Below are 57,671 nucleotides of genomic sequence, written 5' to 3' on the forward strand. Positions count from 1 at the left end.
CTAAATCAGGCGTGTTACTCACTCTTCGGTTTTCAGGGAATAATTCAAACCCCCAAGTACTTTGGTACTTAGGGGTTTTTTACTAATAGGCAAAGAATCCTCTCTTTTGCTCGGATAAGGTTGTTTATTTATTTTGAATATGTTTGAATTAATTAAGGAATATGACCGATACAAGAGAAAAGAGATTCACATGAATCTAAAACTAGTCTTCCTTATTCTCCGTAATCCAGATTTGAACATTTGGAATCGGGTAAAGCTCTTGTACGTGCTGAAAAAATATAAAAAGAATGAACCGATTATGGTGTTCATGTTCGGTTTGCCAGGAGCGGGGAAGAGTACTATCGTAAAAAAGTTGGAAATGTTCTTTTTTAGCGTCTTCGGAAAGGAAATGGATCAACTTGATCCTGATCTCTATTTCCCTTCGGATTATGATAAAAAGAATCCAGATAAGTATTTTGATTCCACCCGGGCGGAGCTAGACAAGAAATTTAAGGAAGCTATTCAGTATGGACGATGGGCCATTTTCCAAACTGGCGGCTCACTTCTAGTGCCACGTAGTACTAAGATGATAGAGGGAATGGGAGCTGGTTATTACATTTTTTCGATCCTTATTGACGTAAATCCAGAAATCGCACGTCAACGTAATGAAGCACGGGACAGAACAGTCGAACCAGAAAAATTTGAGGAATGTGTGCAAGATCTTCCAAGAACATTCCGTATCCTAAAGCAATTGGGTGCAGGTTCAATAAAGATCAAAAATAACTAAATTGAACCGCGTTTGCTGAGTGGAATTGGCGTTAGCCAATCCATTCAGCAACTAAAATAATTACTCTACTTGAGCAGAAAATTTACAATGACAATGTGACTGCGGAAGATAATGGGTACCATGTATACCGATATGAAGGTGCTCTATACATCCTTAATGATGTTGTTCTTTTGTTGGCCAGTTGTTTTTTCTACTCTTATTTCTAACCCACCTCTATTGCGAGCTGGTTGGAAGCCTCTCACAAAATCTTTTCAAAAGATGGGCCAACTCTACAGGTGGTTATCTCGATTTTTTCCCATACGTTTCCTATTACATATGGCTCCAATGCTAACCATGTATCCACATCTTCACGTGTTGGAAAGTCTACGACTAACATAGATCCTATCATTTGATCATTCTCCAATATAGCTGCTCCAAACAACATATTTTTGCTCTCCACCAATTTATCCCCTAATGAAATGTGTTCAGCTCGCATTTTTAAGCGTCGTTCCTTCGCCATTGAATCCGTTCCGTCATAAGCAAGGACCAAAAATTGCATGACAATCAGCTCCTTTAAGCAAGCATTTATTTGAATCATCAATTATCTCTTTGTATCTTAAATACATACTATTTTACAATGATTAAGTTAGAGGTTCAATAAATGTTGATAAGGATAATCCCTATTAACAATAAGATGAATGATATAAATTGAAATTTCGAGAATTTTCTCTATAAATGAGATACGATAGTCCTGCAACAATCAGTCCATTAGCCGACGCAATTGGTGAAATTATGCTGGCAGGTCCAAGTTTTAATGCAATTGCTAAAGTTTGCATCATACCAAAGGAGAGTATTCCTGCAAATAGTCCAAAGAATATACCTGTTGTTTTAAGATGTTTTTCTCGGTTTAGCCATAAGGTAGTAGAAAACCAGATCAATCCAAATACATAAGAAAGAAAAATAATGGGATTATTGTTGAGATGGATTTCCTCTGTAATCTTTAACCCGCCGTTTCGAATAAAAAAGCCAATAAAAGCAACACCAACAGAGAGATACCACAGATTATTTTGAATGCGTAACTTTTGATTTGGATCAAATGGAAGTAGTAAAATGGCAACGATGATTAATAGAATAGCCAATCCTTCAAACCAATTTAGAGATTCTGAATAAAGGAAGATAGACATAAACACTATCAATATGACGTGACTATGTGCAACGGTTGCTGTTAAGCCAGCAGGACCGATATAGACTGATTTGCTATATAGTAAGTTACCTAATGTCGCAGCTAGTCCTATGATGATCCCGGCTAAAAGGGTATTCCAATTCCAATCCCAAGTCTGGGTATAAAAAAGGTAAAGGCATGATCCCAAGGAACCGGATAGATAGAAACCAAAAAGCAGTTTTTCTGATGTACCGCCTTTCATCGTATTGATCTTAAAGAAAAAAGCACTCAATCCATTGAAAAAAAAGCAGAGAAAGGCTAGAAAGAGCCACATTAATAGTAATCCTCCTACTAAAAAGATAGTTTAATTTTATTATAGACAATTATGTAATCAATCAATTTATCTTTTATCGACCTATTAGCTGATGAAGTTAGTTTTGTGGTAACATTGGAGATGTTGATGAAGATAAGCGATTTCTATTTTGTGGTGGATAGATGAGGATAGAGAGGTTTATAAAATGAAAACAAATACACATATAGCATTACGTGATTGGGCTGTAACGTTGGACGAGCTTGGCAAAGGAACGCAAATCATGCTGCTCAGAAAAGGTGGAATTCATGAAGAAACCCGCCACTTTGAAGTAACTAATGATAGCTTCTTTTTATTTCCAGCATATGAGCATCAGAAAACAGAGCTGTTGAAAGAGGAGTATCAAGGGAATATTGCAAAAAGCATCAAAAATTGGTCTCCAGAAGATAAACAAGTAATGGTGAAGTATTACGCTGAGTTATATGAAGACATGGAGTTATTAGATGAAGAAAAACTAAAAGCACTCAATCCTCATCATATCTGGACTAACGAATTTGCAGCAGAACGGTTAAAATGGAAAAAGAAACTTCCATTACATGTGTTGTTACTTCGTGTTTACCAACTAGAGCAACCAGTGGAAATTCCAATGCTAGCTGAGTATGGCGGATGCAAATCTTGGTTGAGCTTACCGGCGGAGAGTGTTCAAGGAAAAGAAGCTCATCCAGTCTTGTCTGATGAAGCATTTGCACAAAAAGTAGCAGATATAAAGCAGAGTTTACAAGCGGGCTAATAAGCCCGCTCTTTTTTATACTTGATATAGAGTAAACTTGAAAAAATTTATTTTCGGAAATATAAAGAAGATTAATCGCATGAAAAGAGTAAAAATTCATCACGAAATTGATCCGAAATTTCTTCATAATATTTGATTCATGATTTTATTTACACTATAGTAAAGAAATTTCGTAACAATGAGGTGATAGATTGGATAATAAAGTTTCAAAGCGTGGAAGACCACGAGATGAAAAAATTAATAACGATATCCTACAAGCTACACGATCTTTGTTGGTCGAAAATGGAATGAATAATTTTAGTATGAATGATGTTGCAAGCCGTGCTGGAGTTAGTAAGCCTACGATTTATCTCAGATGGAAGAATAAAGATGAGTTAATTTCAGACGCTTTTGGGGGTGGCTTCTGAGCAAACTGAAATTCCTGATACAGGGAATACTATGCAAGACTTACGTATCTTGCTGAAAGAAATTATTCATTCTATGAATGAATCATTAAATACCCCTGAAAATGCACCACATAAGATGATAGCTGGTATGCTGAGTACCTCATCATTATGGGAGCAGTATAAAAGAGATTTTTTAATACCTAGAAGACATGCATATAATATTTTGTTGGAAAGAGGAAAGGTGAGAGGTGAGATTCGCAGCGACGTAAACAGTGATGTGCTTATCGATCTGATAAGTGGTGCATATATTTACTGTGTACTCTTTCATACTCCTATGATAAACATGGAAGAATGGTTAGATAAATCATTTACTTTAATCAAAAATGGAATTTCTTAATAGTTTTGTAATGGAGGAAACTCGTCGTGAATGGCGGATTTTTATTAAAAGAAAGAAAACCAGACTATCATATGTCTGGTTTTATGCTTATGCAATTACATTTTGTACAGTCAATGTTTCCAATTCAATTATGATTTCATCAACTGTCATATCGCCTTCTAAGTAAATACCAACTAGTGTTGATACTAGCACGGACTCTTCACCTGAAATATGTAATAACTCCATTAACTCTTTGAGGGGATCATAGCTTTTAGGGAAAATATGTATGCTTTGTGAGCCGAAAACTTCTTCCAATTGTAAAGTCTTTTGATAAATTTGTTTGATAATCGATAATACCATTTTAATAAGTTCTTTTTTTTGTGTATCCAAATATAAAATCCTCTCTTAAGAAAATACAACAATTTCATTATACCAAACTTTTTGAACATATTTTAGGTTTGTAAAGGAATGCATGATTATCTTTTCAAAAGCATACCTATGGAGATAAAGAAGATAGCCCCGATAAGGGCTTTTTCTTATGAAACAAATACAGAGTTTACCATGATACATAAAAGGGTATTTGAACTTTGGGATACAAAAATGAATGAAAAAAAGACGTAGAGTTAGCGATGTAATATTGTAATTTTACAGAAAATGTATTGACAATCTACAGAAGAAAGCGGTACCATAAATATTGTAGGACTGTTTATTCCCTCAAACAACGGACGGAAGTACAGAAGATTAACCCGGTTAAAGGGAAGTGGGAGTACTATGATTTATGAATAAAAATGCCGACCTTTTGTTTACAAAAGAGATTACTCCGTTAATTATTCCGAAAGAGAAAGTGGTTGTATTAGAACCAGATTGGTCACTGGAGCGAGCTCTAATTGTATTAACTCGCAAAGGTACAACTTCCGTACCAGTCATTCATCCAGATGGTAAGGTTGAAGGGATTATCAGTAAGACGAATATATTGGATTTTCTCATTAACCCTAATAAGACACAAGAGCTCGATTTTTCGAAATTAAAAGAGTATCGTGTATTGGATGCAATGGATCGGAATCACATGGGAATTATGGCCAACTCCATTTTTTCATTTGCTTTTGAAGTATTGGTAAATCGCTCGTATATACCAATAATTGATATACGTCATCAGTTTGTCGGGATCTTAACGAGAAAAGTAATGATGGAAAAGGTAATTGAGTATTTTCATGAGGAATATTTGCAGACAGTAACAACAGAATTGTAGATGTAAAGAAAACTAGCCAATTAGCAAGGCTAAAAGTGCAGACAGATGCATAGCCTGCCTTTTGCAGATAAGATAAACTATTTTATCTGCGGAGAGAAAAAAACCAGTCAATTTTCCCTGTTGTATAGGGATTTGACTGGTTTTTTTAGATAAAAGAAAAATACCTTTTATAAATGTATTGGAATATTTATGCAGTATAGAAGTGTTATTAAAGTGTAGCAATTGGAAAATATAATTCACCATATGAGTTCAATTAAATAGGAAATCCTATTTGTTTGGAAGTTGTAAAAAATGGAGAGGATGAAGAATGCAAAGAACTAATGCCCTTTGGAAGTACGTTCAAACGACTCATTAAGTATTTGAAGAGTCATGCAGGTTTGGAAGAAATCTGTCAATTCAGTCCAGTAATCTGCATCTATATCTCTATTTATGAGGAGAGCAATCTCTTTCATTTTGGAAAATAGTTGTCGAATAGATTGGGAATTAATGGAAGATGTGCTGCTTTCTTCGTGTGATTTGATAACTAGTTTCTCTAAATCATCAAAAGTGTTTTCATAAATAATTACCTTAATAATCTCAGGTAGATGAGGAGCAACTTTTACTTGAGATCGACATTTTTCCCATGTGCGGAGCAATCTGCGATTATTTAAACTGTTGAGGTAGTCTTGCTCGGTATATGTCTCATAGTTACCATTATTTTCATGAATTTGGAATTTTTTTTTGTCTTTAGAACGTAAATAAATAACATTTTTAGATTGAATATAATGGTTAACACTAACATCAGCTGTATTTAAATTATACTTCTTCATCCTTTCTGCCCCCAGTTGTTACAAAATTTCCCCCAAAATAGAGAATAATGAAGAGAGAATCTTTCAAAAGATACTTTCTATTGTACACTATTCTCATAAAAAGTGGGCATAAAATAATGTGAGCAATGCGTGAATATAAAGTGGAAATTTATTATAAATAACAAAGTAATTATATAAAATATATGTATCATCTTTTGTTAATTAAAAAATAATCATCCCATTGAAAAAGGAATTTTTTTACTATTAATTTTTTGTTTCTTCCTGATTTATTGGTAAATCAAGATCACCTTGATCTATGGGAGTGTCTACGTTAGAATAAAATGAGAATCACATGATAATCAATCTAATTTAGGCTACACAAAAATGAGAAAACTACCTTATTTTCATATATAGGTGGAAAGTGCGTGGAGGAATGCGACTATGTCAACACCGAACCTCAGTATTCGGGATCTGCAAGTTTCGATTGAAGATAAACAAATTTTGAAAGGTGTGAATCTATCCGTAAATGGTGGAGAAATCCATGCGATTATGGGTCCAAACGGCACAGGGAAAAGTACTCTTGCTTCTGCTTTGATGGGACATCCAAAGTATGTGGTAACGAGTGGAAATGTTTCCATCAATGGCGAAGACCTATTAGAGATGGAAGTAGATGAGCGAGCTCGTGCTGGACTGTTTCTTGCGATGCAATATCCAAGTGAAGTCAGTGGAGTTACTAACTCTGACTTTTTGCGTAGTGCGATCAATGCAAAGCGTGGAGAAGGCAATGAAATTTCATTGATGAAGTTTATTCGTGAAATGGATAAACAAATGGAAGTATTAGATATGGATGAATCATTTGCAACCCGCTATTTAAACGAAGGATTTTCAGGTGGAGAAAAGAAACGAAATGAGATTCTACAAATGATGATGTTAAAACCTACTTTCTCCATTTTGGATGAGATCGACTCCGGTCTTGATATAGATGCATTAAAAATTGTTGCAGCTGGTGTAAATGAAATGAGAAGTCCTGATAGAGGTGTGATTATTATTACCCACTATCAACGCTTGTTGAACTATATCAAACCAGACTATGTACACGTATTTATGCAAGGCAAAATTGTGAAATCTGGTGGTCCAGAATTAGCTGAACGTCTTGAGCAAGAGGGATATGATTGGGTAAAAGAAGAGCTGGGCATTGTAGATGAAACTGTTGGACATAGGGTATAAGGATGGTGCCAACAATGAGTGTATTCAGTCGCAAAGAAATTAGCCGATTATCCCAAGCTCAAAATGAACCAAAGTGGGCATTGGAAAAACGACTTGAAGCTTTTAGTGCAATCGATTCACTTCCTTTGCCTAAATTAGAAAAAACGAATATTGATCGATGGAATTTTTCTGAGTTTCAGTTATACCAGACAAGTGAAAAGGTTGAACAAGCAGATGAATTACCCGATGCGGTCAGTCGATTAATCTTGGAAGATAGTAATGTGTTGGTGCAAAAAAACGATGCAGTGGTGTATCAAACAGAAAAAGACTTGGATCAAGGTGTTATTTTCACCAGTCTTCAAACTGCATACAAGCAACACGAAACATTATTGGAAAAGTATCTTTTTAGACAAGATACTACGGATCGGGTGGCTGCGATTCACCAAGCATTTAGCCAAGGAGGAGCATTTATATATGTTCCGCGCAATGTTTCCATCAAACTGCCATTGCAAGCTGTTTTTTGGTTAGATGGAAAAAAGGCTGGGATATTCCCGCATGTTTTAATCGTAGCAGAAGAAAATAGCCGAGTAGAGATCATAACAAACTTCTTGAGTACTAGCAGTGATGCGGCTGTTAGTAATAGTGTGATCGAGGCATTTGTCGGACAAGGTGCCAAAGTTCAAGTTGCGACCGTCAGTCACTTTGGGAACACAGTTGTAGATGTGATGAATCGTTTTGCAACAGTAGGACGAGATGGAGATATGGAATGGATTGTTGCAGATCTCAGCGATGGCCGAATTATCTCTAAGAGTACTACAAATCTCCAAGAAACTGGCGGACATGTAGACGTAAAATCCGTTTCCTTTGGTGCTGGTGAAATGCGTTCCAATATCACTTCTGAGATTCTTCATTTTGGTACCCATACCACAAGTGATATTCAAGCACGATCTGTGATGAAAGATAAAGCGACCAGTATCATCAACAGTATCACTAAGATTGAGAAAGGTGCTAGTAAATCCGATGGGCAGCAGACAGGTAAAGTGTTAATGTTGGACCCTGAAGCGCGCGGAGATGCTAATCCAATCTTATTGATTGATGAAAATGATGTTACGGCAGGTCATGCTGCTAGTGTAGGTCGTATCGATCCTTTGACATTGTTTTATTTGATGTCTCGAGGTGTTTCGAAAGAGGAAGCTTCTAAATTGATCATTCGAGGTTTCTTGGATACCGTTATCGCTGATATCCCATCAGCAGCATTGCGTGAAAGTATTCATGAGACTATTGAAGGGAAATTTACATCATGAACCCATGGAAAAAGGATTTTCCCATTCTATTTCAGCAAGTAAACGATCATCCCCTTGTATATTTGGATAGTGCAGCAACTTCTCAAAAACCAAACAGTGTGATCGAGAAAGTAGCAGCTTACTACCAAGGGTATAATTCCAATGTTCACCGTGGTGTGCATACGCTTGGTACAAGAGCGACAGATGCTTATGAAGGTGCACGGGATACAGTACAAAAGTTTATCAATGCGAAAAAGCGTGAGGAGATCATTTTTACCCGCGGAGCTACAACAAGTATGAATATTGTTGCACGTAGTTATGCTTTGGTGAATTGCAAAGCTGGAGATGAGATTTTGCTCAGTCCCGCTGAGCATCATGCCAATCTCATTCCTTGGCAGCAAGTTGCAAAACAAACAGGCGCAAAATTGGTATATATGCCGTTAGAAACAGATAGTACGATTCTTTTGGAGAAAGTACGTCCGCTCATAACCAATAAAACAAAAATTGTTGCGATCCAACATGTTTCTAATGTACTTGGAACTATCAACCCAGTTGCAAAACTTGCCAAGTTGGTGCATGAAGTTGGGGGCATTATAACAGTTGATGGAGCACAGAGTGTTCCTCATATGAAAGTAGATGTACAAGACCTGGATGTTGATTTTCTTTCTTTTTCTGGTCACAAAATGATGGGTCCTACTGGTATTGGAGTACTATATGGAAAAGAGCATCTGTTAGAAGAGATGGAGCCAGTTGAATTTGGTGGAGAGATGATTGACCATGTTGACCTAGAAAATGCTACGTGGAAAGAGCTGCCTTGGAAATTTGAAGGTGGTACTCCGATTATCGCGGGTGCAATTGGTTTAGGAGCAGCTGTCAATTATTTGCAAGAAGTGGGCATGGATCAAGTAGAAGCTCATGACCGCAAATTAACAGCCTATGCTTTAGAGAAATTATCCCAAATTGATGGAATTCGATTCTTTGGCCCATTGGAAAATCGCATTGGAGCTGTTACTTTTAACTTAGATAGCATTCATCCACATGACGTTGCAACAGTGCTGGACGCGGAAGGTATTGCCGTTCGTGCTGGACATCACTGCTGCCAGCCATTGATGAGATTACTAGGAGAAACAGCAACTGCTCGGGCTAGTTTTTATTTATATAATGATGAATCAGATATCGACCAACTAGTGATAGGGTTACAAAAAACGAAGGAGTATTTCGGACATGTCTTCCTTGGATGATTTATATCGCCGAGTTATTATGGATCACTATCAACGCCCTCGCAATAAAGGGGAGCTCGATGATAGTGCTATCTCCATCGAACTAAACAATCCAACATGCGGAGATCGAATATCTCTGCAAATGAACGTAGAAAATGGTATGATAAAGGATGCAAAGTTCCAAGGCGAAGGATGCTCAATCAGCCTGGCTTCTGCATCGATGATGACAGAATCGGTAAAAGGTTTGACTGTCGATCAGTCACTCCATTTGGTTGATCTTTTTTCACGAATGATGCAAGGAGAAGAAATAGATACGGAACAATTTCCGATTGAAGATATTGAAGCGTTAACTGGGGTGGCAAAGTTCCCAGCACGAATAAAGTGTGCGACATTAGCTTGGAAAGCACTTGAAAAAGGTGTAAAGCAATAAAAACAAAGAAGGAGGCAGCGTTTCATGACTACGATACCAGAGCTATCCGAGTATAAATATGGTTTTCGCGATAAAGACGTGTCTGTATTCCGTGCCAAACGTGGACTTACTCGTGAAATCGTAGAAGAGATTTCCAAAATGAAAGGCGAACCAGATTGGATGCTGGAATTTCGCCTAAAATCTCTCGAACAGTTTTATAAAATGCCAATGCCAAGTAATTTAAATAGCAAATGGTTTTCCTTGTTGCCTGGTAAATTGGACGAACTGAACTTTGATGACATCACCTACTATGTAAAACCTTCTGAACGCCAAGGGAAAACATGGGAAGAAGTACCTGATGAAATCAAACAAACCTTTGATAAACTTGGGATTCCAGAAGCAGAGCAAAAGTTCCTTGCAGGAGTATCTGCTCAATATGAATCAGAAGTCGTTTATCACAACATGCAAAAGGAACTGGAAGAACAAGGGGTAATTTTCTGCGATACTGATACTGCTGTTCGTGAGTATCCGGAGTTACTAAAAGAATACTTTGGTACCGTTATTCCTCCAGCAGACAACAAGTTTGCTGCATTGAACAGTGCAGTATGGAGCGGCGGCAGTTTCATCTATGTACCAAAAGGTGTGAAATGCGAAGTACCACTGCAAGCATACTTCCGCATTAACTCCGAAAATATGGGGCAATTCGAGCGTACCTTAATCATTGCAGATGAAGGAAGCTTTGTACATTATGTAGAAGGCTGTACCGCTCCTGTATACAGTACTAACTCTTTGCACAGTGCAGTAGTGGAGATCATTGTAAAAGATAACGCTCGTTGTCGTTACACGACCATCCAAAACTGGGCTCCAAACATCTACAACTTAGTGACCAAACGTGCTGTCGCAGAACGCGGTGCACATATGGAGTGGGTTGATGGTAACATCGGAAGTAAATTGACGATGAAATACCCAGCAGTTGTCATGAAGGGTGAAGGGGCAAAAGCAGACGTTCTTTCCATCGCAGTAGCTGGTAAAAACCAACACCAAGATGCAGGGGCTAAAGTTACTGCACTAGCACCAAACTGTACGGCAACGATTATATCCAAGTCGATCAGTAAACAAGGTGGAAAAGTAACCTACCGTGGATTGACGAGCTTTGGTCGTAACTCCGAAGGCTCCAAAGCAAATGTAAAATGTGATACCTTGATCTTAGATAATGAGTCCACTTCGGATACGATTCCTTACAATGAGATCAAAAACGATAACATCATCTTGGAGCACGAAGCAACAGTTTCCAAAGTGAGTGAAGATCAACTCTTCTACTTGATGAGCCGTGGATTGAGTGAAAACGAAGCAACTCAAATGATTATCATGGGCTTTATCGAACCATTTACCAAAGAATTACCAATGGAATATGCGGTTGAAATGAACCGTTTGATTAAGTTTGAGATGGAAGGTTCGATTGGTTAATTGTTTGTGTAATCCCTTTGCCGAAAAGCAAAGGGATTTTTTTTAGCTTGAAATGATGGGGAAGAGATATTTATTTTCTGAGTTATCTAAAATATAATCAAAGTAGCAACTTGAAGTGTCACGTCGACAAGGAACATTATGACCGGGATGCCCCAGACCACTTCCACCACCGACTTCGTCGATCGGCTGGACGCAGTGGAGGCTGATCTGAACGCCCTTAAGGAAATGCTGAAGGTTCTGATGGTCAAGTTGTACCACAAGGGTCAGGTCAACACTCGCCTGTTCAAGGCTCTTCAGGAGCTGTTCCCCCAAGAGTGGGAAGCTCTCAAGAAGAACGGTGTGCGATTGGAGGAGGAGTTGGATCGGGATGGGCTGACTTCAGCGGTGTGACGCATCCCCGTGGGTGAGTGGATCATCGAATTCGCACACTTCACGGGGCACGACGATTATCGATTGTTTAAATAGATGAATAGGGAAGCCCGCCCTGTAGGATCAGAAGGCGGGCTTACTTATCTTTCGGATCAGAGATATTAGAAAAATAGGGGATGATTTTATCTGTAGATTTATCACTCAAATAATGGGGCATATTCACTTGGTCGATAAATAAAATCCCATCATATTGATCTTTTGGTATGAGTTGCTCATCCCAACCTCCCCAATCTAAAATACCGCGCTCTGTATACATCCATGAAGTTTCCTCTCGTTTTTTTGCCTTTGATAGATCGACAAATAGATTCGGATAGCCTGTTTTACTTAGAATAGACTCTACGGTTCCTTTTGGATGGGGATACTGCACCTTAAGAGGTTTACGATCGTTTAAAGCGGAAACTCCTCGATTCATATAAAGCCCAATAACATAAGATTGACGCCTGATATTAGCTGGTAATAAATGACCTAAGCTGTTAATAGACCTTCGGTTAGGATTTTGCGTTTGCGGATTGTTTTTCCGAATATGTAGATTATGTGCCCAGATGATGATTTTTTGATTGGGATACAGTTTTTCCGTTAACCAAACCAAATTTTTTGCCATTGCCTGATCACGTGCTACGTAATAGTTATCAAAAGCTTGATCAGCTAACTGCTTATTTCCTGATTCAAGATAGTTGTTATAGGATACATAATAGGGCATCACTTTTGTTACAGACTGAATGCGATCTTGTAAGACATATTGGGTTACTTTTAACAAGTTAGGTTCATTTGGGTAGATTTGAGATAATTCTTTTTCATGTTGTTTCGTAAATTGATATAAAATCTGATATGCTTCGATCATTTTCTGCTGGTCATCATGAAAAGATTCTGCATCCGATTGCTGGAGAGACTCGGAAAATCGCTCTTCCGTTCGCTTTGCTAACTTCCCCATCTGAGGATCAATCTTTTGAAACCAGTTGTTTAAAAATGTCCCATAGGAACCGACTGGCTGCATATCCATTCCAGCTAGTTGCATACGATCTTTGGTAGTGCTTTTTTTCTTTATATATTCAAAAAGCGGCAGGCCTTCTTTTGTCTGCCAAATATCAAATAATCCATTTTTCATAGATTGTACGGCTGATTGCTTGTCTATTTGAGCATCTACAGCGAATAATTCCCCTAATCCTGATTCAAATGCGAGTACTTGATATCCTTGGTTTTCATGGAGATACTGTACAAGACGTACCTTCGTAGAATTGAATTCTGCTGCTCCATGTGAACTCTCTCCTAAAAATACAATCCGTTTGTTTTTTAGGACTTGATCCAAAAAGCGTAGGTCTCTATAATAATCTCCTACTTCGGGGCGAGTTTTTTCAATTGGGTGGCTATTCAATTTTAGCCATTGCTGCCATTTCGGATTTTCAGGATTTTCTGCTTGGGCTCGGAAAATCGCCAGAAAGGGAGTCAAGCTTAAACAAATTACCATCATCCAAAGAAATTTGTGTGTATGATGAAATTTGTTTTTTATATAAATCATTGTTTTCTTCCCTTTCCTAAATGAACTATAGTGAAAAAAGCTATAGATTTCTTATATGTTTTGTATAAAGTTTAATTATATTATGAATTGGCTTGAAATAAATTGTAAAAAGAATGAATTTTACTTCCTGATGGTTCCCTAATGATAGTAAAGATACAAAAATCCCCTCTTCTTCGATTAGGTAAGAAGAGGGGATTCATATGAGGATGTATGTGTTAAGATTAGCAAATTAGGTGAGAAAAGAGGTAACAGGAAAGTTGCCTCTTTTCGTTTGATATATGATATTATCGACAAGGAAGACCAGACCCACCATCCGAACCGGTATAAATATAAGTATCGGAAACATATCCATAAATAGAAACACCAGCATGGTCTTTTCCAAGGTAGATTTTATCCCAAATGTTACTGGTGCCAAAGTATCCACTTACCGTTGTTCCTTTTGTATAACAACGATAATCTACAGTTTTGCCATCGTATACTTTGCCTATGATTGTTCCTGTAGAAGTTGATGGATAATCACGTACATAGATATAGTTACCAGAAGTACTTGTTACTACCTCATACAATTGATAGGCAAAAGCTTGGGAAGTAAATGCAAATAAAGTTAGAACAAGGGTAAACATTGCTGTGATCGGTAATTTCTTTTTCATGATGATACCCCTTTCATTGTATATGTTATTAATATAATTTAAATTCTAAATGATAGAAAGAGGTTAATGCAAAAATGATAAGATGGTTGGGTAAAAATTTTTATTTTGTTTTACTATTTGTGCTTATTATTTTCTTTTTTGTATTTGTAGGGGCACGTTTCTTTTAAGTAAAAAAAGAAGCTAACCATAATAATAAAAGTTAGCTTCTTTTTATATATGGTTTTCAGTTCTTCGGTTGACTCCGTCGACGAAGATCGGTTGTACAAAGTGTTTGATCCGTTCCATGATTCTTTTGCCTTTGATGAGTTCCTCGCCGCCTTTTGGAGTATTGGAGAAGTATTCTTCTAATTCTTCTAAGGTTAAGTTGGAAGTGAAAATAATTGGTAAACGTTCTGTCATACGGTATTGTAAGATGACACCTAAAATATCATCCCGAATCCAAGGTGTTAAAGATTCTGCGCCTATATCATCCAATATCAGCAAAGGTGCTGTTTTGACAACTTCTAATTTTTCCGCGATACCTTCCCCATTTTGTGAGATAGCATTTTTCATCTCGGAAAACAAAGCAGATGTATGAATCATCAATGTAGAAACGCCATACACTGCTAGTTCATTCATGATAGCCCCTGCCAGATAGCTTTTGCCAACACCAAAATCCCCGTACAAGTAAAGTCCCCTAGTCGCTTTATCGTCCCGAAATGCGACACAAAAATGAAGTGCAGCCTGAAAAGCTTTCGCGCGCTTAGCTTCTAAGACAAATGTTTCAAATGTTGCCTTTTGGATATCTGAAGGGATTTGTTCACAGCGTATAAGAGAACGTCGACGTTTTGCTTCTTCTTCAGCACGCTGAAAACGACAAGGTTGCATTTGCAGGTCAAAAAAACCATTGTACTCGATTAATTTTGGAAAATGGCCAGTGATTATATTTGTACATCCTTCAAGACCACGACAACTTTCGCAAGCTGTTTTTTCCGTAACATATTGTTTTACGTTAGGAATAGAGCGCCAATAGGTGGAGAGCGGAATATCTGGATGTGTTTGCATAAATGATTGGAGTTGTTTATTCTGCTGCAATCTTTGAAAGACAGCATGCTTCGCTTTCTCTGCATCATTACTAGAGAAAGGGGAGACTTGTTTCAAGGCTTTCATCCAGTTCATTCCTCCTACATCCTAATTTCCAATCTCCTCTAAATATTGAATCATCGTATCGATTCCAACACCAATTGCTTTTTCATCAGGGGTAATCTTCGAATGATGTAATCCGTATGGAGTGTCCACACCAAGCCAAAATAGGAAGCCAGGAATTTCTTTTAGAAAGTAACCAAAATCTTCACCAGTCATCGCTTCCCTACATTCTATCAATTGATATTCGGTTTTTTCTTGTACCCAGTTCATAAATTGTTTGGTGACTGCTTCGTGATTTTCGACATCAACATATTGCATACCCCAATTGAGAATAGCTTCACATTGGAAGCTCGTACCAATACCTTGGACAATATTTTTAACGCGTTGTTGCATTGTTTTCATCGTTTCTAAAGAAAGGGTGCGAATAGTTCCGTTCAATTCAGCAGTTCCAGCAATAATATTTTCTTTCGTGCCTGCCGTTAATTTTCCAACAGTAAGAACGGCAGAATCTAGTGGGTTCACATTACGTGAAACGATTGTTTGAAGTTGGGCGAAAAGTTGCGTTGCTGCCACTACCATATCATTCGTTTGATGTGGGTAAGCGGCATGACCTGATTTTCCGATGAGCTGGATATGAATTTCTGCCGTATTAGCAAATAAAATACCTGAGCGGGTAGCAATGGTACCTACTGGATATTCAGGAGCGATATGCAGGGCAAATATCATATCTGGTTTCCAAGATTGAAACTCGATACTTTTCATCATTGGTTCTGCTCCGCCAGGTCCTTCTTCAGCTGGCTGGAAAATAAAAATAAGGTCATCTTTCACAGGATGATAGGAAAAATGGTAAACCAATCCTAGGGCAATCGTCATGTGAAGATCATGTCCACAAGCATGCATGTATCCAGGATGAGTGGATTGAAACTCATAGCCGGTTTCTTCTTGAATCGGCAATCCATCCATATCTGTACGAAAACCAATTCGTTTGCGTGGTGCTGTTCCAGCAACTTTGACGATAATGCCTGTTTTCCAAGTTTTTAGTTCTATATTAGGTAAATCTTTTAACTGGGATAGAAGAAATGCTTGTGTTTTTTCTTCTAAGTATCCAGGCTCCGGTATTTGGTGCAATTGTCGTCTAATTTGTATCCATTTGTCCAAAGAAACAGTCATATGCCTTTTACTCCATTTTTGATAATAATTGATGAAAAATAGCGATAAAGTGTATTACTTCCTCTTTTGTCAAAGTCAAAGGTGGTAACAATCGAATAACGGTACCCGCTGTAATATTGATTAAGATTCCGTTCTCTAAAAATTCCTGTCGTAGTTGTTCGATTGTTGTTTTGCTGAGTGTGGTGATGATTCCAATCATCATTCCACGTCCATTAATCTGTTCGATAAGAGCTGGGAATTTCCTTTGCAGTTTTTGTAATTCACTCCATAAGAAATCTGCGACTTCTTTTCCCTTTTCCAGTTGTTTTTGTTCAAGCAATACATCTAAAACCGCATTACCTAAAGCTGCAGACAGGGGAGATGGAGAGAAGGTAGTTCCATGGTCACCTGGTTGGAATGTGTTTTTTAGTTTCGGCCCTGCAATGATTCCGCCTAGAGGTAATCCTCCTCCTATGCCTTTAGCAAAAAGGATCAAGTCAGGTTGCAAATCATAAGCTTGGTAAGCAAATAATGTTCCTGTTCTTCCAACACCTGTCTGGATTTCATCCAAGCAGAACAACATATTTTTTTCCTGACAAAGAGATTGTGCTGTTTGTAAAAATTGTTGTGTCAGAGGTATGATACCTCCAGCACCGAGAATAGGCTCAACTAAAATAGCAGCAGGACGATGATTTTCACATACTTCTTTTAATCCAGCAATATCATTTATTTCTACTTCATGAATTCGGATTGGAAGTGTTGGGAAATCTTGATAAATACCAGGTTGACGTGTTAAGCGAAGAGCACCAAGCGTTCTACCATGAAAACTATTTTTGAGAACAATAATTCCTTCTTTGGATTCTTCTTGTCTGCTAGTCCATTTATGAATGCTTTTGATGGCTGCTTCGGTTGCTTCTGCACCAGTACTACAGAAATATACTTTTCCATCCTCGAGCGTATTGTCTACCAATCGCTTTGCTAATCGAATAGCTGGAGGACTATAGAAAAAATTCGATATATGCAGGAAGCGCTCGGCTTGTTTAGCCAGCGCATTCATCAAATACGGATGGGAGTGCCCTAAAATATTTACTGCTAGTCCTGTGAATAAATCTAAATACCGCTTTTCGTTGATATCAAAAAGATAATTGCCTTTGGCATGATCGATTACAAGTGGTAAACGGCTATAAGTGGACATGATATATTCATGGTCCAAAGAGACCCAATCCGCCATATTTGATGAAACCTCCTATAGACTGCGAAGATCTTCTAAGATTTCTGTTTTGGATTTTGTCTTTTCGTCAATTTCTTTGATAACACGAGCAGGAGTACCTGCAACGACTACATTTGGTGGTACATCTTTTGTAACTACAGCACCTGCTGCCACTACAGAGCCATGACCTACTGTCACGCCTTCTAAAATAACGGCATTGGCTCCTACGAGTACATCGTCTTCAATCGTTACAGGTGCTGCTGAAGGAGGTTCAATTACTCCTGCGATCACGGCTCCTGCACCGATATGACAGTTTTTTCCGATATGGCCTCGTCCACCGACAACAGCATTCATATCAATCATGGTTCCTTCTCCGATTACTGCACCGATATTGATCACAGCGCCCATCATGATGATCGCTTGTTTTCCAATCTGTACGTGTTCACGAATAATTGAACCTGGTTCAATACGAGCTTCTATGTCTTTTAAATCAAGTAATGGTACACCCGAGTTACGGCGATCATTTTCCACGACATAATCTTGTATTGCTGTTTTATTTTCGCTTAAGACAGGTTCGATATCTGCCCAGTTTCCAAATAAGACACCTGAATTTCCAGAAAAGAAAGTTTGTACTTCATCTGAGAATGAAAGTTTCTCAAGGTCTCCTTTTATGTAGACTTTAACAGGAGTTTTTTTTGTCGATTTTGCTATATATTGAACTATTTCCTCAGAGTTTAAATGCTGCATGTTTTCGTCATCCTTTCCAATCAATCTAAGTCAAAAGTATAACATAATACGAGGGTTAATGACCGTCTTCTATGAATAAATTGCATTTCCAACCATTTACACTTTTTGGAGAACTATTCGTTTATTAGGAACTCCAGTTGAGTAAATCCACTAACATTTTATTCCAAATCCGCTTGATATGCATGTCTTTCGCGTCTGTTGTAAAGAGCAACAAAGGACGCTACAGCCAAGCATATCTTCGCTGGGATTATTTGTATTTATTTTTGCTCAAGTATAGTAGGAAATGAAATTCTTATGAATATCCTACATTGTTTTTATGCATTTGAATGTAATCTAATACAAAAATAAGAACCCCAAGAGGAGTTCCTTCCATAGCAAAATATATTTTAGTTTGCCAATCCTAGCTCATTCGGACCATCTAGTATGTTTTCTTTAATTTCATAGGTTTTGCGCATGCAGTGTTGGAACTTCTCTTCGTCTTGTCCATTAAAGCAGCCAGCTAGGTTATACCAAATTTTCCATTCCATATCTTTATACTGGTATTTTTGAGCGGTTTCAATCCCTTGTTCAAAGAAATGAATTGCTTTATTTGTGTCATTCATCATTTGACAAAGTTCACCAGTAAGTACTAAATTGGATACCAACTGAGGTGCATCTTGAAACTTAGTAGCATATCGAATCGCATGTTGGAAGTATTCAAATGCCTCAGATAGTTTATTTTGTTTCAAGTACAGGACTCCTGTACGGCTGTAGACCGTCACCCACCGCTGATCAATTGGAATTTTTTCTTCCAGTTTGCGAGCCATGAGGAAGGAGTTTTCTGCCATTTCCCAATCTTTTTGTGCAGTGTAAATAGTTCCAAGAACGATCCATAAATCGAACATTGCACTGTATTGTTTATTTCTACGGGCTATATCGATACCTTCCACGGCATATTCGATCGCTTCTTCAATCAAGCCAGTACGACGGGATAATTCAGAGCGAAGCCAGTAAAATCCAAGCGTAGTTTCAATATCATCTACTTCTGTTAATAAGTGCCATGAATCTTGAACCAATTGCATTGCTTCTGTTATCCGGCCTAATTTTTGAAGCATGATTCCTTTATGTTTATGCAAGAGGTGTTTGACATGCTGCATTTCACCGTCTTCATAAAAGGCGAGTAGACCATCGTTAATGTACTCTAATGCTTGCTCCAAATGCCCTTGATGGTTGCTGCATACCCCTAGTAAAAGATAACTCGCAGATTCCATATTATTTTCTTGATATGAATTTTGTTGAGCACTGCGCAGCGCATTGTAGAAAGATCGTTCTGCTTGTTTCCATTTCTTTTTTGCCATGTAGCATTTGCCTTTATAGAAGTAAGCATGTGCGATATATGGATGACTATCGTCTAGCTTTAATTCTTCTAATTTTGCTAACGCATCGTCGACATATCCGATTTGGCGCAAGGTGGATATGGTTAAAAGAGCAAATTTTACTCGCTTGAGTTCGACTTGTTCTTGGACAAGCATTTCGGGTAGTTTGCTCATAGGTAATTCTAATTTTTCAAGCAAATAAGTTACTTTTTCAGGGCTGACATGTGCGACGCCCCGTTCGATATTACTGACAGTAGCAGGAGAAATATTTTCATCCGCTAAGTCTTCAAGGCGAAGACCGCGTTCTTTACGAACTTTGCGAATTACTTCCCCCATTTCATGAAGAGCTAATGTTTTCATTTTTATCACCTCAACGGAAAAGTTTGGACATAAATATATTAAACTTTTATAAAACAAAAGAAAACCGAGTTTTAGAAATATTACACAGATTTCAAAAGATTAACCTACCGTATTTCAGTCAATATTGTAGGTAAGTGGAACTGGAGGTTACTTCATTGGTACATTTATTAAAAACCATAATTTACCGATTAAAGCATAATCAAGTTTTTGATATAGCAGCCCAGCTATCCTATTATATTTTACTTTCGTTTTTCCCTTTTCTCTTACTTGCAGTTACACTGATTGGTTACCTACCATATAGTAGTGAAAATGTAATATCTGTATTAAAACCTGTAATTCCATCAAGCACCTATCATTTAATTGAAAATAATTTGGTTAGTATTTTAGATGAACAAAATAGTGGATTATTGTCTTTTAGTATTATTTCAACCATCTATACAGCTTCGCTTGCCTTTCAATCGATTATCCGCAGTTTGGACCTTGCATATCAAGTGAACAATAATCGAAGTTTTTGGAAAGGAGCTCTGCTGGGTTTTTTCCTCATGTTTGGGTTGCTTGCGGGATTACTGGTCAGCCTTGGCTTATCGGTATTTGGTCAACTTTTAGCGAGCTATTTTCTTGGTAAAATTGCACTGGATGCTTGGTTTGTCCACTTATGGGTATATGTTCGTTGGTTCATCAGTAGCGCAATGGTGTTTCTTGTTCTCCTCAGTTTGTATATCATGGCACCTCATACAAAAGTAACATTTGTACAGGCATTACCTGGTGCTATTTTTGCGACAATTGGGTGGCAATTCAGTTCTCTTGTTTTTTCCTACTATGCTTCCTTTAACAATTACTCATTGGTATATGGAAATTTAGGAGGAATCATCATCTTAACAGGCTGGTTTTACATCTCTTCTCTTGTTCTTATCGTAGGTGGTCATATCAATGCCGCCTATGCAGAAGAAAACAAATCAGAGTGATTAGTTCTTCTCAAATAAGAGAAATCCTCTTTTTTAAGAAGATTATATTGTGTCTAAAAGCCATTTTTGTGAAAATCATGTGAACATCATGTTTTTCTTACTTTGTGTTAAGATGAATCGTAGAATCAATTGCTAGATTGAAAGGGATGGGACAAGTTGCCGCAAACTAAGTTTTTTCGAACCTTATATGCCATCATTTTCTTACTTCTCATCGTTTTATTAGGAAGTAAGGTGAGTTTTGTCTTTCGACCCATTGTCGTTTTTGTACAAACTTTGTTTTTTCCATTTCTCATCTCAGGTGTATTATTTTATCTGTTTCGTCCCATCGTCAAGTTTATGCTTCGGTTTAAAATTCCAAAAGGAATCTCCATTTTGATTATTTATTTGGTAATCTTAGGATTATTTGTCCTCTTGGGTTTTTCGATTGGACCATTACTTGTCAGTCAGTTTGAAGCATTAATTAATAATTTTCCTTCTATGCTAGACGCTGCTAAAGTTCAATTTAATGAGTTAAACCATAATCCTTGGGTGAATAAATATGTGGATTGGAATGTGATTGCTGACAGTGTAGTCAACTATATAAAGACCAGTTACACTACTATCGGCAGTAATTTGGCAGGCTTTTTTGGTATCGTAACAAACATCATCCTCGTATTTGTGACGGTTCCTTTTATTCTGTATTACATGTTAAAAGAGGGAGAAAAAGCGGCGCCATATGTGCTTCGACTCTTGCCAGAGAGGGAACGTGAACATGGAGTATCGATCTTACATGATCTCGATCTCGCCCTGAGTTCCTATATCAAAGGTCAAGTACTAGTTGCTATTACAATTGGATTGATCGTGTTTATTGGGTATCTCATAATTGGAATGCCGTATGCATTATTACTTGCAATTTTCGCAATGTTTACCAATGTAATTCCCTATATTGGACCGCTGATTGGACTAGCACCAGCTGCTATCGTCGCTTCTATCCACTCTCCTTCCATGATTATCAAGGTATTGGTCGTGGCAGTTATCGCTCAACAAGTAGAAGGTAATTTTGTTACACCTAGAGTGATGGGGAAAAACTTAAACGTTCATCCGCTTACCATCATATTGCTATTGCTCGTTGCAGGGAGTTTAGCAGGATTTTTAGGAATGCTGCTCGCCATCCCTACCTACGCAGTGCTAAAAGTAGTTGTTAGTCATGTCTATCAGCTCATTAGGTTGAGAAACCAAGAGAAAAAAGTACAATCAGCCGAAGAATAAGACTAATCTCATTATAATTAAATTTATTATAAAAAGATATAGTTTTAAAAATTTTAAAGCGAACGATTATCAACTACTACTTTGTTAAATAAAATAAAGCGCCATTCTCATAAGATGGCGCTTTTACTATGATTAAGGTTTATTTCTATTTGATTGGCAGGATTAACCAAATCTCATGACTTTCCATGGTTTGGTTTGCCAATAGGAGTCTTTTAGAGAAGCTACTTTTACTACATCTCCTGTTTTTGGGGCATGAATCATCTGATTATTTCCCATATAGATTCCAATATGACCCCAAGTTCCAGGAGGACCATCAATATCAAAGGCGATTATGTCACCTGGTTTAAGTAAGTTCATATTGATCATGGCACCGACACTAGACTGAGCTACCGTTTGACCCAATTTAGAAAACGCTTGAGACTTAGCAGGGGGAGATACATCTACTTTTCCATTAGATGCTTGATAGACTGCATACTGGACAAGGTGAGAACAGTCAAATCCAACCGTATTTGCACCTTGGTCAACACCTTTGCTCGGTCCATTTACGGTACCGCCTCCCCAAGAATATGGTGTTCCTTTCCATCGACTGGCTGCTAAAATCACTTTTGCTCCAAAGCCAGACGCACCACTGAAAATTAATGAACCAGAGCCCATTACCAACTCGTTTGCCTTGCTATCTACGGCACTTACGTAGTCAAATTGGGCTTCATCTGTCTTTTGATAATCAGCAGGAGCTTGCATATATACCGCACATGCCAAACCTGTAGTCATTGTTAAATTCATCTTCTTGACTTTGTCTCGACAAGTTTTATTTCCTTTTGTTTCATCTGATTGAATACGGGTTAATTCAGCAAGTTGTTTTGCTTTATTATCTAACCATTTTTTTACATCTGCGGTTGTAACTTTATTTTTATTTTTGTCCTTATCAGTTTCATTTCCAGAAGTATCTACAGGAGTTGCTGGGCTTGATGAGCTTATTTCAAGATAGGCAGCCTCTACTTTCCCCGGATATGCATATGTTTCTTTATTGGATGGAGGTATCGTGTTACCAGCGTTATGGAGTGCACCAGCACCCCAATTGTAGCAAGCAAGTGCTAGTCTTTGCGTTGAAAATTCACTTTTACAATCTTTGTAAACTTGCGTACCATGCATGATATTGGTATCTACATCAAAATGATCTTCCCCACTTTTAAAGTGAAAGGGCATTACTTGCATAAGACCAGAAGCTCCAGCACTTGAACCGTTATCTATAATCCAGCTGCTTTCTACTTGGATGATAGCAGCAGTAAGTTGTGGATCGATGCCATTTTGTTTGGAGTATTTACAGATAGCATCCAATGTTCTTTTCCGAAGGGTGTCGGTCACAGCTTTGGTTGGATCTTTAAAACTTAGTTTATTTGCAAGCGCGGGAGAAAAAGAACAAGAACCGCTATAGCTGTTCCAAGCTTCCATATGTTTGGAGTACTCAGGTGATAATTGATGAACTGCTGCTAACACATTCCATGGTACAGATGGATACTTATCTGCTATTTCTAAATATAAATCTTTAAAAGGGATAACTACCTCATCCTGTGAGTCTGACTGTTGTTGTAAGCCGCTATTATCATTAAAAATGGCTAAAAGCAAAATGGAAATAACTCCCAAACACATAGCGCCAACCATAATAATTGCAATTGCAATACCAATCCAACCGCTACTCGTTTGTTTCGGCATCTCCTACTGACACCACCTTCCACTTAGCAGAATTGTGAGATAGAAGGTACTTCTCTACGTATGTTGTTGTGACCGTTTGATTTTGAACGGTGGTGATCGTCACATTTACATTGAGATTTACACTCGTCATTTCGTTACTAGGGATAATATTTACAATGTCAACTTGTTTGACTGAAATATTTTTAATATCGGGTGAATTCGTATTAAATTGATTTTGTAGAGAGTATAATTCTGGGGTCATCTTGTCTTTGACACTATCTAAATGTTCCTTTGGTTTGCTTTTATCATAACTGATAAATTTGGTGGCAAAATCAGTTACAAAGTTATTTAAATCATTCATGTCTTTATCACTTAAACCAAATTGTGATAGACTGTCATCTTTTTGAGATGAAGTTGAACTATCTGTTTGTGTATTTGTATTTGCACTAGGTGTTTGGGCTGGAGTTTTTTCTGATTTGGAAGTATCGTCTCTTAAAAATAGATACCAAAATAGAAAGACCAGTACGATGATACCGATTATAATGGCAGCAATATCACCTTTTTTCATTTTCCACTCCTCTTTCTTTTCTAACGATAACGAAATAGGTTATTCTGTTAAGCTCAAGTATATAGAATAATTAGGAAGTCGGCTATATATTTTCGTTAGATCATACTAGAAAGAAGTGTAAATTCAACACTACATAAATAATCTTAAATATTAAACTTCTCTACTGGTAGAGGGGATAAAATTAAAAAAGGGTTCATGCAGCATTTGCATCAACCCTTTTTGTTACTATGAACTTTTTTATAAATACGCTCGATCATGGTCTGTTTTTGTTCCCAAAGTTGTTTGGACAAATCGACATGGTATTCTTCTGGATTTAAGATACGCAGCTGCTCATCCCAAAATAGATGAATTTGTTCCTGATGGTAGGAGCGAATCTCATCTAGTGTCGGCATAGTTTTTACCAATTTACCGTTTCGGAGTAATGGTTGCAGAAGCGGGATAGCTAAATAATTGGTGACAACCTTTTGTTTGTATGGATGATCGGGATGAAATAAGGTAAGCGGTTCTTCTTCTTTTAGCAATTGTTCATAAGACGCAATCCAGTCGCCTATTGCTTTCTCTGTTTCTCGATCGATGATCCGAAAGATGGTCTTCCTTCCAGGAGTAGAAATCTTGTTTGGATTGGAAGAGATTTTGATTGTAGGTTCCCATGTACCATCATTTTCTTTTGCAACCATTTTATAAACTGCACCAAGTGCTGGTTGATCATAGGCGGTGATCAATTTGGTTCCAACACCCCAGCCATCGATCTTGGCTCCTTGTTGTTTGAGATTTAAAATTGTTTCTTCATCCAAATCGCTGCTAGCAATAATTTTGGTTTGATTTAATCCTGCTTTGTCTAACATCCTACGTGCCTGTTTTGATAAGTAAGCGAGGTCACCACTATCAAGTCGGATACCATTTAGTTCATATCCTTTTTTTCGTAGTTCTAACCCTACTTGAACGGCGTTTGGAACGCCACTTCGCAATGTATCATATGTGTCGACAAGTAATACAGAGGAGTTAGGAAAGGCAAATGCATACGCACGGAATGCTTCCAATTCACTAGGGAAATCTTGTACCCATGCATGGGCATGTGTTCCGCTCGTCGGAATGCCAAATGTTTGCCCAGCGAGTAAATTGGAGGTGGCATCAAATCCTGCTAGATACGTAGCACGAGCTCCCCAGAGTGCAGCATCTTGTTCCTGTGCTCGTCTGCTTCCGAACTCCAATAAGGTATCCTTTGGGGCGATATGGCGAATGCGTGCAGCTTTGGTCGCCACTAATGTCTGATAACCAATAAAGTTGAGTAATGCTGTTTCCACCAGATGGAGTTCAAATATCGTACCATCCAACCGAAGTAATGGTTCTTCTGCAAAAACAATAGTTCCTTCAGCAAGTGCATCGATATCAGCTTGAAATCGGAATTGCCGTAGATAGTCAAAAAACGCTGTTTCAAAATCAGGGCAATTGTTTTGAAGGTAGGCAATGTCTTCCTCTGTAAAGTGAAGCTGTTCCAAATACTCTACAGCTCGCTGGAGCCCTGCGAAAACAGCATAGCCATTTCCAAAAGGAAGAGAGCGAAAGAAAAGTTCAAAAGAGCGACGATGATTATGGGTTTTATTTTTCCAATGTGCGTACATCATGGTAAGTTGGTATTTATCTGTATGTAGTGATATCGACATGGGTGTACTCCTAGTAAATGATTTCATAAATGAGTGGGTTGATCTGCCCGCTTTGAATTTGAAAGGCACTCAATTTTTTTTGTTGTTCTCGAAAGGAAAGAATCCAGCAACTGAGCTCTGGTCTTTCCCAATATTTTGCATCGGATTTTGATGGATATGCAGGTAAATGTGGATGGGTATGTATTATTCCAAGACAACTAAGCTGACTCGATCGAATTTTTTTGATCGTTTCCCAGTATACCTCAGGAACATAACCAAATGAGCAAGGAGAAGGATCCAAAATTTTCAATGGAAAAAAATGTGTTATCTCTCTCGCTACTCCTGCGAGGAAACCATACCCTTCTGCTGGAAGTTGTTCATAGCAATATGATGTTAATTCATCGATAACTTTGCTATGAATAGATAAGTGATGGGATACCCCCAATATCGTTCCTCCTTTCTCTTTCCCTATGATAAAATGAAAATAACTTTTTTTGAGTGAGGCGTACATCATGAGTAGTATTCTTGTTGGTGTTTGTGGCTGGGGTGATCATGACATCTATCCAACTGGCACAAAACCTACAGACAAATTATCCTTATATGCTGGTCATTTCCCCGTAGTGGAAGTTGATAGCACTTTTTATGCTATTGCAACAGCAGATCGTATGGAAAAGTGGGCAAAGTCTACCCCTGATGCTTTTCGTTTCGTAGTGAAAGCATATCGAGAATTAACAGGGCATGGACGTGTTGGAAAAGCACCAGAGAGATCATGGTCGGAACTTGTCCTAGAAACAAAAGCTAGTTTGCTTCCGCTGCAAGAAGCAGGTAAACTATCACTCCTGTTGTTTCAATTTCCACCTTGGTATGATTGTAAAGAATCGCATGTGCGATATATTCAAAAAGTACGGCATGCATTTGCTGATTATCCTGTTGCTATCGAATTTCGCCATCAAAGTTGGTTTGCACCTGCTTATCGCCAGAAATCATTATCTTTTTTGGCGGATGAAGGATTGGTACATGTAGTTTGTGATGAACCTCAAGTACCAGATGGTTCCGTTCCCATTATAACAGAGGTGACGAATAAGGAGCAGGTACTTATTCGGTTTCATGGGCGAAATGTAAAAGGTTGGAGTGACACGAAAAATCCTAACTGGCGAGATATTCGCTACGCTTATCGATATTCCTCTACTGAATTAGATGAATGGGTTGGGCGTGTTAAGAGAATGATGAAGGAAACAAACCAAATCATTCTTTTATTTAATAACAATTCTCAGGGAGACGCAGTAGATAATGCCAAGCAATTTATTCAGAAATGTGGGGTTACCTATACAAATTTAGCACCAAGACAAACAGAATTATTTTAGGAGAGCGTATTGTAATGATTTGGATAGAATGGGTTATTTTGTTCTCAATTGGATTATTTGCAGGAACATTGGGTAGTTTGGTAGGTATAGGCGGGGGAATCATTATTGTACCCAGCCTTTTATATGTAGCAACAGTCTTTGCTGGTTTGACTTCTCTCTCGGCTCAGGTAGCTGCGGGGACTTCTCTGTTAATCGTTATGCTCACAGCTGTATCTTCGATTATCACCTTTCATAAACAAAAGAGAATTGACTACCGTAGTGGAATGCTGTTTTTTATTGGTGCAGGGCCTGGGGCATTAGTAGGTGCATATTTTTCTAAGTTTTTTTCTACTGATTCGTTTATGTTAGGTTTTGGGGTATTTTTGTTATTTTTATCTTTGCTTATGATGCTGAAGGATAGGTTAAAACCGATAACTTTTTCAACTGAAGTGAAGAGAACTTATACAGATTCTACTGGGGAAATTCACCATTATGGTTTTCATACCCCAACAGCAATCATTGTTTCATTTTTCATTGGGATTATTTCTAGTTTGTTTGGCATTGGCGGTGGGGCGATGTTAGTACCCATGATGCTGATTATTTTTCGCTTTCCTCCTCTTGTAGCAACTGCAACATCGATGTTTGTTATTTTTTTATCATCGATTACAGGTAGTATTACTCATATTTTACAAGGGCATATTTCTTGGATCATTCTTCTGTTCATTGCGCCAGGATCGTGGATAGGCGGGCGATTAGGGGCTTACTTATCACAAAAAATGAGTAATCGAGTACTGTTGATTATATTCCGCATCACATTAATTTTAGTAGCCATAAAGATGATTTTGGATGGGTTACATCTTTTTTAGAGAGAGGGATAAAATGAAGCGAATACATCTTATCCATACCAATGACATACATAGCCATTTAGAAGCTGCAGCACAGATTGATACATATGTGTCACAGCAAAGAAAACAGTGGGAAGAAAAGGGGGAATTTGGATTTTTAGTAGATATCGGGGATCATTTGGATAGAGCGAGATGGGAGACGGAAGGGACGAATGGTTTAGTAAATAGAGCCATCTTAGAAGCGTCAGGATATGATGTTGTTACACTTGGCAATAACGAATTACTTACTTTCTCTCATGCTGATTTATCTGCGATGTATACCAAGTCAACTTTCTTTACAGTCTGCTGCAACGTAAATGATCCTCTTTTTCTGCCTTATCAATTATATGAGTGTGATGGAGTAAAATTAGCTTTCATTGGGGTTACTGTTTGGTTTGATCAACTTTATCGTTCACTCGGATGGAAAGTAACAGACCCGTTTTTAGCAGTTCGTTCCCTTATAGAACAATTGCGGGCAGAAGGTTATCTGATATTGGTTTTATCTCATCTCGGTTATCCTAATGATGTGAAGATGGCTGAAGAAATTCCTGGTATTGATGTGATTATGGGAGGGCATACCCATCATTTGTTGGAAAAACCAGAGAAAATTAAGAGTACTTACCTTGCTGCTGCCGGAAAATACGGAAATTATATCGGTCATCTGCAACTATTATCTGATGATGAAGGTAATTTGGTAAAAGTGGAAGGGGGAGCCTTTCCATTGGAGGAAGAACCAAGCCCTAGGATTTTAGATATTATAAAGGAGTATCAAGGTCAAGCGTCTGAATATTTAAACCAACCTGTAGCAGAACTAGAAGAAGAACTTATCGTACAATGGGATAAAGAGACTCCGCTACCAAATCTCTTAGCAGATAGCTTAGTCAAATGGACTGGGTTGGAATATGGATTAGTAAATAATGGGCAGATGCTTTATTCACTCCCAAAAGGTATAGTGACAAAGGGCGGTTTGCATACTACTTGTCCACATCCTATCAATCCAGTTGTAATTGAAATAAATGGAAAAGATTTGCGGTATACGCTTGAGGAATCATTATTGGAAGAATTCATAATGATGAAATTACAAGGTTTTGGGTTCAGAGGTGAAAGATTAGGGAGTTTGGCTATATCTGGGATGACTGTCAGATATAATCCAATGAACCCCCCTTATCAAAAAATACAACAAATATTCATGGGTAAAGACTTACTTGTGGATGATAACATATACCATATAGCAACTATTAGTATGTTTGTTTATGGGAAGGGGTACAAATTATTAAGTAAAGGAAAAGTCCTACATTATTATGTGCCCGAACCGCTAAGACAAGTGCTGGCAAATGGTATTCAGTCTTACCATTTGCGTAAAGCGAGCAAACAGAAAAGATGGATTATTTCTTCGCCCAAGGAAGAAAATGTTGATAACGTTCTAGAAGGAAAATAAAAGGCAGTCCTAGTAAGTAACATACACCGAATTCTCCTATTCCAACGTATAATATCAGCCAAGGAATACCGACTGGTAAACCCCCTATAAAACCAAGTAAGACACCGATGATAACAGCGTTGACAATTACAGGTGGTAATGGTGCAAGGTAACGGTTTTTTGTCAGCGATGTGAGGTAAGCGGCAAGTAAAGTTGCCAAGCTGCCGAAAATCACATCATAAAGCCCTACTGGACTGAGCAAATTGGATATAATTGTTCCAATGAAAAGTCCAGGGATAGCGAGTCGGGTGAAGAATGGGAGCACAGTGAGCACTTCTGAAATCCGAAATTGAATGTAGTTGAATGATAGTGGTGCAAATAGGTAAGTGAGTATAACATAAATTGCTGCAATCATTGCGACAGTGGTAATGTTTTTTGTAGTCATAATTGATTCCCCCCATTAACTTAGTATGACTAATTTGAGGAGGATTTTCCATGAGTTTTGCTGACGAAGTATATTCCATGTACCGTGATCAGCTCCAAGATGATGAAGAAGATGCTATTTCTATTGTACTTAACTTACTCGAAGAACAATCACATGAGGATTTACTTCGTTTGCTTGAAAGATTAAGCATCGATGAACTTTCCCAAATGATTGGGATATATTTAGTTGAGATGCTTAAAATTAGAATGATTCAAGATGGTAAATTAAATCCTTTAAAGTCGTTTACAGACAGTACACGCTTGCATTAAAAAAAACACTCTTTTCCGCTTTTGCTCATAGGTTAGCAGGGAAAGGGGTGTTTTTCTTGATCGATTTAAAACCAATAAACATTGATGAAAAAACAACCGTTTTGGGTGTTGAAGTGAAATTACCCAAAACAACATTGCTTGCGATTACTACTGAAATCGGTTATATCATGTGTGGAGCTTTAGATGTAGGTCTGCTCAATGATCGTCTGTCTGATCGGAAGATTATTGCAGGTAGAGCGGTTGGTGTGAAGACGTTAGAGGAACTGCTTGCGGCTCCCTTAGAATCTGTTACCTCTACAGCAAGAGATTTAGGTATCACGGAAGGAATGACTGGATCGGATGCGCTTCTGAAGATGCTTCGTTAGTGCCTTCTGCTTTTCCGCAATTTTCTTAAGATAATAGGTAGAACAAACTTGGCAGCAAATCGAATAATCTGAGATATCAACCGTTTCTTATTCATCACAACCACCTCATATGCATGTTATTCCTTTCAGTATAATGCAAAAAGAAAAGGAAGCACAAATTTGTGCTTCCTTTTCTTTTTATAATCATTATCCGTTTACACGAACAACATTTGCGGACTGAGGGCCACGATCGCCATCAACGATTTCAAATTCTACAGCTTCGCCTTCTTCTAAGGTTTTGAATCCATCACCTTGGATAGCGGAGAAGTGTACGAATACATCGCCACCGTCTTCGCGCTCAATGAAACCATAACCTTTTTCTGCGTTAAACCATTTAACTTTACCCTTCATTCTCTTGGGCCTCCTTTTGTATATTAAAAAGCGGATCCTAAGAAGCTGGATCGATGAACCTACTTACAAGAGGCCACAAGACCATACTTGGGTATTCCACTTTTTAATTCTGATTTCTATTATGCCACAAAGGGAATCAATCTAGCAAGTGTTCGTAAGGTTTCAGATCAATGTTTTTCTTTTGCAATGTCTTGATAAGCCATTTGTGATCTCTTTTCGGTGTGGCTAAAATATAGCCTTCTACAATATAAGCCTCTGTCATTTGGGAGGCATTATGCCCCAGTGCAATCTCCCCAATTTTCCCAGCTATTTTTTGTTTTGCTACATCACGAAACAGTTCTGGAACTGGCAGCACTAGATCATTTAAGAGAGATTTTTGTTCGTTATTCCATAAATGTATCGTTTTTTCAATATAGTGATTCTGCCAATCTAATTCCGATTTTCCATCTGCTTTCGGTAAGCTCTTTAGAAATTTCCGGAACATGAAATATCCACCAATTGCCATTAAACCAATCAATGCAACCCAAAAAAACTGGTAGAAAACGGATAGTATAAAAGAAATATTCACCAATCATTCACCTCGTGTTTATTATAAGGAGTTTACATATAAAAATGAACTGTTGCTGATGAAATTTTAATCGTGGTGAAAAAGTGACAACTTTAAGAAGATTAAGCTCTATTTCGAAAAAAACAGAGGATGTAGTAAATCTGTAAAAGAATTTTTTTCTTTTTGTAATGAATAGGTGCCACAATAGGGGGATAGTAAACAGTATAGTAAGATGTATAATATATATTGACAGGGAAGGAGTTTTTTTATGAGCCAAACAAAAACCCATTATCGATTTCGCCTAGCGACTTCCCTCCTCTTAACACTCATCCTTGGTGGAATACTGTTAGCAGGACAAAAGCTAATTTATACCGATAAAATGAAGATTTTTTACTTTCAAGGAAAACCTGGTACTTTATTTTTCGCCCTTTTCGCATGTACCATTGCTGTCTATTTTTATTTGTTTACTAAAAGAGGCGATTCTGGAAAGGTAATGAAAAAGTGGTGCCTTACTATTAATACCATACTGTTTGTTGTATTGCTTCCGCTCCAAGTTTTTAGTATGGATTCTTATTTCTATATCTCTGATCGAGAAGTAGTTGAATCTAAATTTTGGAATGTTGGAGATAAAGAAAAAGTTGATTGGAAAGACTTAAAGAAATCTGTGCTAACCGTATTTGGGGATGCAAATAGTGATACAGTTTCGATTATAAATCGTTTGGTGTTCCGAAATGGAAAAACATATGACATCAATATTTCAACCATAGGGAAACAAGAATTTAGTAAATTATTAACCTATCTCAAACACCAAAAATTGTCAGTGGAAGTCCAACAACCAAGTGATGAACAGCTGCAACTGGTACGGAGTAATTATGGTCCACAAGTGGCAAAATTATTTTTAGACAATAAGAAGAGTTAAGCGTCAAAAAGGACTGGAGCTAATTGGCTCCAGTCCTTTTTGGTAATAAAAAAAGGCCAATTGGCCTAGAAGCAAAGTTGAATAATTGCGTAAATGGAAGCCCATAATGGAATGCTCATTAAACTTGCATTTAAAATTCCTACTGTTGCGTTCATCTTTCATTCCCCCAAAGAATTGTTTTACGATCATCTATGTAAGTTTGTTAAAGTCTTGTTTAACTTGATAGATTTAGTATACAGACAGCCATGCGATTTGTCTTGAAAATTGCTACAATGTAATCTACATGTAAAGTTAGGGAGAAATAGTTGTAATCAAACAACATTACGTTGTTATTTGTTACAATAAGGTATCCAGAGATAGGGAGAGGAATGTCTAAATAATGATTCATGTTAGTAATGTAAGCTACCGCATCGGCGGACGAAAGTTGTTTGAGGATGTAAATTTGAAATTTACTCTTGGTAATTGTTATGGAGTTATTGGAGCTAATGGAGCAGGGAAATCAACGTTTTTAAAAATCCTATCAGGCGAAATAGAAGCAAATACAGGGGAAATTTCGATTGGTTCGGGAGAAAGATTAGCTGTATTAAAGCAAGATCATTTCCAATACGATGAGTATCCTGTTATCGAAACTGTAATCATTGGCCATGAGCGTTTATATAACATCATGAAGGAAAAAGACGCATTATATGCGAAAGCTGATTTTTCTGAAGAGGATGGAATGCGTGCTGCTGAGTTAGAAGGAGAATTTGCCGAACTGGGTGGTTGGGAAGCTGAATCTGAAGCCGCCATATTATTATCTGGTCTTGGAATTACCGAGGATCTTCATCAAAAGAAAATGGCAGATTTATCGGGACCGGAAAAAGTAAAAGTATTGTTAGCCCAAGCGTTGTTTGGTAAGCCGGATATTTTATTACTAGACGAACCTACTAACCATTTAGATATCGCAGCGATTCGTTGGTTAGAAGAGTTTTTAGCTCAATTTGAAAATACAGTTATTGTCGTATCTCACGATCGCCATTTTTTAAATCAAGTATGTACCCATATGGTGGATATTGATTTTGGTGAAATTCGTTTGTATGTTGGTAACTATGATTTTTGGTATGAATCTAGTCAACTCGCTCTAACATTAACAAGAGAAAAGAACAAAAAACTAGAAGAGAAACGAAAAGAACTGGAAAACTTTATTGCTCGATTTAGTGCAAATGCCTCAAAATCCAAACAAGCTACTTCTCGAAAAAAACAATTAGAAAAAATTACATTAGAAGATATAAAACCATCTACACGTCGCTATCCCTTTATCCAATTTGAACCAGAGCGAGAAGCAGGAAATGATATTTTACGTGTGGATCGATTATCAACAGAGATCGAAGGCGAAAAAGTATTGGATCAGGTGAGTTTTACCCTCAATAAAGGTGATAAGGTAGCCTTTGTAGGCGATATGGAGTTAGCTAAAACGACTCTCTTTCAAATATTGATGGAAGAAGTAAAGCCTGATGCAGGTGAAATTCATTGGGGAATTACCATTAAGAAAGCTTATTTTCCAAAGGATCATGCTGACTACTTCCTGAAAAATGAGTCGAATCTCGTCGACTGGTTACGACCATATTCTACGGATCAGACTGAGAGCTATTTACGTGGCTTTTTGGGGAGAATGCTCTTTTCAGGGGATGAAGTAATGAAAAAGCCAAGTGTACTGTCTGGTGGTGAAAAAGTTCGTTCTATGCTCGCTAGAATGATGCTCAGCGGAGGAAATCTATTGATCTTAGATGAACCTACCAATCACCTTGATCTTGAATCCATTACTGCTTTAAACAAAGGATTGACCAATTTCTCTGGTACTATTTTGTTTGCATCACATGATCACCAGTTTATACAAACCATTGCTAATCGAATCATTGAATTTACTCCAGATGGGGTAATTGACAAGCAAATGACCTATGATGAATATTTGGATTGGCGTTTGTCTATTTCCTAGGAAATATGTTGTCGATGGATGAACGGAATTTTTTATAAATGTAGATGATTTTTCATCTGCTGATGAAGAGGATAAGTTATGAAGAAGCTGATTTCCCCACAATGGGACCCATGGGACGCTTGGAATACAGTACAAATAAAACAACGATATGAATTGACAAGTATTGAGTTTACGGTTACCAATCTTTGTAACCTTCGCTGTGAGCACTGTGCAGTGGGAGAGACGCTGCTTGAAAAAGAAATGCCTTTTATTTCTTTGGAAAAAGTATTTAGACGGCTAGATGAAGTAGAAACACTACAAACAATCAGTTTAACGGGTGGGGAGCCTGTTTTTCATCCTGATACCGTAGAAAAAGCCATAAAACCGATTCTGCAATATGCGAAAAAGCGCGGGATTTATACACAGTTGAATACAAACTTAACGCTGCCATACAATCGATACGAAGATTGGGTCGAAGATGTGGATGTCGTCCATATATCTTATAACTACCGAAATGATGAAGATTTCCACCGAATGGTCTATGCCAAAATGGATCGAATGGTTTCTGCAAAGGTAGCTGAAAGAACATTTACGCTGATGAAAGACAATGCGAAGAAGTTAGCAGATAGTGGTGTATTTGTCTCAGCAGAAACATTTTTGAGCCCATTTACAGCTCCTCATATTTTAGACATGCATGAAGAAATTGTTGCAATGGGTTGTCAACGACATGAGGTTCATCCTTTATATCCTAGTGATTTCGCTAAAGGGATGTCTTTGCTTTCATTAGAAGAATATCGCCATGCAGTAGAAGGTTTGATCAAGGAACCAAAAACTTGGATCTTATTTGGCACGCTTCCTTTTTTTCCATGTAGCGATGATAAACGGGATCAAAGTTTATGGTTAGAGTTGCACCAACATCCAGACATTACGGTAAGACAAGACCCGGATGGTAGAAATCGGTTAAATATAAATCTATTTACTGGGAATGTGACTGTTACTGATTTTGCAGAGTTACAATCGTTTGGCAACATCTCGAATCAAAAATTAGTGGATATTTTTCATAATTGGTTACAACATCCACAAGCTAATCGATTGCATTGTATGTGCCCCGCAGCAAAATGTACAGGACCAAATCTGCTCGTGGCGGACAGTTATTATCCGGAGTGGGATTTTGAAAATAGAAAATCGCATATTCAAGTTAGTTAGATTCGAATGAGAAGGAGATATACTATTCATAAGTATCTGATATAATGAACGAGCACGTTGGAATCAATGATACATAGGAGTGTCGTGACTCATCCGCTCATTCAGCAGTTGCGGGAAGATGCAGGAGGATGCGAGGAGATCGCCAAGTTGATGGCTCCAAGTGATCCAGCGTTGGCTCTAATCGCCTTGGAATTGGCTGCAGATAAAAGAAGAGCAGCTGAGATTGCTTTCGTCTTGGCAACAATTGTTGATCAGGCGCAATCAGCAGGTTATTTGACTGACTTTTTGGAGTAGGCCTGCGAAGATCCGTCAAACTAACAGTTACCGGACTTACCCTGGCGCTACCTTTATATGGGTTGCGTCAGGGACATCATTTATGAAAATGTCAGTTAAAAATCAAGAATTTCTAGGCAACCTGAAAGGGTTGCCTTTCTTAATAGTCAAAATCCAAAACTCAAAGATGGAATTAGAAAATAAAAAAAATGTCGATGTTCATCCTTTCTTCTACTTAATAGAAGGGGAAATGGAACCATGAGAGAAAATATAATATAGGAATAATTTGTCATAAATAGGAAAATAACAGCATGTTGCTATCAGTGTTATGGAGGGGATTTCTTGAAAATTGCAATCACAGGTTCAACCGGAATGGTTGGTCAACGTTTGGTTCAAACACTAAGTGATCAGGGACATGAAATCTTTCGAGTCGTACGTTCACGCAATGCGCATGTAAAAGAGTCAACTATTTCATGGGATCCAGAGAAACAGTTCTTGGATTTGCAGCAATTGGATGGTATGGATGTGGTTATTCACCTAGCTGGTGAAAACATAAGTAAACGGTGGACAAGAACACAGAAAGAAAAGATTATGCAGAGCAGGGTACAAGGAACGAAATTCTTATCCTCTTCTTTGGCTCAATTAAAAAATCCGCCAAAATGTCTGCTTTCAGCATCTGCTATACACTATTATGGAAATCAACCTCATTCTAAGCTATTGGATGAGAACAGTGATCGAGGTGCAGGTTTTTTATCGGAAGTAGTTCATCAGTGGGAAGCTGCTACAAAACCAGCTGAAGAAAAAGGTATCCGAGTTGTACATATGAGATTTGGTGTAATTTTAGATAAAAACGAAGGAGCGTTAAAAAAGATGTTACTTCCATTTCAAATGGGATTAGGGGGAAAAATCGGGACAGGAAGGCAAGCATTTAGTTGGATTGCTCTAAATGAAATACCTGAAATTATTCAGTTTTTAATAGAAAAGAAAGATTTGAAAGGTGCAGTGAATATCGTTAGTCCAGAACCTGTCACCAACTATCGTTTAACGAAAACATTGGGAAGTGTATTAAACCGACCAACTGTTTTACCAATACCAGCTTTTTTGTTAAAAGCGATATATGGTGAAATGGCAGATCAATTGCTAATAGACGGGATTCGAGTATCCTCTAAAAAATTGATAAATAGTGGATATACTTTTGAGTATTCGGACTTAAAACGAACCTTGGAGCATATGTTTAACAACTAGAAGGGGGAGTGATGGTGAAAGAACGTAGGCATGCTATACTTTCGTTTTCTGTCTTTCTATCTATTTGTTTCTTGGTGGCGTTAATTGGAGCCTTGATGACAGAAACAGGGGGAAATAGTTGGTTTACTGGGCTGCAAAAACCAACTTTTCAGCCACCAAATTGGATATTTGGACCTGTATGGACTGGATTATATATTTTGATTGCAATTTCAGGGTGGCTTGTTTATATACAGGAGAGGACTCCAATTCGTAAATTTGTGCTGCAAGTCTATGTTGCGCAGTTGATTTTAAATCTATTGTGGACGTTTTTGTTCTTTGGTTGGCAATCTTTGTTACTATCATTAGTAAGTATTTTCATATTAGTATTTACTATATTCTATTATATTGTCATTTCTAGAAATCTATCGAAATGGGCAGCTTTGTTATTTGTTCCTTATGCAATTTGGGTTACGTTTGCTGCTCTGCTTAATTTATCATTATGGATACTAAATCCAGTTTAATAGGAGAAGCAAAAATGAAAATATATCGAATGGAGCATACCCAATATTTAGATATTCCCTTGGAAGAAGCATGGGATTATTTCTCAAATCCTGTTAACCTTTCTGATATTACCCCAAGTTGGTTACGTTTTCGGGTAGATAGTTCATTACCGAAAAAGATTTATCCTGGACTAATTCTCACTTATCAGATAACCCCAATCGCCAGAATCCCGATTACTTGGGCAACTGAAATAACACATGTGAAAGAAAAAGAGTACTTTGTCGATGAACAGAGATTTGGACCATATGCGTTTTGGCACCATCAACATCATTTCCGACAGCTACATAGTAGTGTAGAGATGACAGATATTGTGCATTATGCCTTGCCATTTGGGATTATAGGTCGATTGTTTCATCCCTTAGTCGTGAAAGATAAAGTAAAAGATATATTTCAATATAGAAGAAAGAAAATAAAAAAAATATTTTTGCCGATTGGCGAAAATTAAGTTTTTTGCAACTGTCCTCCAAGTTAGAAAAGAGGGCTATTTTTTTGCTCATCGGAAGTTCGACAAATGATTATTGTCGAAATGAAACATGATTTGTCAAGACCTAATGTCCGAAAAATATGAAAAAGTGTTGAAATTGAGGCTTGTTCTGTAATAATATAGAGAAAAGACGCACATTTAGTTCTATTTATTTTTAAAATAAGAAGCAGGAAAGACAAAATTTGCTGAATGATGTTCGACAAGATTTGGTGAATTTGGCCAAATCTTTTTTCGCTCAGGATTTGAAGGAGGCATTCCGTTGCAAAAGGATCCAAAACGAGTATTGGAATCTTTACGTATTGAAGAAGAAGATCCACTCTTACATCACCGCCCTAGGAAGTTTCGCAAGCGAAAAAATGAGTTGAGTCAAGTATCCAATACAGCAGTTCTTTCTCTTTGCTTGGTAACAGGATTGTCTTCTGGTGTAGGTAGTGCATTTGCAAATTCGTTGGATGGGAATCCTCAAAATAAAGCACCTTTGGACGAACCTCCTTCCAAAGTCGAACAAAATGAAAATGTTGAACTACCCCAGATGAAGGTTCCACAGACGAAATCTAGTGAGATTATACCAAATAATCCGCCATTAGATGAGCCTGCGTCCAAAGTTACAGAGCAACAACCCGATATCAGTGAGAACAAACATAAACATATAGAAAAGGGTAATAGCCAGACTTCAGAGCAGCAGAAGAAAGAAACAACTGAATCCAAACAAAACAAAGAGCAAACCAAACCAAAAGAAGACGAAACGAAACAACAAAAAGCACAAGAGAAAACATCAAAGAATGAACAGTCAACAAAACCTGCCGAAAAAGAGAAACCTACACCATCCCATTCCTCCACAGAGAAGCAACCAAAAGCCAAAGGAAAATCAGTTACACCGCAAGTTGGTTCGACTCATGATTCTAATGAAGTTGAGGAAGATGGTAGTACGGAAGTAAACAAAACAGAACAGTCAGATGTTCTGCTTCCCCAAACGGAAGAAGGTGGGGAGTTACCTCAAACTGCAGGAAATGATTTAAATCAAGCGGCATTAGGTGCAGGTGTTGCATTAGCAGGGGCTTTTTTACTTAGACGTAAACGTGAAAAAACGGAATGAAATGGGACCGTATTATCGCTCTATTTATTGTTACAGCAGGAGTAGCATATGGAAGCTACTCGCTCATCCTATACTTCCAAAAATTACAAAATAATGAAACGGTTATTTCGACTGCAGAGGTTGTAAAACAAGAAGAAAATGCCAAATTGTCAAGTGGAAAATTACCAATTATTGTGCCGAAAGATCAAAGACCTAAAACTGGACAACATTTTGCAGATTTGATTATCCCTCGTTTAAAAGTGAAAATTCCTGTGATTGAGGGAACGGACGAAGATGAGCTAAGCGTGGGTGCAGGACATTACGCAGGTAGTGTTCTACCAGGTGAAGGGGACAATTGTGTAATCGCAGGTCATCGAGATACCGTTTTTCGTCGGATGGGACAATTAAAAACTGGAGATCTTCTGCAAGTATCTTCTAATCAAGGTGTATTCACCTATCGGATACGGAAAATGTGGATTACTAATCCTGATGATCGCACTGTTATTGTCTCTCGTGATGAACCGATATTGACATTATCAACGTGTTATCCATTTTCTTATATTGGACCTGCTCCCAAACGTTACATAATTGAAGCTGCACTAGTGAAGTAAATTTAGAGGAGATTTTCATCCATGAATCGTTTAAGCAAACAAAGGATGACTAGGTTTTTATTCTGGGGGTTGCTAATCTATACTGCTTTAAGTTCTACAATTGCATGGTCCATTCAGTTTGGATTGATACCTGTAGAACCAAGAAAAGTACAAGCGACAGATGAGCAAAAAATTCCTACCACCGACACACGTGAATTAGCTTTTGCAGAGCAGTTTACAAAAGAGTATTTTTTCTGGACACAGGGAAAAGAAGACAGCAGAAAACAAAGGCTACAGCCGTTTTTAATCAGTAATATAGATGTACAAGCTGGGCTAGATATGACTGGTGCGAAATACAACTCATATACCCAGAATATAAATGCATGGCAAGCAAAAGATCGTGGAGATGGAGTGAAAGAAGTAACCGTTTATGCAGAAACGATTTTAACAAGTTTATCCAATCCGTCGGATCAAAAAAGGGTCGATCGATATTTGGTTGTTCCGATAAAAAAAGCAGGTGATTCTTTTCGAGTAGTAGATCTCCCATACTTGATTCCCCCGCCTGTTGCTAGTGATATTGCAATAGATGATCCGGAATCAGAAGGAAGCCCTGTTTCTGGAGAAATTGCAAATCAAGCGGAGACTTTTATGCAAACGTTTTGGAAGGTATACACAAATGGAGAACCGCAAGAAATAGCTTATTATTTTAAAAATAAACAAGCATCTGCTGGTTTAACCTCCATTGAAAGTTTTGTGAGTATGGATAATTTGAGTGTCACACAAGTAGATGATCAATATGTGGTGAACTGTAATGTAACCCTAAAAGATGAACAGACAGGGGTACAACTTGTAAACCACTATGTTTTTACCCTAGTCAAAGAAAGTGACCGTTGGTATGTGATATCAATGAAACAAGGAGAGATATAGAATGTTTGATATGAGTACCATTCTGACGTTTTTGGCTGCGGAGGGACCAGGTAAAAAATTAGAAGCATCAATGGGCAGTGAAATTGGCGCAATTTTTATGCTCATCATTATATTTGTAAGTGTGACCTTATTTTGGAAACGTGCATTTACAGCATTCTTAGGTTTTGTTCTCTTTGCAATGCTGGTTAGTGTGTTTGTGTTTAAACCGGAATTTGTACAGCAAATGGGACAGAATGGATTCCAATGGTTATTTGAGGCTTATTTAAAATGAAACAAATTAGGATTTACAACCAAGTATTTCGAATCGAAAAAACGGTTTATTCGATTCAGGGGATTCCTTTACCAATCCCCGTCTCTTATAGACAATTAGGATTTTTTACAGGTGCATTGTTTATCATGCTTTTATTAAATACGTTGCCAATGATGAATTGGTTTGGAAACTATTATCTAGTGAAATTTTTAGGAATACCTATTTTGGTTTCATGGTTTTTCACTCGTAAAACATTGGACGGAAAAGCGCCTCATCGTTTTTTATTTCGTTACTTTGAACATCTCCTTTCTTGTCGTTATTTTGCCCGCTATCAAAAATTAAAAAAGACAACCGACGAAAAGTATCAATATGAAGGTGAAGTTGCTTTTCGTTTCAACAGTGGAGGTGACAATATTTGAGCACCTTTCCTTTCCCGCTTAAATATTTTGAAAAAAATATTGTATTTGCCCAAGATGGAACTGTTACAGCCTATTATGAACTTGCAGGCTATACCTATGATTACCTCACAGTTGATGACAAGCTTAGCCTCCATGGGAAATTGGAGGCTTTTTATTGGAACATGAACGCGGATATTCATACCTTGATGATTCCTGTTTCAGAAGATCTTGAAGAGAAAAAATTGATTATGAAACAATCTTTGGTTTCAGAATTGTTACAGCCTGGCGAAGATCATATCCAAGCAAGTTTAAAACACTTAAAGGAAAAGGAACTAAACCAGTATCGTTATTTTATTGGTATTAGGCTTAAAGAAACTCAAGTATCTGGTCTATCATTCTTTCGAGAAATGTCCTATGCGTGGAGAGATTTCAAAAGATATTTGTTAAATAGATCAGGAACAGATTTCCCTGAGATTCTTGAAGAAGAACTTCTTGCCTATCAGATTCAGGAAGAAACTATTTTTTCTCGATTGAATGGATTTTTATCAGTCAAACGATTAAAAACAAGTGAGTTAGAATGGCTTATTCGTAGAGGTTTTTACCGGGGTATTGGTGACCCCCCAGGAAGATATCAATGGAAACCAAAAGCAGTATCAGTAGAAGTTAAAGGAAAGAAGGCAATTCGACCGACTAGAGACATTTTAACTTTAACAGAAGGGAGATTCGATGCATCTGGAGGGCGTCAGTTAGTTGTAGAACAATTCGTATCAGGAAAACCACGACTTGGATACATGGCTTTTTTAACTGTTTCCCACATTCCAGATAAAGCCCCAGTACCAGGGACAGAATGGCTTTATTCCTTACTTAAGCTCCCATTTCCAGTGGAAGCATCTGTACGGACAGAAACGATTGAATATAGGAAGGCACTATCTCAGGTGCAAAATAAAAAGAAAGAATTAAAAGCTGAGGACGAACATGCTACTGAAAGTGGTGAAGATACATCCTTTCATATTTTAAATAGTAGACAAGAAGCACTGGAATTAGAGAACAATTTAAGAGTAGACAAGTTTCCTTTGCTACAAACATCTATCGTCCTTTGTGTGTCTGCTAAAAGTAAAGACGAACTACAACTGAGAATACAATTAATCAAAGATTTATATAGTGAAATGATGGTACAAATAGAAATTCCTTATGGAGACCAGTGGCGAGGTTTTAATGAATTTTTGCCTGGCAGTAAACGTTATATCACGGATTATGTTCACCACATGGACCCGACGGCATCCGCTGCTGGAATGCTGGGTGCAGTTAGACAATTGGGTGATGGACAAGGATTTTTTATTGGAATGTCAAAAAATTCACCAGTGTTTTTTGAACATGATCGTGGACCGAAAGATAAAAAATTGAGTACTACTGCATCTGCTGCTTTTATTGGATCACTAGGTGCTGGAAAATCATTAGGAGCAAACCTACTTGCATATCAAGCCTTATTAAAAGGTTCGAAAGTATTGATCTTCGATCCAAAAGATGAAAGAGGGCACTGGCCACAGATGCTGCCTGAACTCGCTCCGATAGCGAATACGATCACTTTGCGTTCAGGGATAACAGATCGTGGAAAATTAGATCCACTCATGGGCGCTAAGTCACAACAAGAGAAATTTGCGGCAGCTGAAACAGCAAAGAGAATATTACAGTTTTTAGCCAGAGCTGCTGATGGCACTTACGAAGCTATTGTACTTGGGAAAGTAGTGGATCAAGTAATAAAAGCAGAAAAACCTTCTATGACAATGGTTTTAGAAGTATTGATGGAAGGTATTCAAAAGTTACCAGAAAAAAGACAGGATAGTTTAGAAGAAATAATCGATGTCTTAAGTTATTTGGCAACTTCAGGACAAGGACAACTCCTCTTCGGTGATGGAACACAAGAGGCGATTGATTTATCGAAGCCACTTACTATATTGCAAATTGAAGATCTACAGCTTCCGGAAGAGAGTCAAACTGATTTTGGTCGGATGGGCATAGCGTTATTAATGGCAATATCTGATTTTTCTCGCCGTTTTTCGAATCAATCTTCTGACCAATTTAAGATGGTTGTATTCGATGAGTCATGGCGCTTAGCTAAAGTTCGCGAAGGTCGTGCGATATTAGAAGAACTAGTAAGAACTGGACGGAGTAAAAACTCTGCAATTTATCTCATCAGTCAAAATGCGAAAGATATGTTAGGGGAAGAGATAAGATCCAATCTAGGATGTCGTTTTGTCTTTCGCTGTCGAGATAATAAAGAAGCGGAAGCAGCTTGCCATATATTAGGAATAGAAGTGAATGAAACTAATATTGAAAAAGTAAGAAATCTGCCAACGGGTACATGTCTCATGTCTGATCTTGAAAAACGAGTAAATGAATTAGAAATATGTATTATGGAGGACAGACTCCTAGAAGCTTTTGATACAAGACCAGGATCAAAAAAATTACATATTGAGACAAAGACTATGAAAGTTTAGAACTATCGACTTTGATTATCGTTATACATGAAGAATTCTTCCCTCTAGTGAAACGATATCTATGTGAACGGTATGATTCAAAGTCAATAAATATCCAACCTAGAGGTGGAGAGATCTCATGAAAAAGTATAGCAAATGGTTGGCTGTTGGAATATTGGTTTGTTACCTGTGGACATCCATGCTAGGGGAGGCTAGTGCTGAACCACAGGTTTCATCTAATCAAACAGGGTACAATTTTATGTTTGATTCGTTAGTTCATTTTCCGGAGGAAAGGATAAAGGCGGCCAAACTAAAAGGATATGATGTCAAATATGCAAAGTACAAACCGAGCAGGTATTATTTAGAGATTCAATTTCCAAATGATGATGCCTGGGATTTAGGGGGCAATCTCTCCGACTCGGGATATGCCTTAGCTCATTCGTTCATTGTAAATTCTGTTTGGCAGATGATATTGATTTGGGATTTTTTAGTTATTTCAGGAGTTGAGAACGGTTTTTCACTAGATATCGTCGATATATTTGCTAATAAAATCGATGCTATTATCCAAAAGTTTGTTGGCTTTAATGGGCATGTTGTTGGAAATACCGGTATATGGGGCAACTTTTTAACTTTTATGATTTTATTAGCAGGTGCTTGGATTGCATATAAAGGACTATATAAACGAGATACATCAAGTGCTTGGACCGGTATAATTGGAACTATTTTTATTTTAATGGTCTCTTTGGCCTTTTTTAACAATTCAAGTGGCATCATGAAATATTTGAATGGAATCAGTAGTGGAATTAGTCAAGAGATTATGGGTGTTGGACTACAAGCAGACATGGTAAGTACAAATCAAACTGATGAAAATTCTTCAGGAGATATTAATTTAGGACGACAAAACCAAAAACAATCAACAGCTAATTCAAACAAATATTCCTCACAAGTCTCTTCCTTTGTAGTAGCAGATAAGCTATATGATATGTTGATTTACCAACCTTATCTTATGCTGCAGTATGGGAAAACTTCTGGTGATCCTCAGCTGAAACCAGAACGTATTGGACGTATTTTAAATAACAAGCCAGGGAGTCAAGCTCGAATACAAGCCGTAAGAGAAGAGAGCTTAGGAAATCCTGCTCTGGGGTATGAACCAAATGTAATGGTAACGAGTTTAGGTGTATTCCAACGCTTAACACTGCTTGGACTACTGGCTGTATCTCATCTGATATTAGGAGCAGTATTTCTATTTGTTGCAGGAGCTATTTTGGTATATCAATTTATCTTTGTCATTTTTGCACTCTTTGCTCCTTTCGCCTTTTTAATGGCACTCTATCCTGCTTGGTCAGGACTAGCGATGGATTGGAGTAAAAAATTCATTGGCTATCAAATTTTGAAAATTGTTTTGGGTGTGTTGTTGAGTATGATCTTAACTTTGTCACAGATCCTATATAATTTAACTCCTCCTCAACAGTTTGGTTATGCTTGGACAATTATTATGCAGCTTATATTGACTGTGGGTATTATTTGGAAGCGGAATGAGCTTATCAGCATTGTGAATGGATCGCTTGGTAAATTTACACAGTATACCGATAATTCTAGTGATTTAGGAAAACAGTTTAAAAAATATTTACAGACAGCGACAACAAGGATTGAAAAAATTAGATTTCCAAGATAGGTGGGAGAAATATGAGTTGGTTAAAAATGCCGAAAGGCGGACCTGATGACTTGGCGAAAATACCACGCTATGTATTGTTTTATGCTGTATTACCATTAGCATTTCTGTTTCTCCTTTCAAAAATTTGGGATTTTCTACAACCTAGATTAGAAGGGAAATCACCTGATACTTCGCAGGCAGTTAGTTCCGTAAATTCAACCATGGAAGCTTCTGGGAACTTTATTTTATCTTGGTTGCCGACTGTTATTTTAATACTTGTTTGTATTCCTCTGTTGTATATCCTAATTAGATGGTTAATGGTTATGTATTACCGACAACAGGCCATTAAAGGTGTGAGATATCTTCGGATCTTACCAGCAGATAATATCGAGTTAGAAATCGATAAAATTACTACTATGACTCGTACATTTGGTGGGATGATTCGTCATTTGACTCGACGTATCCAATTTGGAAACCCATGGTTTCGGATTCGTTTTGCAATCCCAACTGGATCAAATGAAATTGGAATCTATATGGCTTATCCAAAAGATAAGAAAAATAGTGTATTTGATACGATCCAAAGTGTTTATCCATCAGCAGAGATTCACGAAATAACGAAAGAGCAATTTCCGGAGCCAGAGAATGGTGGTTCAGGTGGTATTTTCACTTTTCAATTAGGAAAAAGAAAAGGATTACCATTAGCATCATTGGAACAGAAAAAAGAGAGTCCCATTGGAAATATTTTAAATTCGCTCCGGCCAGGTACATTTCTCGATATCCAATTTTCTCCAGTAAGTTGGTCTAAGTTAGAAGATCGTTCTGAAGATGTGATGGATAGTTTCAAAGATAAAAAAATATCGGAGATGGAACCAGAAGAAAAAGCCCGCAGAATCAGTTTGATGAAAAGGCTAACAGGTAGAGAACTCTCTTTTAAAGTAAGAATGAGTTTGTGGTCAAATCATGAACATGCTGTTTCTATTGTTCGATCATCTGCAAATGCGATTGAAACAGCAATGAATTATGATGGAGCAATTCGATTTTGGCCGCAAAAAATTTGGAATCCACTTAAAGACAGAAACCCAGTTCCGTATCCATATCCCTCTAGTTTTATGATTTGGGATGGAAATGAATTGGCAAATTTATTTCATTTGCCACCTTCGACACATTGGATTTATAAAGAGCCGGAGAAAATGGATAAGAATAGCCGTGGATTTCTCTTGCACTTGGTAAATGATCAACGAACGCTGGAAGATGAGGAATTAAATGAAGGAGTTCTCGTAGGGGTGGCCAAACACCCGTTACATGCTCGTGAGGTAAGGGTTAGCTACAACCAACTCACCAAACATTTCCTTCTCTCAGGAACAAGTGGAATGGGTAGGTCGAGTGCATCTACACAAATTATTCAGTCCATGATTGACGATTGGTTAAAAGACCCCGATAATCATCCTGGATTCACCATTTTGGACCCAGCACGTGAAATGATTCCTATTATTGAAAATAGACTTCGGTTTTTAGAAGAAAATGGAGAGAAAATCCCCAAAGAAAAAATTCATCACTTTAATTTATCGAGCGACACATCTCATGTGGTTGGTTTAAATTTATTAGCAAATCCTAATGAAATACCAATTGATCAGATTGCGGAACAAATAGCAGAAGTCTTGCTGCACAAACACGGGAAAAGTGAATCACTCACAAGGATGAAAAGATTATTAACTTTGGCCGTGCATAGTTTGATGGAGCATGATGAACGACATACGATCTTATGTGTAGATGAATTTTTCCGAGATCCAACATTTCGTGCAAAGATTATTCAAAAAGGAAAGGATCCATATGTAAAACGTTTCTGGACAAAATTGGATCAACAAGAACTAAAAAGGGAAGTAGAAGGGATTCTCAATCATATAGACCCATTGTTACAAGATCCTACTATGCGTAGAATGTATCTGCAAAAAGAGATGACGCTAGATATCAATAAGTATCTCGATGAAGGCCATTTAGTATTTTTTGATCTCGATGGAATGAAGGATCACGAATTAAAGGTAACAGTTGGTCAACTAGTAAATCACTATTATCAAGCAGCTATTAAACGTCCAGTGGGTGCAAAATTTCATCTAATGATGATCGATGAAGCTCATATGATTCAAATTCCTTTATTTACAGAAATCTTGTTGAGTGATGATAAATGTGATTTAGGTATAGGGCTGGTAACAAGAGAAATTGATCAGTTTAGTAATGAAGAGCTTATGCAAGCAATGAAAGGGAATATTGGAATGATTATTAGCTGCGCACAGTTAGAAGGCGCAGATGAGATCGAAGATTTGACCCGAAATCATCTAAAAGCATCATTTGTAGAGAAGTTAGCAGAACGTACAGCAGCTGTATATATTCATTCAAAAAAGAACCAGCGGAAAACAGTAACAACTTGTGTAGTTTCCAATTTACCACCCTCTGTTTTTCAACCAGACGGAAAGATTGCCAACTATAAGACAAATGAACGGAAAGAAGCATTTAAATGGGGATTGGACTGGGGCATCAAAAGGATGATTGAATCAGGGGAAGCTAGAGAGGTAGAGGAATTGGATAAAGAGATCTCTCATTATATGGAGCAACAACGTCAAGAGTTAACTTAAATAATGTTAACTTCTGATGATGCTGTGATGGGAGGTAAAGTAGATGTTAAAAACTCTTCACGGATTTGGTCGTTCTGTCTTACCCTTTTTTGAAGTAATTCTCCTCAGTTTTGTATTAGGGATTGCTCTTAGATCTTCGGCAACGGCAATTGTTGCTTTCTTGTTTATGATTGTGACGGTTTATTTTTGGTCATCTTTAGTATTATCGTTTGGTTGGGCAATTGCTACTATATTAATTCTGGCAAATTTGATTCCTAATCAATCGATTATTTTTCAAGTTATTATGGGTGTAGTCGTTGGTGGATTACGTTATTTGATATTAAAGATAAGACATAGACTATAGAGTTTCTTCTGTATACAAATAAATCATCTAAAAATAGCCTGTCAAATGATAGGCTATTTTTTTATATATAAATGGTTAAGCTAGGAAAAAATGCTAAAGGGGTTTATCGTATTGTCGAAAATTGTCGCCGTGGGAACGGCAGTACCACCATACGAATTATCCCAATCGGACGCTAAAGCATTTGCTAAAGAGTTGTTTGGTGGTTCATTGGAACAAATGGATAAAATGATGACGATATTTGAAAATACTGCAATCGAGAAACGTTATATCAGTTGTCCTCCTGAGTGGTTTAGCAGACGACATACTTTTCCCGAAAGAAATGAAAAATATAATCAGATGACATGTCAATTAGCCGAAGATGCGATCCGTCAATGTTTAGAGCAATCTGGTACGCATCCAAAACAAATTGACCACATTTTTTTTGTATCTACAACAGGAATAGCTACTCCTAGTATAGACGCTCATCTTATCAATCAGTTGGGATTATCGACACACATTAAACGTACGCCTATTTGGGGACTCGGTTGTGCTGGTGGGGTATCCGGTTTATCAAGAGCCTATGAATTTACTAAAAGTTACCCAGATTCTCGGGTGCTTTTTGTGGCAGTAGAACTATGCAGTTTAACTTATCGGCCACAAGATAATAGTAAAAGCAATTTTGTTGCAACTTCATTATTTGGGGATGGGGCAGCAGCTGTTTTAGTAGTCGGTGAAAATGTTTTAGCAAATAGTAGTGGGCCTGCTGTAGTAGATAGCATGAGTACAATTTGGCCTGATTCTTTAGATGTAATGGGGTGGGAAGTAGTGGATGATGGTTTGAAAGTCATTTTTTCTAGAGATATTCCATCAATCGTCCACGAACAAGTAAAACCAGTTGTAGATACGTTTTTAGCAAAATCTGAAATTACGATAGAAGATATTGCCTATATGATTTCTCACCCTGGTGGGAAAAAAGTATTGGAGGCATACGAATCAGCTCTGAGGTTGTCCAAAGATAAATTTAATTATGCATATGACGTACTAAAGTGCTTTGGCAATATGTCATCTGTAACCGTGTTATTTGTTCTACAACAAGTTTTACAAACAAATCCTACTTCTGGTTACGGTTTGATGACTGCTTTGGGGCCAGGATTTAGTTCTGAGTTACTATTGTTAGATTGGAATAGGAGTGTTTCAATATGACATCTTGGATGATTTTGCTGTGGTGGATTGTAGTAGTCCAACGAATTGGAGAGTTAGCTATTTCAAAGAAAAACAGTACTTGGATGGCTAGCCAAGGTGGCTATGAGGTTGGTCGAGAGCATTATAAATTAATTGTCTTTATTCACCTATTGTTTTTTATCGGAATATGGGGGGAGGTCTTGTTTTTTCGCGCGAAACCTCCATCATGGGCCTATGTACCCTTGTTAATTTTTGCATGTACTCAAGTCTTGCGATACTGGTGTATTCGATCTTTGGGTAAGTACTGGAATACGAGAATTTGGGTAGTTCCGGGTCATAAACCGAGTGTGGCTGGCCCTTATAAATATATGCGTCACCCTAATTATGTGGTGGTAGCAATAGAGCTGCTCGTTTTTCCGGTCATCTTTGGAGCGTATTTAACTGCTGCGATAGTAACATTTATCAACACTCTCACAATGGTATTGATTCGTATTCCAATGGAAGAATATGCCTTGAAAGATGTCACCAACTATGAAGAAGAAATGGGAGAAAAACGGCGTTTTCTCCCAAATTGGAATCGATCAAGTACAGACTAGGTCTGATCTTTTTTTGAAAAATGATAAAAGGTATGGGGATAGATATTTTTTTCATCTTCTATCCCTTTTTCTTTGGAAACAAGCTGGAAGTCTTCTTTATTCCAGTTAGGGAAATAGGTATCTCCTGGAAAGGAATGATGAATTTTTGTGATGTAAAGTTGATGAATATAAGGAAGAAATTGTTTGTAGATAGATGCCCCACCAATAATCATGATGTCACCCAAAGTGAGAATATTTTCTATTTGGTGAACCACTTCAATACCATCTGCTTGAAAGGAGGTTGAGCGTGTAAGGACAATATTTCTCCGACTAGGAAGGGCCTTTCCAATAGATTCATACGTTGATCTTCCCATCACTATGGTTTTTCCAACAGTTAGTTCTTTAAAATGTCTTAGATCATTAGGCAAATGCCAAGGTAATTGATTTTGATGACCAATCACTCGATTTTCATCATAAGCCACCACAATGGATATCATACTGACACTTCCCCTTTGATGTGAGGATGAGCAACATAATGATCAATAGCGATATCTTCATAACAAAAATCAAAAATAGATTTTACATCTGGATTCAACTGCAATTGTGGCAGAGGAAATGGTTTTCTTGTCAGCTGTTCCTTCACTTGCTCAAGATGATTGAGATAAATGTGTGCATCCCCAATAGTATGAATAAAATCGCCTACACCAAGTCCAGTTACTTGAGCCACCATATGAGTCAGGAGGGCGTAGCTGGCAATATTAAAGGGAACACCTAAAAAAGTATCAGCACTGCGTTGGTATAACTGACAAGAAAGTTTCCCATTTGACACATAAAATTGAAATAACAAATGACAAGGGGGGAGTGCCATTTTCTCTATTTCTCCTGGATTCCATGCACTAACGATTAGTCTTCTTGAATCAGGATTCTTTTTTATTTCTTCGATAACCCAGCTAATTTGGTCTACTGTTTTTCCATCAGGACTAGGAAAAGAACGCCATTGTTTTCCATAAACTGGACCGAGTTCGCCGTTTTCATCTGCCCATTCATTCCAGATTGACACTTTATTATCCACTAGATATTGGATGTTCGTGTCTCCTCGTAAAAACCACAATAATTCATAAATAATCGAGCGAAGATGTACTTTTTTAGTAGTAATGAGTGGAAATCCTTCTTGCAAGGGAAAGCGCATCTGATGTCCAAATAAACTGATGGTACCAGTACCAGTGCGATCTTTTCGTTTCTCCCCATTTTCCAAAATGTTTTCTAATAGATTCAAGTATTGTTTCATTATTATCTCCCTACTTGCCATACTTTTGTCCTTAGTTGAATAAGCTGTGAAAAGAAAATAGATTTTGTCTTCAAACTCCTTTTCTAGTTTCAGCTTTAATTGGATCTGTGTCAATTCCTTTCTCTGGGAAAAATGGGGTGTATCAGCTTGTTTCGGAAACGGGTGCGTCGAAAACAAAAGATAATACTCTGGAGTATCTTTACCTTTTTCGTGCTTTTTGCATTAGTTTGGTTGGTTGACCGAAATGTTCATCCAATACTTGTTCAAATTGCTAAAACAGAAGCAAAACGGTTAGCACAAGAAGCGATTGTGGAGGGAATCGGAGAACAAGTTAAGCTGGGTCATGAGTTAAATGCAGTGATGAACGTTCAAAAGGATCAGGAAGGTAACATATCTTATATACAGATGAATCAACAAGTACAAGCAAAAATTTACCAAAATACAACCTCTAAAATTCAAGATGTATTGAAACATCTGAGAGATAAGCCTATCGATATTCGCCTCGGTCAAGCCCTTGACAGCAATATATTTGCAAATTACGGCCCTCCTCTTTCCATACAGCTTTGGCCAAAAGGGACAGTAAAAGTGAGTCTAGTACCCAAGTTGGAATCACAGGGGATCAACATGGTAATGGTTACGATGAATTTAAAAATACAAACGGAAATGGATTTGATTATTCCCTTTAAAGAAGAATTGTTACCAGTGGAAGTGAACTATCCGATTGCTCAAGCGCTTGTAGTCGGAAAAGTACCCAATTATTATTTTTATAATGACCAAGGAACTGTAAAACAGATGCCAGTTCCTCCAGTAAAATAAAAACGCTCTTAAAGAACGTTTCTATTTCTTAATAGATAAGAGAGTATAAATTTTATCTTATCTACAAAGCGAGACTTGTGCCCTTGTCTGAGGTGCATAAGTGCAACTAAGACTCTGTCTACGCCTTGAAAGGCTTGTCAATCGGCAAGTTTTCTTTAGGAATTTGATATTCTCTCCACTTGGAATCAACGACATTTTTTATTTTTGAGTCCACTTCTAATTCAGCAGGATAATTTGGTTTCATCCTAGCATCAACGATAATTGGTAATTGATATCTAGGCTTATGCCGTTCCAGTGTTGCACGTGCATAGATGTCATAAGCTGGGTCAAAACGGGTGAAGATCGTCCATAGAAATGATGTTTGATTTTCAACTGTTTTCCGGTCATCAACGATAAAAACAAATGGCCAGTCTTGGAGCTGATCATGGAAATTATCTAATAATTCTCCTGCTAAGTTTGGGTGAATAGCAAAACTATCTTTTGCTTCTAATACGAGAACACCTGGTATATAAGTGACAATATGCTTGATGCCACTAAGCGCAGAACCTTCATAACCTCTTGGTAGATCTCGTTTTTGTTCACCAACTCCAAGGAGAATGGCTTTACTTCCGTGATTGAGCCGTCGACCGGTGTAGTCCAATGTATCCATGGATGTATTTTCTAAGATGATCAAGTCGCTAGCAGGATCAAAACGTTCAAGTATACGAGTGAATAAAGCTGAAAAATCTGCTAACGATACTTCTTGATCTGTAAGCATTAAAAACTTAGTAAGGGTCAGTTGTCCTTCTCCGAGTATACGAAAAGCATGAGCTAGTGCTTCTCGTTTATAGCTTTCTCGTACACGCGCAGCTGCTAATGGATGAAAACCAGTTTCTGCATACGTCCACAGGTCTTTCACTCCTGACATCACCATAGGAAAGGCAGGGGAGAGTAGCTTTTGTAAAAATTCTCCAAGGAAATAGTCTTCTTGTCTTGGTTTTCCTACTATAGTAGCAGGGTAGATGGCATCTTTCCGATGATATACTTTATTAACTTGGAAAACTGGGAACGGATGGGCTAATGAATAGTAACCGTAGTGATCACCAAAAGGTCCTTCCAGCTTACGCTCATGAGGTGCAACAGAACCTTTAAGTAAAAACTCGGCTTCAGAAACGATATGATATCCAGTTTGTTCATCTTTTACCACTGGTAATTTTTCACCAAGAATCAAAGATGTGAGGAGAAGTTCTGGTAAAAATTCAGGTACTGGTGCAATAGCAGACGCAATCAGTGCGGGTGGGCCACCTAAAAAAACATGTACAGGAAGGGATTGATTCGCTCTTTCGGCTTCATGATAGTGAAAACCGCCGCCTTTGTGAATCTGCCAATGCATTCCTGTTGTGGTAGCATCGAAAATCTGCATCCGGTACATCCCTAAGTTATGCTGATGAGTTGTTGGATGTTGTGTATATACAAGAGGGAGAGTGACAAAAGGCCCTCCGTCTTCTTGCCAGGAAGTGAGTACAGGCAATTTTTTTAAATCCACGATTGATGGAGATACTTCTAATACAGGGGCCTTCTCAGCTGGTATAGAACGGAATCCTACCTTTAATAATTCTTTTAGCCATTTTTTTTCTTTCCATAGAGCACTGATTGATGGCGGCATGAGACGATGTGTGAGTTGAACAGCTTCCTTCGTCAACTGCTCAGGTCTCGGGCCAAAAGCTAGTTCTACCCGTCTTGTTGTACCAAATAGATTTGTAACTACAGGAAAAGGACTTCCAGCAACGTTCGTAAATAAAAGTGCTGGTCCACCTTGTTCAATCACTCTGCGGTGAATTTCTGCTAATTCCAAATAGGGATCAACCTGTGTTTCAATAGTATGTAATTCGCCTTCACGACGGAGCTGTTTCAAAAAAGAACGCAAATTAAGATGCATGTATATCTATTCTCCTATAGATAGTTTTTGTGAACTATGGTTTATTATATAGGAAGAATGGGGGAGTTGCCATGGAAGTCATTGTTTATACCAAACCACATTGCATCGAATGCAATATATTGAAACAATTTCTTGATGATCACCAGATTACGTATGAAGTACGAGATTGTGGTCATAATGAAGAACGTATAGCAGAAGTCAAAGCGATGGGTTTTCTTGGTGTTCCTGTAACTATTATAGGAGATAAAAAAATACAAGGGTTAAAACCAGATGAAATTTTAGAAGCTCTTAATCGATAAACAACTAGTTGCAAAAAGTTCCCTTGTGAGTTTGGGGAACTTTTTTATTTGTAATATAATTTTATTTTGAATTGAGTTAAACTTCATTATTTTAGTTTATTTAGTATAACACTTCCAATTGCCTGTCTGATTTCGTTATAATAACAATACCTTTAAAAAGGAATCGTAATACTATTCTGTCAATAAAACTGGAGGATGATGATGAGTTTATTTCAAAAGAAAGATGTACATGCATTAATAGCAAAGCAATCCCATTCTGGATTGAAAAGAGATCTAGGAACATGGGATTTAACCTTACTTGGTGTAGGGGCAGTGGTTGGAACAGGTATTTTCGTTTTGTCTGGAACAGGTGCCATCATGGCAGGTCCTGGCGTAATCATTTCATTTATTATTGCAGGGTTGGCTTGTCTATTTGCAGCCTTAACGTATGCTGAATTTGCATCTACTGTACCAGTCTCTGGATCTGCCTACACCTATGCTTATGCAACCATCGGTGAATTTTTTGCGTTTCTTATTGGTTGGGATTTGATTTCTGAGTATTTGCTAGCTGTAAGCGCTGTATCTGCGGGATGGTCAGGATATGCACAGGCGTTTTTAGAGAGTATTGGCATCCATATTCCTGCTGTTTTGACCGGTGCTCCTGGCTCAGTACCAGGACAAAATACTATTTTTAATTTTCCTGCATTCTTTATCGTTATGGTAATAACTTTGATGCTTTCTTTGGGTGTAAAAGAATCGAAACGTTTAAACAATGTGATGGTAACAATTAAAATTCTTGTTATTGTACTCATTATCGGGGTAGGGATATTTCATATGGATCCAGCTAACTGGAAACCATTTATTCCACATGGTTGGTCCAAAGTATTCAGTGCAGCTGCGCTTGTATTTTTTGCATTTCTCGGATTTGATGCAGTCAGTACAGCGGCAGAAGAAACCAAAGATCCTGCTAGAGATCTACCAAGAGGAATCATATATTCTCTATTAATTTGCACGGTTTTATATATTCTTGTTACTTTAATCATTACTGGGCTGGTTCCATCTGAGAGTTTTGTAGGACATGAGGATCGTCCAGTAGCATTTGCATTGGAAGCATTAGGACAAAATTGGTTGATTATTTTGGTCACAATCGGTACGGTACTTGGCATGATGACCGTTATTTTAGTAATGCTTTATGGTTTAACTCGGATTATTTTATCTATTTCAAGAGATGGTTTGTTTCCAAAATCATTAGCCAAAATGAATAAAAAAAGACAAGTTCCTACAAGGGTAATATGGGTTTGCGGAATTATTGCGGGTTTAATAGGAGGACTAGTTCCTTTATCAAAGATTGCAACATTAGTAAATATAGGTACTTTAGCTGCTTTTGTAACGGTTTCCATCGCAGTTTTAGTGCTTCGGAAAACAGAGCCAGATTTACCTAGGAAATTTAAAACACCTTTTGTACCACTAGTTCCGATTTTAGCAATTTTAAGCTGTGGATACTTGATGTTATTATTGGGTGTTATGACTTGGATTTTCTTTGTGATATGGATTTTGTTAGGTGTTATTGTCTATTTTTCTTATTCAAGAAAACATTCGTTGTTGAGTAAAGAAAATAATAAGTAAGACTTCAAATAAATTCAGTGGGCCAGTGTTACATTTCGTAACACTGGCCCGAAGATATAAGGATGCCTAGTGGTCCTTACGCTTCTGTGTCCGTCGCTGGAGGCGGAGGTACATCCCTCGGGGTTCCGTCCGCACCAGTGATGGACGTCGGACGACCCTCTCCTGCGGGATATTCGTACTTGGCACCGGTGCTTGTTGTGACGGTCTTGGAACCGTCATCATGCCTTTCGATGGCCATATATTTTTTCCCTTCGAACGAGAGGCTCTGGATGAGCACTCTGTGATTTCATTATATACGAACGGAAAAAATTAAACTATTACTCAAAGAATGAAACCCAGTTGTTTTAAATACAACTGGGTTAATTTTTGTAAAATGTTCTTTTGTCTGTTCATTAGGAGGTTCTATTTTTTTCGTTCTTTCTGTTCCCATGATTTTAAAAGAGGGTAAGGATCATAAGAGTACGTCTTTTTTCCATTGAATTTATAAATGCCATAGTGCAAGTGTGGAGGGAACTTTCCTGATGTTCCAGGGGGACCATAACCGGATGACCCTACATAGCCGATGACTTGACCAGGGTGAACAATCATTCCTTTTTTCATGTTTTTTTCAAATTTGTTGAGATGGCCAAAATAATGATAGCGATTATTAACATCACGAATACCTAAACGCCATCCTCCGTACTGATTCCACCCTTTTAATTCAATGTATCCATAACAAGTGCTGCGGACAGGAGTACCGTAGTGAGCAAAAATGTCTGTTCCTTCATGAATGCGGAGTCCTCCCCAACCACGACGATCCCCCCATGTATTGCGATATGTGTAGATATATCCTCGAGGAATGGGAAATGCAGTTCCTTCCAGTTTTGTTGTTTGATATTTTTCATAAATTTTTGCTAGATGGGTAATGACATCAACTGCCATTGGCTGCTTGTAGTAATTCCAAATCTGTTCACGAATATGGGAGATAGTTGGTCCATATGAAGAAAGGTAACGTGAAAGGGTATAGAGCACATCACGATCGCTAGAGGCGTTTGCACGCCCATCACCATCACCATCTAATCCCATGCCTCCAAAGTAATGGATGGTCATCAGGGAAGCATCATCAGGAGATGGATTACTGACACCAGCCCATAAATAATTTGGTATGTGTATATGTGTAAGTCGATTTTTTAATTTTTCTTTATGAATATTAGATTCGAACTGGTCTATTGCTGCTAAATATTCCCACGGAACACCTGTTAAAGTTTCCATGGACTCGAAAAGTTGTTGTGTTTCGCTTTTTTCAGTTGCTGCAAAG

61 protein-coding genes (1 of these 61 running past the window's edge) are annotated in these 57,671 nt (G+C 37.8%); 39 read left to right on the forward strand and 22 right to left on the reverse strand.

What is annotated here, in order from left to right; all coding sequences use genetic code 11:
- Positions 1 to 190 precede the first annotated feature (190 nt).
- The gene (locus AC5WOF_RS14885; protein WP_496050743.1) at positions 191 to 766 is read left to right on the forward strand and encodes a zeta toxin family protein; all 576 of its coding nucleotides are present in this window, start codon (positions 191 to 193) and stop codon (positions 764 to 766) included.
- Positions 767 to 1,004: 238 nt separating this feature from the next.
- Here the strand turns inward: AC5WOF_RS14885 and AC5WOF_RS14890 are convergent, their stop codons facing one another.
- Both AC5WOF_RS14890 and AC5WOF_RS14895 read right to left on the reverse strand, forming a co-directional pair.
- Complete coding sequence (locus tag AC5WOF_RS14890) at positions 1,005 to 1,343, reverse strand: YciI family protein (protein ID WP_496050744.1); 339 nt, start codon at positions 1,341 to 1,343, stop codon at positions 1,005 to 1,007.
- Positions 1,344 to 1,428: 85 nt separating this feature from the next.
- Positions 1,429 to 2,241, reverse strand: a complete 813-nt coding sequence (locus AC5WOF_RS14895) for an EamA family transporter (protein WP_496050745.1) — start codon at positions 2,239 to 2,241, stop codon at positions 1,429 to 1,431.
- Positions 2,242 to 2,425: 184 nt separating this feature from the next.
- Between AC5WOF_RS14895 and AC5WOF_RS14900 the strand changes: the two genes are divergently transcribed.
- The 3 genes from AC5WOF_RS14900 (at position 2,426) to AC5WOF_RS14910 (ending at position 3,790) form a co-directional block, all read left to right on the forward strand.
- On the forward strand, positions 2,426 to 3,007 hold the full coding sequence (locus tag AC5WOF_RS14900) for a DUF1802 family protein (RefSeq protein WP_496050746.1): 582 nt from the start codon (positions 2,426 to 2,428) through the stop codon (positions 3,005 to 3,007).
- Positions 3,008 to 3,198: 191 nt separating this feature from the next.
- Entirely contained in the window at positions 3,199 to 3,414 is a 216-nt protein-coding gene (locus tag AC5WOF_RS14905) for a helix-turn-helix domain-containing protein (protein WP_496050747.1), read from the forward strand.
- Positions 3,404 to 3,790: a TetR-like C-terminal domain-containing protein gene (locus AC5WOF_RS14910; protein ID WP_496050748.1), complete on the forward strand. Its 387-nt coding sequence runs from the start codon at positions 3,404 to 3,406 to the stop codon at positions 3,788 to 3,790. Before AC5WOF_RS14905 ends, AC5WOF_RS14910 begins: the two co-directional genes overlap by 11 nt.
- 87 nt (positions 3,791 to 3,877) lie before the next feature.
- Here AC5WOF_RS14910 and AC5WOF_RS14915 read toward each other — a convergent pair whose 3' ends face one another.
- Positions 3,878 to 4,159, reverse strand: coding sequence for a hypothetical protein (locus AC5WOF_RS14915; RefSeq protein WP_496050749.1), 282 nt, complete (start codon positions 4,157 to 4,159; stop codon positions 3,878 to 3,880).
- A 388-nt stretch (positions 4,160 to 4,547) separates the two neighbouring features.
- Between AC5WOF_RS14915 and AC5WOF_RS14920 the strand changes: the two genes are divergently transcribed.
- Entirely contained in the window at positions 4,548 to 5,018 is a 471-nt protein-coding gene (locus tag AC5WOF_RS14920; RefSeq protein WP_496050750.1) for a CBS domain-containing protein, read from the forward strand.
- A 317-nt stretch (positions 5,019 to 5,335) separates the two neighbouring features.
- Here the strand turns inward: AC5WOF_RS14920 and AC5WOF_RS14925 are convergent, their stop codons facing one another.
- Positions 5,336 to 5,827, reverse strand: coding sequence for a hypothetical protein (locus AC5WOF_RS14925; protein WP_496050751.1), 492 nt, complete (start codon positions 5,825 to 5,827; stop codon positions 5,336 to 5,338).
- 420 nt (positions 5,828 to 6,247) lie between these two features.
- Between AC5WOF_RS14925 and sufC the strand changes: the two genes are divergently transcribed.
- The 6 genes from sufC (at position 6,248) to AC5WOF_RS14955 (ending at position 11,781) form a co-directional block, all read left to right on the forward strand.
- Positions 6,248 to 7,033, forward strand: coding sequence for a Fe-S cluster assembly ATPase SufC (gene sufC / locus AC5WOF_RS14930; RefSeq protein ID WP_496050752.1), 786 nt, complete (start codon positions 6,248 to 6,250; stop codon positions 7,031 to 7,033).
- Positions 7,034 to 7,047: 14 nt separating this feature from the next.
- Positions 7,048 to 8,316: a Fe-S cluster assembly protein SufD gene (gene sufD / locus AC5WOF_RS14935; RefSeq protein ID WP_496050753.1), complete on the forward strand. Its 1,269-nt coding sequence runs from the start codon at positions 7,048 to 7,050 to the stop codon at positions 8,314 to 8,316.
- Positions 8,313 to 9,536 (forward strand): cysteine desulfurase, encoded by a 1,224-nt coding sequence (locus AC5WOF_RS14940; protein WP_496050754.1) that lies wholly within the window; start codon positions 8,313 to 8,315, stop codon positions 9,534 to 9,536. The genes sufD and AC5WOF_RS14940 overlap by 4 nt, the downstream gene beginning before the upstream one ends.
- Positions 9,520 to 9,945, forward strand: a complete 426-nt coding sequence (sufU, locus tag AC5WOF_RS14945; RefSeq protein ID WP_496050755.1) for a Fe-S cluster assembly sulfur transfer protein SufU — start codon at positions 9,520 to 9,522, stop codon at positions 9,943 to 9,945. Before AC5WOF_RS14940 ends, sufU begins: the two co-directional genes overlap by 17 nt.
- Positions 9,946 to 9,969: 24 nt before the next feature.
- Positions 9,970 to 11,391 carry a Fe-S cluster assembly protein SufB gene (sufB, locus tag AC5WOF_RS14950; RefSeq protein WP_496050756.1) on the forward strand — a complete coding sequence of 474 codons (1,422 nt, stop codon included), beginning with the start codon at positions 9,970 to 9,972 and terminating at the stop codon, positions 11,389 to 11,391.
- A gap of 138 nt (positions 11,392 to 11,529) precedes the next feature.
- Positions 11,530 to 11,781: a hypothetical protein gene (locus AC5WOF_RS14955; RefSeq protein ID WP_496050757.1), complete on the forward strand. Its 252-nt coding sequence runs from the start codon at positions 11,530 to 11,532 to the stop codon at positions 11,779 to 11,781.
- A 115-nt stretch (positions 11,782 to 11,896) separates the two neighbouring features.
- On the opposite strand, the gene AC5WOF_RS14960 is transcribed toward AC5WOF_RS14955, so the two are convergent.
- The 7 genes from AC5WOF_RS14960 to AC5WOF_RS14990 form a co-directional block, all read right to left on the reverse strand.
- Positions 11,897 to 13,336: an erythromycin esterase family protein gene (locus tag AC5WOF_RS14960; RefSeq protein WP_496050758.1), complete on the reverse strand. Its 1,440-nt coding sequence runs from the start codon at positions 13,334 to 13,336 to the stop codon at positions 11,897 to 11,899.
- Between the two features lie 284 nt (positions 13,337 to 13,620).
- A complete protein-coding gene (locus AC5WOF_RS14965) occupies positions 13,621 to 13,986 on the reverse strand; it encodes an SH3 domain-containing protein (RefSeq protein WP_496050759.1) in 366 nt (121 codons plus the stop codon).
- 210 nt (positions 13,987 to 14,196) lie between these two features.
- Positions 14,197 to 15,135: a primosomal protein DnaI gene (gene dnaI / locus AC5WOF_RS14970; RefSeq protein WP_496050760.1), complete on the reverse strand. Its 939-nt coding sequence runs from the start codon at positions 15,133 to 15,135 to the stop codon at positions 14,197 to 14,199.
- Between the two features lie 21 nt (positions 15,136 to 15,156).
- Positions 15,157 to 16,281 carry an N-acetyldiaminopimelate deacetylase gene (locus AC5WOF_RS14975; RefSeq protein WP_496050761.1) on the reverse strand — a complete coding sequence of 375 codons (1,125 nt, stop codon included), beginning with the start codon at positions 16,279 to 16,281 and terminating at the stop codon, positions 15,157 to 15,159.
- Positions 16,282 to 16,288: 7 nt separating this feature from the next.
- A complete protein-coding gene (locus AC5WOF_RS14980) occupies positions 16,289 to 17,491 on the reverse strand; it encodes an aspartate aminotransferase family protein (RefSeq protein WP_496050762.1) in 1,203 nt (400 codons plus the stop codon).
- 15 nt (positions 17,492 to 17,506) lie between these two features.
- On the reverse strand, positions 17,507 to 18,217 hold the full coding sequence (dapD, locus tag AC5WOF_RS14985) for a 2,3,4,5-tetrahydropyridine-2,6-dicarboxylate N-acetyltransferase (protein ID WP_496050763.1): 711 nt from the start codon (positions 18,215 to 18,217) through the stop codon (positions 17,507 to 17,509).
- 386 nt (positions 18,218 to 18,603) lie between these two features.
- Positions 18,604 to 19,932, reverse strand: coding sequence for a helix-turn-helix domain-containing protein (locus AC5WOF_RS14990; RefSeq protein WP_496050764.1), 1,329 nt, complete (start codon positions 19,930 to 19,932; stop codon positions 18,604 to 18,606).
- A 155-nt stretch (positions 19,933 to 20,087) separates the two neighbouring features.
- Between AC5WOF_RS14990 and AC5WOF_RS14995 the strand changes: the two genes are divergently transcribed.
- Positions 20,088 to 20,897 carry a YihY/virulence factor BrkB family protein gene (locus tag AC5WOF_RS14995; protein WP_496050765.1) on the forward strand — a complete coding sequence of 270 codons (810 nt, stop codon included), beginning with the start codon at positions 20,088 to 20,090 and terminating at the stop codon, positions 20,895 to 20,897.
- 156 nt (positions 20,898 to 21,053) lie between these two features.
- On the forward strand, positions 21,054 to 22,145 hold the full coding sequence (locus AC5WOF_RS15000; protein ID WP_496050766.1) for an AI-2E family transporter: 1,092 nt from the start codon (positions 21,054 to 21,056) through the stop codon (positions 22,143 to 22,145).
- A gap of 162 nt (positions 22,146 to 22,307) precedes the next feature.
- Here the strand turns inward: AC5WOF_RS15000 and AC5WOF_RS15005 are convergent, their stop codons facing one another.
- The 4 genes from AC5WOF_RS15005 to AC5WOF_RS15020 form a co-directional block, all read right to left on the reverse strand.
- Positions 22,308 to 23,858 carry a bifunctional lytic transglycosylase/C40 family peptidase gene (locus AC5WOF_RS15005; protein ID WP_496050767.1) on the reverse strand — a complete coding sequence of 517 codons (1,551 nt, stop codon included), beginning with the start codon at positions 23,856 to 23,858 and terminating at the stop codon, positions 22,308 to 22,310.
- Entirely contained in the window at positions 23,839 to 24,405 is a 567-nt protein-coding gene (locus AC5WOF_RS15010; RefSeq protein ID WP_496050768.1) for a hypothetical protein, read from the reverse strand. The genes AC5WOF_RS15005 and AC5WOF_RS15010 overlap by 20 nt, the downstream gene beginning before the upstream one ends.
- A gap of 209 nt (positions 24,406 to 24,614) precedes the next feature.
- Positions 24,615 to 26,069, reverse strand: coding sequence for a nicotinate phosphoribosyltransferase (locus AC5WOF_RS15015; RefSeq protein ID WP_496050769.1), 1,455 nt, complete (start codon positions 26,067 to 26,069; stop codon positions 24,615 to 24,617).
- A gap of 10 nt (positions 26,070 to 26,079) precedes the next feature.
- Positions 26,080 to 26,493 (reverse strand): M67 family metallopeptidase, encoded by a 414-nt coding sequence (locus AC5WOF_RS15020; RefSeq protein WP_496050770.1) that lies wholly within the window; start codon positions 26,491 to 26,493, stop codon positions 26,080 to 26,082.
- A 67-nt stretch (positions 26,494 to 26,560) separates the two neighbouring features.
- Here AC5WOF_RS15020 and AC5WOF_RS15025 point away from each other — a divergent pair, with 67 nt between their 5' ends.
- From AC5WOF_RS15025 to AC5WOF_RS15035, 3 genes are read left to right on the forward strand one after another with little or no spacing between them, the layout of a single operon-like run.
- Complete coding sequence (locus AC5WOF_RS15025) at positions 26,561 to 27,412, forward strand: DUF72 domain-containing protein (RefSeq protein WP_496050771.1); 852 nt, start codon at positions 26,561 to 26,563, stop codon at positions 27,410 to 27,412.
- 23 nt (positions 27,413 to 27,435) lie between these two features.
- Positions 27,436 to 28,257 (forward strand): sulfite exporter TauE/SafE family protein, encoded by an 822-nt coding sequence (locus AC5WOF_RS15030; protein ID WP_496050925.1) that lies wholly within the window; start codon positions 27,436 to 27,438, stop codon positions 28,255 to 28,257.
- 13 nt (positions 28,258 to 28,270) lie between these two features.
- Positions 28,271 to 29,713 carry a bifunctional metallophosphatase/5'-nucleotidase gene (locus AC5WOF_RS15035; protein WP_496050772.1) on the forward strand — a complete coding sequence of 481 codons (1,443 nt, stop codon included), beginning with the start codon at positions 28,271 to 28,273 and terminating at the stop codon, positions 29,711 to 29,713.
- On the opposite strand, the gene AC5WOF_RS15040 is transcribed toward AC5WOF_RS15035, so the two are convergent.
- Positions 29,661 to 30,137: a QueT transporter family protein gene (locus AC5WOF_RS15040; protein WP_496050773.1), complete on the reverse strand. Its 477-nt coding sequence runs from the start codon at positions 30,135 to 30,137 to the stop codon at positions 29,661 to 29,663. The two genes, AC5WOF_RS15035 and AC5WOF_RS15040, sit on opposite strands and share 53 nt — an antisense overlap.
- 50 nt (positions 30,138 to 30,187) lie before the next feature.
- Between AC5WOF_RS15040 and AC5WOF_RS15045 the strand changes: the two genes are divergently transcribed.
- Together AC5WOF_RS15045 and AC5WOF_RS15050 are read left to right on the forward strand one after the other, a co-directional pair.
- The gene (locus AC5WOF_RS15045) at positions 30,188 to 30,445 is read left to right on the forward strand and encodes a DUF6154 family protein (RefSeq protein ID WP_496050774.1); all 258 of its coding nucleotides are present in this window, start codon (positions 30,188 to 30,190) and stop codon (positions 30,443 to 30,445) included.
- A gap of 56 nt (positions 30,446 to 30,501) precedes the next feature.
- A complete protein-coding gene (locus AC5WOF_RS15050) occupies positions 30,502 to 30,810 on the forward strand; it encodes a YunC family protein (RefSeq protein ID WP_496050775.1) in 309 nt (102 codons plus the stop codon).
- A 186-nt stretch (positions 30,811 to 30,996) separates the two neighbouring features.
- Here AC5WOF_RS15050 and AC5WOF_RS15055 read toward each other — a convergent pair whose 3' ends face one another.
- Positions 30,997 to 31,200, reverse strand: a complete 204-nt coding sequence (locus AC5WOF_RS15055; protein ID WP_028776793.1) for a cold shock domain-containing protein — start codon at positions 31,198 to 31,200, stop codon at positions 30,997 to 30,999.
- Positions 31,201 to 31,336: 136 nt separating this feature from the next.
- A complete protein-coding gene (locus AC5WOF_RS15060) occupies positions 31,337 to 31,762 on the reverse strand; it encodes a DUF2621 family protein (protein ID WP_496050926.1) in 426 nt (141 codons plus the stop codon).
- A 253-nt stretch (positions 31,763 to 32,015) separates the two neighbouring features.
- Here AC5WOF_RS15060 and AC5WOF_RS15065 point away from each other — a divergent pair, with 253 nt between their 5' ends.
- From AC5WOF_RS15065 to AC5WOF_RS15150, 18 genes are all read left to right on the forward strand, one after another.
- Positions 32,016 to 32,666: a hypothetical protein gene (locus tag AC5WOF_RS15065; protein WP_496050776.1), complete on the forward strand. Its 651-nt coding sequence runs from the start codon at positions 32,016 to 32,018 to the stop codon at positions 32,664 to 32,666.
- A gap of 379 nt (positions 32,667 to 33,045) precedes the next feature.
- Complete coding sequence (locus tag AC5WOF_RS15070; RefSeq protein ID WP_496050777.1) at positions 33,046 to 34,641, forward strand: ABC-F family ATP-binding cassette domain-containing protein; 1,596 nt, start codon at positions 33,046 to 33,048, stop codon at positions 34,639 to 34,641.
- A 78-nt stretch (positions 34,642 to 34,719) separates the two neighbouring features.
- Positions 34,720 to 35,826, forward strand: coding sequence for a radical SAM/CxCxxxxC motif protein YfkAB (yfkAB, locus tag AC5WOF_RS15075; RefSeq protein WP_496050778.1), 1,107 nt, complete (start codon positions 34,720 to 34,722; stop codon positions 35,824 to 35,826).
- Positions 35,827 to 35,910: 84 nt separating this feature from the next.
- Entirely contained in the window at positions 35,911 to 36,120 is a 210-nt protein-coding gene (locus AC5WOF_RS15080; protein ID WP_496050779.1) for a hypothetical protein, read from the forward strand.
- 321 nt (positions 36,121 to 36,441) lie between these two features.
- Positions 36,442 to 37,344 carry a TIGR01777 family oxidoreductase gene (locus AC5WOF_RS15085; RefSeq protein WP_496050780.1) on the forward strand — a complete coding sequence of 301 codons (903 nt, stop codon included), beginning with the start codon at positions 36,442 to 36,444 and terminating at the stop codon, positions 37,342 to 37,344.
- 14 nt (positions 37,345 to 37,358) lie between these two features.
- Positions 37,359 to 37,844 carry a TspO/MBR family protein gene (locus tag AC5WOF_RS15090; RefSeq protein ID WP_496050781.1) on the forward strand — a complete coding sequence of 162 codons (486 nt, stop codon included), beginning with the start codon at positions 37,359 to 37,361 and terminating at the stop codon, positions 37,842 to 37,844.
- A gap of 14 nt (positions 37,845 to 37,858) precedes the next feature.
- Positions 37,859 to 38,329 (forward strand): SRPBCC family protein, encoded by a 471-nt coding sequence (locus tag AC5WOF_RS15095; RefSeq protein WP_496050782.1) that lies wholly within the window; start codon positions 37,859 to 37,861, stop codon positions 38,327 to 38,329.
- 298 nt (positions 38,330 to 38,627) lie between these two features.
- A complete protein-coding gene (locus tag AC5WOF_RS15100) occupies positions 38,628 to 39,464 on the forward strand; it encodes an LPXTG cell wall anchor domain-containing protein (protein WP_496050783.1) in 837 nt (278 codons plus the stop codon).
- Positions 39,461 to 40,054 carry a class D sortase, LPxTATN-specific gene (gene srtD / locus AC5WOF_RS15105; RefSeq protein ID WP_496050784.1) on the forward strand — a complete coding sequence of 198 codons (594 nt, stop codon included), beginning with the start codon at positions 39,461 to 39,463 and terminating at the stop codon, positions 40,052 to 40,054. The genes AC5WOF_RS15100 and srtD overlap by 4 nt, the downstream gene beginning before the upstream one ends.
- 21 nt (positions 40,055 to 40,075) lie before the next feature.
- Positions 40,076 to 40,960, forward strand: a complete 885-nt coding sequence (locus tag AC5WOF_RS15110; RefSeq protein ID WP_496050785.1) for a conjugal transfer protein — start codon at positions 40,076 to 40,078, stop codon at positions 40,958 to 40,960.
- Position 40,961: 1 nt separating this feature from the next.
- Positions 40,962 to 41,231: a hypothetical protein gene (locus AC5WOF_RS15115; protein WP_496050786.1), complete on the forward strand. Its 270-nt coding sequence runs from the start codon at positions 40,962 to 40,964 to the stop codon at positions 41,229 to 41,231.
- On the forward strand, positions 41,228 to 41,629 hold the full coding sequence (locus AC5WOF_RS15120) for a TcpE family conjugal transfer membrane protein (RefSeq protein ID WP_496050787.1): 402 nt from the start codon (positions 41,228 to 41,230) through the stop codon (positions 41,627 to 41,629). The genes AC5WOF_RS15115 and AC5WOF_RS15120 overlap by 4 nt, the downstream gene beginning before the upstream one ends.
- Positions 41,626 to 44,106, forward strand: a complete 2,481-nt coding sequence (locus AC5WOF_RS15125) for an ATP-binding protein (protein WP_496050788.1) — start codon at positions 41,626 to 41,628, stop codon at positions 44,104 to 44,106. The genes AC5WOF_RS15120 and AC5WOF_RS15125 overlap by 4 nt, the downstream gene beginning before the upstream one ends.
- Before the next feature lie 118 nt (positions 44,107 to 44,224).
- Positions 44,225 to 45,760 carry a CD3337/EF1877 family mobilome membrane protein gene (locus AC5WOF_RS15130; RefSeq protein ID WP_496050789.1) on the forward strand — a complete coding sequence of 512 codons (1,536 nt, stop codon included), beginning with the start codon at positions 44,225 to 44,227 and terminating at the stop codon, positions 45,758 to 45,760.
- A gap of 11 nt (positions 45,761 to 45,771) precedes the next feature.
- A complete protein-coding gene (locus AC5WOF_RS15135) occupies positions 45,772 to 48,369 on the forward strand; it encodes a helicase HerA domain-containing protein (protein ID WP_496050790.1) in 2,598 nt (865 codons plus the stop codon).
- Positions 48,370 to 48,412: 43 nt separating this feature from the next.
- Positions 48,413 to 48,712, forward strand: coding sequence for a hypothetical protein (locus AC5WOF_RS15140; RefSeq protein WP_496050791.1), 300 nt, complete (start codon positions 48,413 to 48,415; stop codon positions 48,710 to 48,712).
- Between the two features lie 111 nt (positions 48,713 to 48,823).
- Positions 48,824 to 49,894 carry a type III polyketide synthase gene (locus AC5WOF_RS15145; protein WP_496050792.1) on the forward strand — a complete coding sequence of 357 codons (1,071 nt, stop codon included), beginning with the start codon at positions 48,824 to 48,826 and terminating at the stop codon, positions 49,892 to 49,894.
- Positions 49,891 to 50,469, forward strand: coding sequence for an isoprenylcysteine carboxyl methyltransferase family protein (locus AC5WOF_RS15150; RefSeq protein ID WP_496050793.1), 579 nt, complete (start codon positions 49,891 to 49,893; stop codon positions 50,467 to 50,469). The genes AC5WOF_RS15145 and AC5WOF_RS15150 overlap by 4 nt, the downstream gene beginning before the upstream one ends.
- Here the strand turns inward: AC5WOF_RS15150 and AC5WOF_RS15155 are convergent.
- Both AC5WOF_RS15155 and AC5WOF_RS15160 read right to left on the reverse strand, forming a co-directional pair.
- Positions 50,466 to 50,945, reverse strand: a complete 480-nt coding sequence (locus AC5WOF_RS15155) for a dihydrofolate reductase (RefSeq protein ID WP_496050794.1) — start codon at positions 50,943 to 50,945, stop codon at positions 50,466 to 50,468. The two genes, AC5WOF_RS15150 and AC5WOF_RS15155, sit on opposite strands and share 4 nt — an antisense overlap.
- Entirely contained in the window at positions 50,942 to 51,736 is a 795-nt protein-coding gene (locus tag AC5WOF_RS15160) for a thymidylate synthase (RefSeq protein WP_496050795.1), read from the reverse strand. The genes AC5WOF_RS15155 and AC5WOF_RS15160 overlap by 4 nt, the downstream gene beginning before the upstream one ends.
- Before the next feature lie 147 nt (positions 51,737 to 51,883).
- Between AC5WOF_RS15160 and yunB the strand changes: the two genes are divergently transcribed.
- The gene (yunB, locus tag AC5WOF_RS15165) at positions 51,884 to 52,552 is read left to right on the forward strand and encodes a sporulation protein YunB (protein WP_496050796.1); all 669 of its coding nucleotides are present in this window, start codon (positions 51,884 to 51,886) and stop codon (positions 52,550 to 52,552) included.
- A 118-nt stretch (positions 52,553 to 52,670) separates the two neighbouring features.
- On the opposite strand, the gene AC5WOF_RS15170 is transcribed toward yunB, so the two are convergent.
- Entirely contained in the window at positions 52,671 to 54,470 is a 1,800-nt protein-coding gene (locus AC5WOF_RS15170; protein ID WP_496050797.1) for a menaquinone biosynthesis decarboxylase, read from the reverse strand.
- Between the two features lie 71 nt (positions 54,471 to 54,541).
- Here AC5WOF_RS15170 and AC5WOF_RS15175 point away from each other — a divergent pair, with 71 nt between their 5' ends.
- Both AC5WOF_RS15175 and bcaP read left to right on the forward strand, forming a co-directional pair.
- Entirely contained in the window at positions 54,542 to 54,769 is a 228-nt protein-coding gene (locus tag AC5WOF_RS15175; RefSeq protein ID WP_496050798.1) for a glutaredoxin family protein, read from the forward strand.
- Between the two features lie 195 nt (positions 54,770 to 54,964).
- Positions 54,965 to 56,374: a branched-chain amino acid transporter BcaP gene (gene bcaP / locus AC5WOF_RS15180; protein ID WP_496050799.1), complete on the forward strand. Its 1,410-nt coding sequence runs from the start codon at positions 54,965 to 54,967 to the stop codon at positions 56,372 to 56,374.
- Between the two features lie 402 nt (positions 56,375 to 56,776).
- Here the strand turns inward: bcaP and AC5WOF_RS15185 are convergent, their stop codons facing one another.
- Positions 56,777 to 57,671: the 3' portion of a M23 family metallopeptidase gene (locus AC5WOF_RS15185; protein ID WP_496050800.1), read on the reverse strand. The gene runs 56 nt beyond the window's last position; the window shows 895 of its 951 coding nt (coding positions 57-951); its start codon lies beyond the right edge, outside the window — the gene reads right to left on this strand; the stop codon is at positions 56,777 to 56,779.

This window comes from Shimazuella sp. NTD250 (assembly GCF_059510375.1).

Bases quoted from the DNA above. Each gene is read 5' to 3' on its own strand.
- AC5WOF_RS15010 (WP_496050768.1), bottom strand. From the start codon at position 24,405: ATGAAAAAAGGTGATATTGCTGCCATTATAATCGGTATCATCGTACTG.
- AC5WOF_RS15110 (WP_496050785.1), top strand. From the start codon at position 40,076: ATGAATCGTTTAAGCAAACAAAGGATGACTAGGTTTTTATTCTGGGGG.
- AC5WOF_RS15170 (WP_496050797.1), bottom strand. From the start codon at position 54,470: ATGCATCTTAATTTGCGTTCTTTTTTGAAACAGCTCCGTCGTGAAGGC.
- bcaP (WP_496050799.1), top strand. From the start codon at position 54,965: ATGATGATGAGTTTATTTCAAAAGAAAGATGTACATGCATTAATAGCA.
- AC5WOF_RS14885 (WP_496050743.1), top strand. From the start codon at position 191: ATGAATCTAAAACTAGTCTTCCTTATTCTCCGTAATCCAGATTTGAAC.
- AC5WOF_RS15055 (WP_028776793.1), bottom strand. From the start codon at position 31,200: ATGAAGGGTAAAGTTAAATGGTTTAACGCAGAAAAAGGTTATGGTTTC.
- AC5WOF_RS14975 (WP_496050761.1), bottom strand. From the start codon at position 16,281: ATGACTGTTTCTTTGGACAAATGGATACAAATTAGACGACAATTGCAC.
- AC5WOF_RS14960 (WP_496050758.1), bottom strand. From the start codon at position 13,336: ATGATTTATATAAAAAACAAATTTCATCATACACACAAATTTCTTTGG.
- srtD (WP_496050784.1), top strand. From the start codon at position 39,461: ATGAAATGGGACCGTATTATCGCTCTATTTATTGTTACAGCAGGAGTA.
- AC5WOF_RS14955 (WP_496050757.1), top strand. From the start codon at position 11,530: ATGACCGGGATGCCCCAGACCACTTCCACCACCGACTTCGTCGATCGG.
- sufC (WP_496050752.1), top strand. From the start codon at position 6,248: ATGTCAACACCGAACCTCAGTATTCGGGATCTGCAAGTTTCGATTGAA.
- AC5WOF_RS15120 (WP_496050787.1), top strand. From the start codon at position 41,228: ATGAAACAAATTAGGATTTACAACCAAGTATTTCGAATCGAAAAAACG.
- yfkAB (WP_496050778.1), top strand. From the start codon at position 34,720: ATGAAGAAGCTGATTTCCCCACAATGGGACCCATGGGACGCTTGGAAT.
- AC5WOF_RS15140 (WP_496050791.1), top strand. From the start codon at position 48,413: ATGTTAAAAACTCTTCACGGATTTGGTCGTTCTGTCTTACCCTTTTTT.
- AC5WOF_RS15175 (WP_496050798.1), top strand. From the start codon at position 54,542: ATGGAAGTCATTGTTTATACCAAACCACATTGCATCGAATGCAATATA.
- AC5WOF_RS14900 (WP_496050746.1), top strand. From the start codon at position 2,426: ATGAAAACAAATACACATATAGCATTACGTGATTGGGCTGTAACGTTG.
- dapD (WP_496050763.1), bottom strand. From the start codon at position 18,217: ATGCAGCATTTAAACTCTGAGGAAATAGTTCAATATATAGCAAAATCG.
- sufU (WP_496050755.1), top strand. From the start codon at position 9,520: ATGTCTTCCTTGGATGATTTATATCGCCGAGTTATTATGGATCACTAT.
- AC5WOF_RS15035 (WP_496050772.1), top strand. From the start codon at position 28,271: ATGAAGCGAATACATCTTATCCATACCAATGACATACATAGCCATTTA.
- AC5WOF_RS15040 (WP_496050773.1), bottom strand. From the start codon at position 30,137: ATGACTACAAAAAACATTACCACTGTCGCAATGATTGCAGCAATTTAT.
- AC5WOF_RS15065 (WP_496050776.1), top strand. From the start codon at position 32,016: ATGAGCCAAACAAAAACCCATTATCGATTTCGCCTAGCGACTTCCCTC.
- AC5WOF_RS15095 (WP_496050782.1), top strand. From the start codon at position 37,859: ATGAAAATATATCGAATGGAGCATACCCAATATTTAGATATTCCCTTG.
- AC5WOF_RS14895 (WP_496050745.1), bottom strand. From the start codon at position 2,241: ATGTGGCTCTTTCTAGCCTTTCTCTGCTTTTTTTTCAATGGATTGAGT.
- AC5WOF_RS15025 (WP_496050771.1), top strand. From the start codon at position 26,561: ATGAGTAGTATTCTTGTTGGTGTTTGTGGCTGGGGTGATCATGACATC.
- AC5WOF_RS15015 (WP_496050769.1), bottom strand. From the start codon at position 26,069: ATGTCGATATCACTACATACAGATAAATACCAACTTACCATGATGTAC.
- dnaI (WP_496050760.1), bottom strand. From the start codon at position 15,135: ATGAAAGCCTTGAAACAAGTCTCCCCTTTCTCTAGTAATGATGCAGAG.
- AC5WOF_RS15070 (WP_496050777.1), top strand. From the start codon at position 33,046: ATGATTCATGTTAGTAATGTAAGCTACCGCATCGGCGGACGAAAGTTG.
- sufB (WP_496050756.1), top strand. From the start codon at position 9,970: ATGACTACGATACCAGAGCTATCCGAGTATAAATATGGTTTTCGCGAT.
- AC5WOF_RS15135 (WP_496050790.1), top strand. From the start codon at position 45,772: ATGAGTTGGTTAAAAATGCCGAAAGGCGGACCTGATGACTTGGCGAAA.
- AC5WOF_RS14965 (WP_496050759.1), bottom strand. From the start codon at position 13,986: ATGAAAAAGAAATTACCGATCACAGCAATGTTTACCCTTGTTCTAACT.
- AC5WOF_RS14925 (WP_496050751.1), bottom strand. From the start codon at position 5,827: ATGAAGAAGTATAATTTAAATACAGCTGATGTTAGTGTTAACCATTAT.
- AC5WOF_RS14940 (WP_496050754.1), top strand. From the start codon at position 8,313: ATGAACCCATGGAAAAAGGATTTTCCCATTCTATTTCAGCAAGTAAAC.
- AC5WOF_RS15160 (WP_496050795.1), bottom strand. From the start codon at position 51,736: ATGAAACAATACTTGAATCTATTAGAAAACATTTTGGAAAATGGGGAG.
- AC5WOF_RS14890 (WP_496050744.1), bottom strand. From the start codon at position 1,343: ATGATTCAAATAAATGCTTGCTTAAAGGAGCTGATTGTCATGCAATTT.
- AC5WOF_RS15130 (WP_496050789.1), top strand. From the start codon at position 44,225: ATGAAAAAGTATAGCAAATGGTTGGCTGTTGGAATATTGGTTTGTTAC.
- AC5WOF_RS14990 (WP_496050764.1), bottom strand. From the start codon at position 19,932: ATGAAAACATTAGCTCTTCATGAAATGGGGGAAGTAATTCGCAAAGTT.
- AC5WOF_RS15115 (WP_496050786.1), top strand. From the start codon at position 40,962: ATGTTTGATATGAGTACCATTCTGACGTTTTTGGCTGCGGAGGGACCA.
- AC5WOF_RS15150 (WP_496050793.1), top strand. From the start codon at position 49,891: ATGACATCTTGGATGATTTTGCTGTGGTGGATTGTAGTAGTCCAACGA.
- AC5WOF_RS15155 (WP_496050794.1), bottom strand. From the start codon at position 50,945: ATGATATCCATTGTGGTGGCTTATGATGAAAATCGAGTGATTGGTCAT.
- AC5WOF_RS14980 (WP_496050762.1), bottom strand. From the start codon at position 17,491: ATGGCGGATTGGGTCTCTTTGGACCATGAATATATCATGTCCACTTAT.
- sufD (WP_496050753.1), top strand. From the start codon at position 7,048: ATGAGTGTATTCAGTCGCAAAGAAATTAGCCGATTATCCCAAGCTCAA.
- AC5WOF_RS15005 (WP_496050767.1), bottom strand. From the start codon at position 23,858: ATGCCGAAACAAACGAGTAGCGGTTGGATTGGTATTGCAATTGCAATT.
- AC5WOF_RS15045 (WP_496050774.1), top strand. From the start codon at position 30,188: ATGAGTTTTGCTGACGAAGTATATTCCATGTACCGTGATCAGCTCCAA.
- AC5WOF_RS14920 (WP_496050750.1), top strand. From the start codon at position 4,548: ATGAATAAAAATGCCGACCTTTTGTTTACAAAAGAGATTACTCCGTTA.